The organism is Nocardia sp. SSK8 (assembly GCF_037034205.1).
Taxonomy (GTDB): Bacteria; Actinomycetota; Actinomycetes; order Mycobacteriales; family Mycobacteriaceae; genus Nocardia.
Genome location: NZ_JBAGKD010000016.1, coordinates 56687 through 97270, shown reverse-complemented (window position 1 = coordinate 97270; position 40584 = coordinate 56687). Strand labels below are relative to the sequence as shown.

General features: G+C 70.4%; 41 protein-coding genes. 18 read left to right on the top strand and 23 right to left on the bottom strand.

The features are described 5' to 3' along the window. Nucleotides 1–23 precede the first annotated feature (23 nt). Genes WA675_RS24855 through WA675_RS24830 form a run of 6 tightly spaced genes read right to left on the bottom strand, consistent with a single transcriptional unit; the run spans nt 24 to nt 7015 of the window. Nucleotides 24–1211 carry a lipid-transfer protein gene (locus WA675_RS24855; protein ID WP_336087602.1) on the bottom strand — a complete coding sequence of 396 codons (1188 nt, stop codon included), beginning with the start codon at nt 1209–1211 and terminating at the stop codon, nt 24–26. Next, nucleotides 1208–1630: a MaoC family dehydratase gene (locus tag WA675_RS24850; protein ID WP_336087600.1), complete on the bottom strand. Its 423-nt coding sequence runs from the start codon at nt 1628–1630 to the stop codon at nt 1208–1210. Before WA675_RS24850 ends, WA675_RS24855 begins: the two co-directional genes overlap by 4 nt. A 52-nt stretch (nt 1631–1682) precedes the next feature. Next, the gene (locus WA675_RS24845; RefSeq protein ID WP_336087599.1) at nt 1683–2642 is read right to left on the bottom strand and encodes a bifunctional MaoC family dehydratase N-terminal/OB-fold nucleic acid binding domain-containing protein; all 960 of its coding nucleotides are present in this window, start codon (nt 2640–2642) and stop codon (nt 1683–1685) included. 14 nt (nt 2643–2656) lie between these two features. Beyond that, nucleotides 2657–3820 (bottom strand): acyl-CoA dehydrogenase family protein, encoded by a 1164-nt coding sequence (locus tag WA675_RS24840; protein WP_336087597.1) that lies wholly within the window; start codon nt 3818–3820, stop codon nt 2657–2659. After that, nucleotides 3805–4884 (bottom strand): acyl-CoA dehydrogenase family protein, encoded by a 1080-nt coding sequence (locus tag WA675_RS24835; protein WP_336087595.1) that lies wholly within the window; start codon nt 4882–4884, stop codon nt 3805–3807. Before WA675_RS24835 ends, WA675_RS24840 begins: the two co-directional genes overlap by 16 nt. Before the next feature lie 4 nt (nt 4885–4888). Next, entirely contained in the window at nt 4889–7015 is a 2127-nt protein-coding gene (locus WA675_RS24830) for an acyl-CoA dehydrogenase (RefSeq protein ID WP_336087594.1), read from the bottom strand. 156 nt (nt 7016–7171) lie between these two features. Here WA675_RS24830 and kstR point away from each other — a divergent pair, with 156 nt between their 5' ends. From kstR to WA675_RS24805, 5 genes are all read left to right on the top strand, one after another. Next, nucleotides 7172–7786: a cholesterol catabolism transcriptional regulator KstR gene (gene kstR, locus WA675_RS24825; RefSeq protein ID WP_278260470.1), complete on the top strand. Its 615-nt coding sequence runs from the start codon at nt 7172–7174 to the stop codon at nt 7784–7786. A gap of 330 nt (nt 7787–8116) precedes the next feature. Next, nucleotides 8117–10687, top strand: a complete 2571-nt coding sequence (gene otsB, locus WA675_RS24820; protein ID WP_336087592.1) for a trehalose-phosphatase — start codon at nt 8117–8119, stop codon at nt 10685–10687. Nucleotides 10688–10879: 192 nt separating this feature from the next. Then, nucleotides 10880–11743 (top strand): metal ABC transporter solute-binding protein, Zn/Mn family, encoded by an 864-nt coding sequence (locus WA675_RS24815; protein ID WP_336087591.1) that lies wholly within the window; start codon nt 10880–10882, stop codon nt 11741–11743. An 11-nt stretch (nt 11744–11754) separates the two neighbouring features. Then, a complete protein-coding gene (locus WA675_RS24810; protein ID WP_336087590.1) occupies nt 11755–12600 on the top strand; it encodes a metal ABC transporter ATP-binding protein in 846 nt (281 codons plus the stop codon). Beyond that, complete coding sequence (locus WA675_RS24805; RefSeq protein ID WP_336087588.1) at nt 12600–13484, top strand: metal ABC transporter permease; 885 nt, start codon at nt 12600–12602, stop codon at nt 13482–13484. Before WA675_RS24810 ends, WA675_RS24805 begins: the two co-directional genes overlap by 1 nt. Here WA675_RS24805 and WA675_RS24800 read toward each other — a convergent pair. After that, a complete protein-coding gene (locus WA675_RS24800) occupies nt 13481–14122 on the bottom strand; it encodes a response regulator transcription factor (protein WP_336087587.1) in 642 nt (213 codons plus the stop codon). The genes WA675_RS24805 and WA675_RS24800 overlap by 4 nt on opposite strands. After that, complete coding sequence (locus tag WA675_RS24795; protein WP_336087586.1) at nt 14119–15222, bottom strand: sensor histidine kinase; 1104 nt, start codon at nt 15220–15222, stop codon at nt 14119–14121. The genes WA675_RS24800 and WA675_RS24795 overlap by 4 nt, the downstream gene beginning before the upstream one ends. A 107-nt stretch (nt 15223–15329) precedes the next feature. Here WA675_RS24795 and WA675_RS24790 point away from each other — a divergent pair, with 107 nt between their 5' ends. Beyond that, a complete protein-coding gene (locus WA675_RS24790) occupies nt 15330–16505 on the top strand; it encodes an acyl-CoA dehydrogenase family protein (RefSeq protein ID WP_336087585.1) in 1176 nt (391 codons plus the stop codon). Nucleotides 16506–16519: 14 nt separating this feature from the next. Then, on the top strand, nt 16520–17326 hold the full coding sequence (locus WA675_RS24785; protein ID WP_336087583.1) for an enoyl-CoA hydratase/isomerase family protein: 807 nt from the start codon (nt 16520–16522) through the stop codon (nt 17324–17326). On the opposite strand, the gene WA675_RS24780 is transcribed toward WA675_RS24785, so the two are convergent. From WA675_RS24780 to carD, 6 genes are all read right to left on the bottom strand, one after another. Continuing rightward, entirely contained in the window at nt 17327–17605 is a 279-nt protein-coding gene (locus WA675_RS24780; protein WP_336087582.1) for a DUF4190 domain-containing protein, read from the bottom strand. Nucleotides 17606–17819: 214 nt separating this feature from the next. After that, nucleotides 17820–18806: a 23S rRNA (guanosine(2251)-2'-O)-methyltransferase RlmB gene (gene rlmB, locus WA675_RS24775; protein ID WP_336087581.1), complete on the bottom strand. Its 987-nt coding sequence runs from the start codon at nt 18804–18806 to the stop codon at nt 17820–17822. Then, on the bottom strand, nt 18806–20209 hold the full coding sequence (gene cysS, locus WA675_RS24770; RefSeq protein WP_336087580.1) for a cysteine--tRNA ligase: 1404 nt from the start codon (nt 20207–20209) through the stop codon (nt 18806–18808). Before cysS ends, rlmB begins: the two co-directional genes overlap by 1 nt. Nucleotides 20210–20334: 125 nt before the next feature. After that, nucleotides 20335–20808, bottom strand: a complete 474-nt coding sequence (ispF, locus tag WA675_RS24765; RefSeq protein ID WP_336087579.1) for a 2-C-methyl-D-erythritol 2,4-cyclodiphosphate synthase — start codon at nt 20806–20808, stop codon at nt 20335–20337. Next, nucleotides 20805–21623, bottom strand: coding sequence for a 2-C-methyl-D-erythritol 4-phosphate cytidylyltransferase (ispD, locus tag WA675_RS24760; RefSeq protein ID WP_336087577.1), 819 nt, complete (start codon nt 21621–21623; stop codon nt 20805–20807). The genes ispF and ispD overlap by 4 nt, the downstream gene beginning before the upstream one ends. A 2-nt stretch (nt 21624–21625) precedes the next feature. Next, nucleotides 21626–22114: an RNA polymerase-binding transcription factor CarD gene (gene carD, locus WA675_RS24755; protein ID WP_019044685.1), complete on the bottom strand. Its 489-nt coding sequence runs from the start codon at nt 22112–22114 to the stop codon at nt 21626–21628. 353 nt (nt 22115–22467) lie between these two features. Here carD and WA675_RS24750 point away from each other — a divergent pair, with 353 nt between their 5' ends. Both WA675_RS24750 and radA read left to right on the top strand, forming a co-directional pair. Beyond that, on the top strand, nt 22468–23178 hold the full coding sequence (locus tag WA675_RS24750; RefSeq protein ID WP_336087576.1) for a hypothetical protein: 711 nt from the start codon (nt 22468–22470) through the stop codon (nt 23176–23178). Between the two features lie 80 nt (nt 23179–23258). Beyond that, nucleotides 23259–24659, top strand: a complete 1401-nt coding sequence (radA, locus tag WA675_RS24745) for a DNA repair protein RadA (protein ID WP_336087575.1) — start codon at nt 23259–23261, stop codon at nt 24657–24659. 143 nt (nt 24660–24802) lie between these two features. Here the strand turns inward: radA and WA675_RS24740 are convergent, their stop codons facing one another. Then, the gene (locus WA675_RS24740; RefSeq protein ID WP_336087574.1) at nt 24803–25486 is read right to left on the bottom strand and encodes a hypothetical protein; all 684 of its coding nucleotides are present in this window, start codon (nt 25484–25486) and stop codon (nt 24803–24805) included. A 53-nt stretch (nt 25487–25539) separates the two neighbouring features. After that, nucleotides 25540–26163 carry a carbonic anhydrase gene (locus WA675_RS24735; protein ID WP_336087573.1) on the bottom strand — a complete coding sequence of 208 codons (624 nt, stop codon included), beginning with the start codon at nt 26161–26163 and terminating at the stop codon, nt 25540–25542. A 90-nt stretch (nt 26164–26253) separates the two neighbouring features. On the opposite strand from WA675_RS24735, the gene WA675_RS24730 reads away from it, so the two are divergent. Beyond that, a complete protein-coding gene (locus WA675_RS24730; protein ID WP_336087572.1) occupies nt 26254–27123 on the top strand; it encodes an A/G-specific adenine glycosylase in 870 nt (289 codons plus the stop codon). Nucleotides 27124–27366: 243 nt separating this feature from the next. Here the strand turns inward: WA675_RS24730 and WA675_RS24725 are convergent, their stop codons facing one another. Next, nucleotides 27367–28110, bottom strand: a complete 744-nt coding sequence (locus tag WA675_RS24725; RefSeq protein ID WP_336087570.1) for an alpha/beta fold hydrolase — start codon at nt 28108–28110, stop codon at nt 27367–27369. Nucleotides 28111–28174: 64 nt separating this feature from the next. Between WA675_RS24725 and WA675_RS24720 the strand changes: the two genes are divergently transcribed. From WA675_RS24720 to WA675_RS24705, 4 genes are all read left to right on the top strand, one after another. After that, nucleotides 28175–28498, top strand: a complete 324-nt coding sequence (locus WA675_RS24720) for an antibiotic biosynthesis monooxygenase family protein (protein ID WP_336087569.1) — start codon at nt 28175–28177, stop codon at nt 28496–28498. 225 nt (nt 28499–28723) lie between these two features. Continuing rightward, nucleotides 28724–28924, top strand: coding sequence for a CbtB domain-containing protein (locus WA675_RS24715; RefSeq protein ID WP_336087568.1), 201 nt, complete (start codon nt 28724–28726; stop codon nt 28922–28924). Then, nucleotides 28915–29697, top strand: coding sequence for a CbtA family protein (locus WA675_RS24710; RefSeq protein WP_336087567.1), 783 nt, complete (start codon nt 28915–28917; stop codon nt 29695–29697). The genes WA675_RS24715 and WA675_RS24710 overlap by 10 nt, the downstream gene beginning before the upstream one ends. Before the next feature lie 36 nt (nt 29698–29733). Then, on the top strand, nt 29734–30186 hold the full coding sequence (locus WA675_RS24705; RefSeq protein ID WP_336087566.1) for a hypothetical protein: 453 nt from the start codon (nt 29734–29736) through the stop codon (nt 30184–30186). Between the two features lie 12 nt (nt 30187–30198). Here WA675_RS24705 and WA675_RS24700 read toward each other — a convergent pair whose 3' ends face one another. Next, on the bottom strand, nt 30199–30636 hold the full coding sequence (locus WA675_RS24700) for an OsmC family peroxiredoxin (RefSeq protein ID WP_336087565.1): 438 nt from the start codon (nt 30634–30636) through the stop codon (nt 30199–30201). Between the two features lie 12 nt (nt 30637–30648). Next, nucleotides 30649–31095 (bottom strand): SRPBCC family protein, encoded by a 447-nt coding sequence (locus WA675_RS24695; protein WP_336087564.1) that lies wholly within the window; start codon nt 31093–31095, stop codon nt 30649–30651. A gap of 83 nt (nt 31096–31178) precedes the next feature. Between WA675_RS24695 and WA675_RS24690 the strand changes: the two genes are divergently transcribed. Then, complete coding sequence (locus WA675_RS24690; RefSeq protein WP_336087563.1) at nt 31179–31655, top strand: DUF4240 domain-containing protein; 477 nt, start codon at nt 31179–31181, stop codon at nt 31653–31655. 13 nt (nt 31656–31668) lie between these two features. Here WA675_RS24690 and WA675_RS24685 read toward each other — a convergent pair whose 3' ends face one another. Together WA675_RS24685 and WA675_RS24680 are read right to left on the bottom strand one after the other, a co-directional pair. Then, the gene (locus WA675_RS24685) at nt 31669–32529 is read right to left on the bottom strand and encodes an ABC transporter permease (protein ID WP_336087561.1); all 861 of its coding nucleotides are present in this window, start codon (nt 32527–32529) and stop codon (nt 31669–31671) included. Beyond that, entirely contained in the window at nt 32526–33422 is an 897-nt protein-coding gene (locus tag WA675_RS24680) for an ABC transporter ATP-binding protein (RefSeq protein WP_336087559.1), read from the bottom strand. The genes WA675_RS24685 and WA675_RS24680 overlap by 4 nt, the downstream gene beginning before the upstream one ends. Before the next feature lie 203 nt (nt 33423–33625). On the opposite strand from WA675_RS24680, the gene WA675_RS24675 reads away from it, so the two are divergent. The 3 genes from WA675_RS24675 to WA675_RS24665 all read left to right on the top strand — a co-directional run bounded on the left by WA675_RS24675 (nt 33626) and on the right by WA675_RS24665 (nt 36754). Then, nucleotides 33626–35104, top strand: coding sequence for a sensor histidine kinase (locus tag WA675_RS24675; RefSeq protein ID WP_336087558.1), 1479 nt, complete (start codon nt 33626–33628; stop codon nt 35102–35104). A gap of 153 nt (nt 35105–35257) precedes the next feature. Continuing rightward, entirely contained in the window at nt 35258–35947 is a 690-nt protein-coding gene (locus WA675_RS24670; protein ID WP_336087557.1) for a response regulator transcription factor, read from the top strand. Nucleotides 35948–36298: 351 nt separating this feature from the next. After that, nucleotides 36299–36754 carry a YfbM family protein gene (locus WA675_RS24665; RefSeq protein WP_336087556.1) on the top strand — a complete coding sequence of 152 codons (456 nt, stop codon included), beginning with the start codon at nt 36299–36301 and terminating at the stop codon, nt 36752–36754. A 67-nt stretch (nt 36755–36821) separates the two neighbouring features. Here WA675_RS24665 and WA675_RS24660 read toward each other — a convergent pair whose 3' ends face one another. Together WA675_RS24660 and WA675_RS24655 are read right to left on the bottom strand one after the other, a co-directional pair. Further along, entirely contained in the window at nt 36822–39389 is a 2568-nt protein-coding gene (locus tag WA675_RS24660) for an ATP-dependent Clp protease ATP-binding subunit (RefSeq protein WP_336087555.1), read from the bottom strand. A 251-nt stretch (nt 39390–39640) separates the two neighbouring features. After that, entirely contained in the window at nt 39641–40582 is a 942-nt protein-coding gene (locus WA675_RS24655; RefSeq protein WP_442945716.1) for an esterase/lipase family protein, read from the bottom strand. Nucleotides 40583–40584 lie beyond the last annotated feature (2 nt).

The following is a 40584-nucleotide window of genomic DNA, read 5'->3' as shown; positions in this document are numbered from 1 at the left end:
GTCGGACGCCCGACAACCCGCACCTAGGCGGTGAGCACCAGGCCGGAGGTGGGGACGCCGGTGCCCGCGGTGACGAGGATGCGTTCGAGCGCGTCCACCTGGTTGACCGAGGTGCCCCGGATCTGCCGCACGGCCTCGGCGATGCCGTTCATCCCGTGGATGTATGCCTCGCCGAGCTGGCCGCCGTGGGTGTTGAGCGGCAGCCGCCCGCCGACCTCGATGGCACCGTCGGCGATGAAGTCCTTGGCCTCTCCCCGCCCACAGAAACCCAGCTCCTCGAGCTGCATGAGCACGAACGGGGTGAAGTGGTCGTAGAGGATGGCCGCCTGCATGTCGGCGGCGCGCAGGCCGCTCTGGGCCCACAGCTGGTCACCGACCAGACCCATCTCCGGCAGGCCGGTCATGGCGTCGCGGTAGTAGCTGGTCATCACGTACTGGTCGGCGCCGCTGCCCTGCGCGGCGGCGGCGATGATCGCCGGACGCTGCGGCAGGTCCTTGGCCCGTTCGGCGCTGGTGACCACGATGGCCACGCCGCCGTCGGACTCCTGGCAGCAGTCCAGCAGGTGCAGCGGTTCGGCGATCCAGCGCGATTGCTGGTGCTGTTCCAGGGTGATCGGCTTGCCGTAGAAGAAGGCGTTCGGGTTCACCGCGGCGTGCTTGCGGTCGGCCACCGCCACGGTGCCGAAATCGGCGCTGGTCGCCCCGGTGACGTGCATGTACCGGCGCGCGACCATCGCCACCTGCGCGGCCGGGGTGCCAAGCCCCTGCGGATAGGCCCAGCCCGCGTCGATCCCCGAGGACGTGGGCGCGGCGGCCAGCGCGGGCGAGAACTGCCCGAACCGGGCGCCGGAGCGCTCGTTGAACGCGCGGTAGGCCACCACCACATCGGCCACCCCGGTGGCCACCGCCATGGCCGCCTGCTGCACGGTGGCGCAGGCCGCGCCGCCGCCGTAGCCGATGTGGCTGAAGAACTTCAGGCTCGGGATGCCGACGGCCCTGGCCACGGCGGCCTGGGTGTTGGTGTCCATGGTGAAGGTGGTCAGGCCGTCGACATCGGCGGGGGCGAGCCCCGCGTCGGCGAGCGCGGCGCTGACCGCCTCGGCGGCCAGGCGCAGCTCACTGCGGCCGGAGTCCTTGGAGAAATCGGTGGCGCCGATGCCGACGATCGCGGCGCGGCCGGACAGACCCGGCGCGGCGTGCGCGGTGCTCATTTCGCCTCCAGTTCGGGAACGTCGATGACGGCGGTGGCGGTGATGTGCTCGCCGAGACTGTCGCGGCCACGCACGTCGAGGGTGACCCGCACGCCGTCGATCGCGGTGACCGAGCCCGAAAGCGTCAGGGTGTCACCGGAATACAGCGGCACACCCAGCCGCAGCGCGATCGACTTCACCAACGCGGTCGGTCCCGCCCAGTCGGTGACGAAGCGCTGCACCAGGCCGGTGTCGGTGAGGATATTGACGAAGATGTCGCTGGACCCGCGCTCGACCGCCTTGTCGCGGTCGTGGTGCACGTCCTGGAAGTCCCTGGTGGCCAGGGCGGTGCTGATCACGAAGGTGGGATCGGCGTGGATCACCAGCTCCGGCAGCGTGGTTCCCACCGCTAGGGCGGTGAGATCGACGGTGGAGGTCATCGTGGCGTCCTTTCCGGACAGCAGTGGCAGGCGGGTAGCGGGGCGTCCGCGCTCATCCGGCCGCCCGCCAGTACGGCAGCACCGTGCCGTCGGGCAGCCGTTCGAAGGCCGCCCGCACGGGTGCCCCGATGCTCACTTCGGCGGGGTCGATCCCGCGCAGCTCGCCGAGCATGCGCACGCCCTCGTCGAGTTCGACCAGCGCGACCACGAACGGCAGCTCGCGCCCCGGAACCTTGGGCGCGTGGTGCACCACGAAGCTGAACACCGTGCCGGTGCCCGCGGCGACGACGTAATCGGTGGGTTCGGCCTTGTCCTGCCAGAGTGCGGGCACCGGGGGGTGCTGGAGCGTGCCGTCCGGCCTGCGCTGGATACGCAGTTCGCCGAGTTCGGTACCGGCCCAGAAGAATTCGGTATCACGCGAGATCACCGGGCCGACCCGGCCCGCCGGGGCGGTCTCGATGGCACCCGCATCCGCGGTCGTCGGCGCGGCCGTACCGGGCGCGAATTTCAGGATGCGGAACAGCATCTCCGTGACCACCTCGTCACCGACCGACCAGGTGGTGGTGAAGGTGAGGAACCAGCCGTCGCCGAGCCCGGTCCGCTTGGGGCCCTTGAACTCCGAGAGCCTGCTGGAGACGGTCACCTCCTCGCCGGGGCGCAGGTAGCGGTGGTAGGTCTGCTCACAGTTGGTGCCGACCACCGAGGTGAAACCGGCGTCGTCGAGCAGCTGAGTGGCCAGACCCAGCGGGTCGTCGGCGGTGCGCACGCCGTGCAGGCCGTTCATCGTCCACACCTGCGCCATGGCGGGCGGGGCGACGATGCCGGGGTGCCCGGCGGCCTTGGCGGCGGCCTCGTCGACGTAGATCGGGTTGGTGTCGCCGATCGCCTCGACCCAGTTGTTGATCATCGGCTGGTTCACCGGATCGCGGCCCGCGCGCGGCGCGGATTCGCCCGCCGCCGCGAGTTTCGCCAGCGCTTCGGGGAGGTCTTCGGGGGCGATGCTGTCCGGCATGCGCGGCTCCTTGCTCATCGGGGAACGCGCGGCAGTTCCAGGCCAGCCGAGGCCACCAGTTCGCGCATGATCTCGTTCACGCCGCCGCCGAAGGTGACGACGAGGTTCTGCTTGGTGCGCCGGTCCAGCCAGCCCAGCAGTTCGGCGGTGCCCGGCTCGGCCGGATCGCCATAGCGGCCCACGATCTCCTCGACGATCCGGCCCGCCTCCTGCAGCGATTCGGTGGAGAAGATCTTGGTGGCCGAGGCGTCGGCGATCACGGTGTTCTGCGCGGCGGCCGGGTCGGCGGCGGCGACCTGCCAGTTCAGCAATTCGTTGAGCCGCACCATGGTTCGCACCCGGCCCAGTGCGCGCTGCACCTCGGGCTCACCGAGCAGATCGTGCTCGGCCGACCAGTCCTTCAACCGGTCGTAGAGCTGCTCGATCTTGCCCGACGGGCCCAGGCTCACCCGCTCGTGATTGAGCTGGGTGGTGATCAGCCGCCAGCCGCGGTTCTCCTCGCCGACCAGCATGTCCGCTGGGACCCGCACATCGTCGAAGTAGGTGGCGTTGGTGTGGTGGGCGCCGTCGCAGGTGATGATCGGGGTCCAGGAGTAGCCCGGGTCCTTGGTGTCGACGATGAGGATCGTGATACCGCGATGGCGCGATTCGACCGTGCCGGTGCGGCAGGCCAGCCAGACATAGTCGGCCTCGTGCGCGCCGGTGGTGAAGATCTTCTGCCCGTTGACGATCCAGTCGCCGTCGCCGTCGCGCACCGCGGTGGTGCGCAGCGCGGCCAGGTCCGTGCCCGCCTCGGGCTCGGAGTAGCCGATGGCGAAATGGATGTCACCGGCGAGGATTCCGGGCAGGAACTTCCGCTTCTGTTCCTCGGTGCCGTACTTCTGCAGCGTCGGGCCGACGGTCAGCAGGGTGACCAGCGGCAGCGGCACATCCGCGCGCACCGCCTCGTTGAAGAAGATCTGCTGTTCCATCGGGCCGAAACCCTGGCCGCCGAATTCCTTCGGCCAGCCCACACCGAGCCAGCCGTCGCGGCCCATCCGGCGCACCACCTCGCGGTAGGCATCGCCGTGCCGGTTGATCGCCATCTCGGCATGTTCGGCCGGGGTGACGAGATCGGCGAAATAGGAACGCAATTCTTCGCGCAACCGCCGCTGTTCGGCGGTCAGATCGATGAACATCTTGCTCCCAGAAGGTCGAGGCGCAGGCCCGCGCCGCCGAGCAGACGGGCGAGGTCTTTGGCCTGTGAGTAGTACCGGTGCATCGGGTGGGTGATGTCCACGCCGAGACCGCCGTGCAGGTGGTGACATTGCTGCATGGCGCGCGGGACCTCCGCGGCCGCCCAGTAGGCGAGCACATCGAGGTCCTCGTCGATGCGCTGCTGGGCCTCCGGCGACGAATCATCCTGTGCCAGTGCCCAGCACGCCGATTCCGCGGCCACGTGCAGGGTGCGCGAGACCACGTAGAGATCGGCGATCTGCTGGGCCACCGCCTGGAACTCGGCCAGCGGCCTGCCGAACTGCTCGCGGGTGCGCACGTGCTCGGCGGTGAGCGTGAGCGCGCCCTTGAGCAGGCCGTCGGCCACCGCGCCGATGCTCGCCAGGGCGTGGCGGTGCAGGGTGGGCAGGGCGTCGGGCAGCAGCTGGTCGGCCGGGATCTCGACCTCGTCGAGGACCAGCGTGGCCTCCGGGATACCGGCGGACCCGGCCACCGGGATGATCTCGAGCCCCGGCGCGACCGAATTCACCAGGGCCACACCGAGATCGGTGGGTACCAGGATCCAGCGTGCCTGTTCGGCGTAGATCACGCCGACCTTGCGGCCGGTGATCCGCACCGTCTCGCCGGTGCGCACCGCCTTGGTGGTGGGCGCGGTGGTGAACGGCACGCCCGCCTCGCTGAGCGCGGCGGTGAGCACCGTGCCCTTGCCGACCTCGGCGAGCACGCGCTCGGCCACCTCGCCGGACAGCTGCGAGACCAGCGGCAGCACCCCGAACCCGAAGGTCGGCAGCGCGGGCACCGCCACTGCGTCGGTGGCCAGCTCCATGAGCAGCGCCGACACCTCCAGCAGGCCCATGCCGTCGCCGCCGAACCGCTCGGGCACGGGGACCGCGAGCAGGCCGGAGTCGATCAGGCTGGGCCACAATTCCATATCGCGCGCCTGCTCGCGTTCGAGCAGGCTCACGACCACCTCGGCTACTGCGTCGGCGCTTTCGTCGCGGGTGAAGTCCACGGCGTCCTCCCTCATCGAGCTAACTGTCCGCATCGCGCGGCAGGCCGAGAATCCGTTCGGCGGCCACGGTCAGCAGAATCTGCTCGGTACCGCCCGCGATCGAGAGACAGCGTGTGAGCAAGAATTCTTTCAGAGCGTCACTGTCCAGGGAACCTTCCTCACCGGAAAGTTCGAGCGCGTACTCGGCCAGATCCTGCCGATGCCGGACCCCGACGAGCTTGCGGACGCTGGCTTGCGCGCCCGCGTCGACACCGGCCATCGCCGCCACCGCGATCCGCTGCTCCAGCAACGAACCGGCGATCGACGAGGTGATCAGGGCACCGAAACGGTCCTCACGCAGTTCTGTTCCCCAACCGCCGACCGGGAAACGGTCAAGCAGCGCCTCCAGCGCGCCGCCGATCCCGCCGCCGCCCATGGCGACCCGCTCGGCCGACAGCGTGGTGCGCGCGATCTTCCAGCCGTTGTTCAGATCCCCGACCAGGCACTCGTCGGGCACGAACACGTCGTCGAGGAAGACCTCGCTGAACCGGTCCTCGCCGGTGATCTGCACCAGCGGGCGCACCTGCACCCCGGCCGCGCGCATATCGACAAGGAAGTAGCTGATCCCGCGATGCTTGGCGGCGCTCGGGTCGGTGCGGGCCAGGCAGATGCCCCAGTTGGCCAGCGAGCCCAGCGAGGTCCACACCTTCTGACCGCGCAGCTTCCAGCCGCCTTCGACCCGCTCCGCGGTGGTCCGCAGGGCGGCGAGATCGGAACCGGCGCCGGGTTCGCTGAACAGCTGACACCAGGTGACCTCGCCGTGCAGGGTCGGCCAGACGAAGCGTTCGATCTGCTCGGGGCTGCCGAAGCGCAGCAGGGTGGGCACGGCCCAGCCCGCGACCGCCAGGTCCGGGGTCGCCAGCTCGGCGCGGCGCAGCTGCTCGGCGATCTGCAGGCAGGCCATCGGGTCGGCGCCGCGGCCGTAGGGGGCGGGCCAGTGCGGCATCACCATGCCCGCCTCGACCAGCGCGCGCGGCTGCTCGGCCGGGTCCAGCGCGGCGATGGCGGCGATCTCGGCGGCCAGCGCGGAGTCACCGGTGTCGGCGCCGAGCACCCGCTCGGCGCCGGTGGTGCGGCGCTGACCGGCGCGGGTGAGCTCGGTGACGCGGGCGCGCCAGCGCGCCGAGCCGCCCAGCAGCTGACGCAGGGCGCTGGCCCGGCGCAGGTAGAAGTGCGCGTCGTGCTCCCAGGTGAAGCCGATGCCGCCGAGCACCTGGATGGCGTCCTTGGCGGTGTCGACGGCGGCGTCCAGGGCGGCCGCGGCGGCGACCGCGGCGGCGATCGGCAGCTCGGCGCCGCCCTCGTCGACCGCGGCGGCGGCGTCGGCGGCCACGGCGCGGATCAGCTCGGTGCGGCACAGCATCCAGGCGCAGATGTGCTTGATCGCCTGGAAGCTGCCGATCGGCTTGCCGAATTGCTCACGGACACGGGCGTATTCGACCGCGGTGCGCAGGCACCAGCCCGCGATCCCGGCCAGCTCGGCCACCGCGAGGGTGACGAACAGGTCGGTGACATCGGCCGCGGGCGCGAAGCCGTGCGCGGCCGGGACGGCCACCTCGGTGGCGGTGACCCGGGCCAGCGGCACGCTGTGGTCGCCGTGCGCCAGCGGCGTGACGGTCACCGCGTCGGGGGCGATGAGCAGCCAGCGGGTGCCGTCGACGGTGTTGGCGGGCACCAGGATCTGGGTCTCGGTGTCGGCGCCGTAGACGAAGTCCCAGGTGCCGGTGACGGTCCAGCCCTCGTCGTCGGTGCCGGACGCCTTGGCGGCCTGCTCGTCGGCGGGCACCGCGACCGCGCACGGGGCGCCATCGGCGACGGCGCCGCCGGTGATCAGCCCGGCCAGCGCGGTGGCCAGCACCGGGCCGCCGACCAGGTCGGCGGCGGTCTGCTCCAGCATCACGGCCAGGTCGGCGACCGTGCCGCCGAGACCGCCATTGTCCTCGTCGAGCGCGACCGCGAACAGCCCGAACTCGGTCAGCGCGGGCCAGTAGCCGCGCCAGGCGCCCGCCCCGCCGGCCCGCATTGTTGCAATCGGCGGATGCGAACTCGCCCAGCCCCGCAGCGACTCCGCGGCGGCTTTTTGCTCGTCAGTGGTGGCGATGGTCACAAGAAAATCCGCCCTTCCGGCGTGGTTCCCACTCCTAGAACATGTTCTAATATCTGAGCCGGGTATAAGTCAAGAGACCTACACTCGGCGATGTTCCAGGCGCACAGCGGCGTGCGGCACCACGACGAGAATGCACTCAGCGAAAGGGTTTCCACGATGGACAGTCCCGCCCCCACGCCCACCGTGACGACACTGTCCGAGGACGAGCTGAGTTCCAACGCACAGCGCGAACGCCGCAAGCGCATCCTCGACGCCACCCTCGCGCTGGCCTCCAAGGGCGGCTACGACGCCGTCCAGATGCGCGCGGTGGCCGAGCGCGCCGACGTGGCCGTCGGCACCCTGTACCGCTACTTCCCGTCGAAGGTCCACCTCCTCGTTTCCGCCCTGGCCAGGGAGTTCGAGCAGTTCGAGGGCAAGCGCAGGCCCCTACCCGGGGACGGTCCGTCCGAGCGCATGCACGGTCTGCTCACCCAGATCACCCGGATGATGCAGCGCGACCCGCTGCTCACCGAGGCCATGACCCGCGCGTTCATGTTCGCCGACGCCTCCGCCGCCGCCGAGGTGGACCGGGTCGGCAAGGTGATGGACCGGGTCTTCGCCCGCGCGATGAGCGACGGCGAGCCCGACGACCGCCAGCTCGCCATCGCCCGCGTGATCTCGGATGTGTGGCTGTCGAACCTGGTGGCCTGGCTCACCCGGCGGGCCTCGGCGACCGATGTCACAGAACGGCTCGAGCTCACCGTCGACCTGTTGCTGGGCGATCGCGGATAACCCCACAATCCGGCAAAACACGCGACGAGATCGTGACAAATCGCCCACCCCTGTTGACAGGGGTGGGCGTCGCCGTTTCCAGTAGGAAGATGCATAGCCGACCCCGCATATGCAAAACAGCGCATCTACCGGGTAGCCGAGCCTCCCCCACCGCCCGGCGCCCGCGCTGAGCTCGCCGGAGCAGGCCCGCGATCCGCGCGGACTACCCGGGATTTGCGGTGCGATCGCGAGCGCGCGCGCACAACCCGCCGCGCCGCCCGTGCGCCAGAATTGACCCAGTATTGTTTTCGGCGCCCCCTGATCAACTCCCCCGATCATTAGGTTGGATGCGTGAGCGCACAGGATCTGCCCTTGGATGTCCGCCGTGCACTGGCGTCGGTCGCACGCGTGCCACGGCTGCTGGTTGCTTCGGACTACGACGGGACCATCGCCCCGATCGTGTCCGACCCGGCGAAGGCCTTCCCCCATCGGGAATCGGTGAGCGCGCTACGCGCGCTGGCGGGGCTGGCCAATACCACCGCGGCCGTGATCTCCGGCCGGGCGCTACGCGATCTGGCGGCGTTGTCGCGCCTGCCCGTCGAGGTGCAGCTGATCGGTAGTCACGGCTCGGAGTTCGACGTGGGCTTCGTGCACGCCATCGACAACGACGCCCGGCAGCTGCTGGCCGAGATCCAGTCCGCCTTCGCCAAGATCGCCGCCGAGAACCCCGGCGTGACCGTGGAGACCAAGCCCGCCAGCGCCGCCCTGCACGTGCGCAATGCCAGCCCCGAGATCGGCAGGCGCGCACTGACTTCGGTTCGCCAGGGCCCCGCCTGCTGGGTGGGCGTGCAGGTCACCGAGGGCAAGGCGGTGATCGAACTCGCCGTGGTGCCGACCGACAAGGGCACCGCGCTGGACACCATCCGGCATCAGGAAAGCGCCTCGGCGGCAGTGTTCTTCGGCGACGACGTCACCGACGAGAAGGCCTTCCGGGTACTGTCCGGTCCGGATGTGGGCATCAAGGTGGGCGAGGGCGAGAGCCTGGCCAAGCTGCGGGTGGACTCCACCGAGGACGTGGCGCGCGCGCTGGCCTTCCTCGTCGAGGAGCGCCGCACCTGGCTGGCCGGGGCCAGCGCCCCGCGCATCGAGCGGCTGACCATGCTGGCCAGCCCGCGCTCGGTCGCGCTGCTGACCCCCGACGCCACCGTCACCTGGTTCTGTCACCCCGAGCCGGATTCGGCGGCGGTGTTCGCCCATCTGCTCGGTGGCGCGGCGGCCGGGCATTTCACCGTGGCGCCCGAGCGCGCGGGGCTGCCGCTCTCGCAGCGCTACGTCGACGGCACCATGACCGTCGAAACCCGCTGGGCCAGTTTGCAGGTGGTGGACTACCTGCCCCACGACGTGGCCCCCGACCGCACCGATCTGACCCGCGTCATCACCGGTGACGCCAAGGCCGTGGTGACCTTCGCGCCGCGCCCGGAGTTCGGCCAGGTCTCGGTGCGCATCGAGGCGGTGCCGGGCGGGCTGCGAGTGAGCGGCACCAACGATCCGATGGTGTTGCGCTCCAACGGGGTTCAGTGGGAGATCGTCTCCGACGGCGTCTCCGAGACCGCGCGCGCGGTGGTCGATCCCGCGCAGGCGCCGGTGGTGCTCGAATTGCGCTGCGGTACCGCCGATCTGGCGCCCTCGATGACGCCGGAACCGCAGCGTCGTCAGCTCGCCGAGCAGTACTGGTCGCAGTGGGCGGCGGGATTGCAGCTGCCACCGCTCAAGCCGGATCTGATGAAGCGCTCGGCGCTGACGCTGCGCGGACTCGTGCACCGGCCGTCCGGGTCCATCCTGGCCGCCGCCACCACCTCGCTGCCCGAGGACATCGGCGGCGTGCGCAACTGGGACTACCGCTACTGCTGGCTGCGCGACGCGTCGCTGACCGCGCAGGCCCTGGTCACCCTGGGCTCGCTCACCGAGGCCGAGGAATTCCTCGACTGGGTGCACAAGGTGCTGGCCACCCTGCCCGGACCCGAGCGCCTGCACCCGCTGTACACGATCTATGGCGAGACACTGCCGCCGGAAGCCGTCATCGATCTGCTGCCCGGGTACGCGGGATCACGGCCGGTGCGCGTCGGCAACGCGGCCAATATGCAGGTGCAGCTCGATGTGTTCGGACCGATCGTCGACCTGATCACCGCCATGGCACACGAGCGGGAGCGCCAGGGCGCGACCGACCCGGCCAAGGCGCTGCCCGATGCCGACTGGGAGCTGGTGCACGCCATGGTCTCGGCGGTGCAGCGGCGCTGGACCGAGCCCGACCACGGCATCTGGGAGATCCGCGGCAACCCGCGCCACCACGTGTACTCCAAGGTGATGGGCTGGCTGACCATCGACCGCGCGCTCACCCTGGCCGAGCGCTTCGACCGCCGCCCCGATCCGGAGTGGGCGGAGCTGCGCGAGGTCATCGCCGAGGAGGTGAAGGCCAAGGGCTGGAACGAGCAGGTGCAGTCCTACACCGCCGCCTACGACGGCACCGACCTCGACGCCGCCACCCTGCACATCGGCCTGAGCGGCCTGATCGACCCGGCCGACCCGCGCTTCGCGGCCACCGTGGTGGCCACCGAGGCCGAACTGCGCAGCGGCGCCACGGTGTACCGCTACCACCACGACGACGGCCTGCCCGGCGGCGAGGGCGGGTTCCACCTGTGCGCCGCCTGGCTGGTGGAGGCCTACCTGCTGATCGGCAGGCGCTCGGACGCCGAGGCCCTGTTCGCCCAGCTCGTGGCGGCCGCGGGCCCGACCGGCCTGCTCAGCGAGGAGTACGACCCCGTCCAGGAACGCTCCCTGGGCAACCACCCCCAGGCCTACAGCCACCTCGGCCTGCTGCGCTGCGCCCAGCTGCTCAGCCAGCCCGCCGACGTGCTCGTATAACCGGCGGCAGGCTGTGCCACGTGGTGTCACCGCGTGGCACAGCCTGCAAGGCCCGAACTGTCGTGTCGTACCTGGCACTCGTTGCTGCTAAAGTAAAACGGTAACGATTTCCATTATGATCTAGGGCACAATTCCCCCGTGCTCTGATATGAGCACGGCCAGGAGTACCGCGTGAAGAGTCGATTCGCCCGCATGAGTGCCGGTCTCACGGCGGGAGTCGTGGCCGCGGTCGTGCTCACCGCGTGCGGCTCCGGTGCCGAGGACGACGGCACCGTCTCGATCGTGGCCTCCACCAATGTGTGGGGTTCCATCGCGAGCGCCGTCGCCGGGCCCGAGGTCGAGGTCACCTCGATCATCAGCGATCCCGCCGCCGACCCGCACTCGTTCGAGACCTCGGCCACCGACACCGCCAAGATCAGCGACGCGGATCTGGTCGTGTTCAACGGCGGGCACTACGACGAGTTCATCGAGAAGGCCATCGCCGGCAGGGACAAGCGCACCGTCGAGGCCTTCGCCGAGCGCCCGGACAAGAACGACGACAACGAGCACGTCTGGTACGACGTGTCCACCGTCGCCGCCGTCGCCGACCGGATCGCCAGCCAGCTCGGCGAGATCGACGCCACCAACGCCGCCGGGTACACCGAGCGCGCCACCACCTTCAAGAACCAGCTGATCGGCGTCAGCACCATCACCGGCACCATCGCCACCCAGCACCCGAACGCGCCGGTCGCGCAGTCCGAGCCGCTCGCGCACTACCTGCTGCTGGCCGCGACCGCGCAGGACAAGACCCCGCACGAGTTCCAGGAAGCGATCGAGCAGGAGACCGACCCGGCGCCCGCCGCCGTGGCCGCTACCCGCGATCTGATCAGCGGCAAGCAGGTCAAGGCGCTGATCTACAACGTGCAGACCCAGGACAAGATCACCCAGGACCTGCGCGCGACCGCCCAGGCCGCGGGCATCCCGGTGGTCGAGGTGACCGAGACCCTGCCCGAGGGCGTCGACTACGTCCAGTGGCAGACCGCCAACGCCAAGGCTCTCGCCGCGGCCCTGCGCTGAGGAGTGCGCCGATGACCGAGGGAGCAGCCCTGTCCGAGACCGCCGTGGCACCGGACGTCCCCACCGCGGCGGCCATCCGCCTGCGCGGCGCGACGCTGTCCTTCGGCGAGCGGACGTTGTGGCGCGACCTCGATCTCACCGTCGCCCCCGGCGAGTTCATCGCGGTGCTCGGGCCCAACGGGTCGGGTAAGACCTCACTGCTGCGGGTGCTGCTGGGCAGTCTCGGGCTGAGTTCCGGTGAGGCGCAGGTCGCCGGTCGGCAGGCCGGGCTCGGCAATCCGGGCATCGGTTACGTGCCGCAGCAGAAGACCATCGACGCCGGGGTGCAGTTGCGCGGGGTGGATCTGGTCGGGCTCGGCGTCGACGGGCACCGGTGGGGACTGGGCTGGCTGACCCGCCGCGAGCGGGCGCGCAAGGTGGCCGAGGCCGTGGCCGCGGTGGGTGCGCAGGCGTACGCGCACGCGCCGCTGGAGAGCATGTCCGGGGGCGAGCAGCAGCGGCTGCGGGTGGCTCAGGCGCTGGTCGGTGACCCGTCGGTGCTGCTGTGCGACGAGCCGCTGCTGAGCCTGGACCTGGCCAATCAGCGCCTGGTCGCCGAACTGGTCGACAAGCGCAGGCGCGAACACGACACCGCGGTGCTGTTCGTGACCCACGAGATCAATCCGATCCTGCCGCTGGTGGACCGGGTGCTGTACCTGGTCGACGGCGAGTTCCGGATCGGCACGCCCGCCGAGGTGATGACCTCGGCCACGCTCTCGGAGCTCTACCGGACCGAGGTCGAGGTGCTGCGGGTGCGCGACCGGCTGGTGGTCGTCGGCACCGGCGACGATATGGACGCGCTGGGCGGGACCGCCTGATGGACAAGCTCACCAAGGTGTTCCAGCAGATGTTCGACTTCGGCACCACCGCCGATCTGCTGAGCTACGACTTCGTCCAGCAGGCGCTGCTGGCCTCGGCGCTGCTCGGCTTGCTGGCCGGGCTGATCGGGCCGCTGATCGTCGCCCGGCAGATGTCGTTCGCGGTGCACGGCACCAGCGAGCTCTCGCTGACCGGCGCGTCGGCCGCCCTGCTGGTCGGGGTCGGCGTCGGGATCGGCGCCATCGCGGGCTCGGTGGTGGCGGCCGTGCTGTTCGGCTGGCTGGGTTCCCGGGCGCGGGAACGTGACTCGGTGATCGCGGTGGTGCTCTCCTTCGGGCTCGGCCTGTCGGTGCTGTTCCTGTGGCTGGCACCCGACCGCGCGGGCTCGAAGTTCTCCCTGCTCACCGGCCAGGTCGCCAGCGTCGGCTACGACGGCCTCGCCCTGCTGCTCACCTGCACCGCGGCCGTGCTGGCCGTGCTCGCGATGGTCTACCGGCCGCTGCTGTTCGCCAGCGCCGACCCCGAGGTGGCCATCGCCCGCGGTGTCCCGGTGCGCGCGCTGTCGGTGATCTTCGCCGTGCTGCTCGGCATCACCGCCGCCTTCGGCGTCCAGATCGTCGGCGCCCTGCTGGTGCTGGCCCTGCTCATCACCCCCGCCGCGGCCGCCGCCCAGGTCACCTCCAGCCCCGTCCGCGCCACCATCCTGGCCGTGGTCTTCGCCGAGGTCTCCGCCGTGGGCGGCCTGCTGCTCTCGCTGGCCCCCGGCGTCCCCGTCTCCACGTTCGTCACCGCGATCTCGTTCACGATCTACCTCGTCTGCCGGGTGATCGGCCACCGCGACCGCGCCGCCGCGGCCCGTCCCACCGCCCGCGCGACCGCCTAGCGCTGGTCCCGCCCGCGGGCCGGGAGCAGGGACAGTTCGATCGCGCGATTGACCGCGTCCAGGCGCGAGACCGCCTCCAGCTTGGCGAAGATATTGCGCAGGTGGCGTTTGACCGTCGCCTCGGTGATGCCGAGGGCGGTGGCGATCTGGCGATTGTTGCGAGCCTCGGCGACGAGGGTGAGGATCTCGTGTTCCCGGGTGGAGAGCGGGTCCTCGGGGGTGGTGAGCAGGCTCGACGGGGAGACCGAGAGGGTGACGGCCGGGGCGTGATCGTCGACGGACTGACGGATGGCGGCGGTCAGGGTGTGCCTGCCGGTGCCCTTGTGGAGGTAGCCGCGCACACCGAGGGACAGCAGCTGCCGCACCAGGTGTCCGCCGTCGTGCATGCTCAGCACGATGACGCGCAGGGCCGGGTCCTGGGCCAGGAGGCGGCGCACGGTGTCGGGTGGGTCGCTGCCGGGCATCTCGAGGTCGAGCAGGAGGACGTCGGGGCGGTGTTCGGCGGCCAGGGCGAGGGTGGCCGGACCGGTGCCCGCCTGGGCCACCACGTCGAGATCGGGTTCGGCGGCCAGCAGCTCGCACAGGGCCTCGCGGAGCAGGGTGTGATCGTCGGCGACGAGGATGCGGATGGGACTCATCGGGGTTCCCGGGGGATCGGGATCCACAGGGTCACGTGGGTGCCGCGGCCGGGCGCGGAGTCGATATGGACCGTGCCGCCGACCAGTTCGCAGCGCTCCCGCAGGATCAGCAGGCCGTTGCCGGTGCTCGGGGCGGCGGTGTCGAATCCGGTGCCGTTGTCGATGATCTCGGCGTGCACCTCGTGCGGCGCGAAGTGCAGGTGCACCTCGACCTCGGCCGCGCCCGCGTGACCGACGCTGTTGCGCAAGCACTCCCGCACCATGACGAACAGTTCCTCGGTGAGCGCGGCGGGCACCCAGCCGTCGTCGCCGTGCACCCGGATCCGCAGCGGCGTGCCCGTCCTGCCGAGCGCGGCGGCGACCCCGCGCAGCGCGGTCTCCAGCGAGCCGGACACACTCGGCGTGCGCAGTTCCCCGGCGAGTTCGCGGCTGCGCGTGAGGGTTTCGACGACGGCGGCCTTGGCCAGCCGCACATGCCGCGCCCCGGGCCCCGCCCCCGCACGTTCGCATTCCACCTCGTAGAGCTCGAGCTGGCGCAGCGCGAGCCCGGCCGAATTGCCGATGTGATCGTGGATCTCCCGCGCCAGCCTGCGCTGCCCCTGCTCGTGCGCCTCCCGCACGCGCTGGAGCAGGAAGTCGTCGTAGCCGATCGAGCCCGATTCCAGCCGCAGGCCGATCCCGCGCTGCAAGGCCAGCACCGCCGCGACCAGCGCGGACTGCGGCGCACCGGCCCGCTGCGCGCAATCGGCGAGCACGCCGACGCCCAGCTCGGCGAGGATATTGCCCGCCCGCACCGAATGCGCCGGATGACCACCCTGCCTGACCCGCTCCGAACCCAGGTCGTACACGTCGGTGATGTGGCCGACCGTCACCTCGCCGAGCGTGAGGCTGCGGAGGCAGTCGTCGAAGATGCGGCGGGCCTGGAGCGCGCACTGCTCCCAGGCGGCCGCGGCGGTGAGCGGGCTGCCGATCTCCGTCAGACCCGCGCGGTAGCGGTCGATCAGCTCCGGTATCCGGGCGGCGAACAGCTCGGCGAACCCGGCGTCGGCGCGCGGGTGCGCGGACCCCTCCCCACCGATCACCGGTTCCCCCTTCGTCACCCGAACGCCCCTGGCCCCGCGCTCGCCCGAATATTACCCCCGGCGGCACCCTCCCGGCCGAGCCGAAAGCCGCCTCGACGCGGCGGCCGGGCGGGCAGAATGCCGTCATGATCGACTTCACAGTGCCCGAGGACCTCCGTGCCCTGCGCGACCGTGTGCGCGAGTTCGTGGTCGAGCAGATCGTGCCGTTCGAGCGCGACCCCCGGCTCACCCAGCACGGGCCGGACGACGACCTGCGCGCCGAACTGGTCGCGCTGGCGCGCAAGGAACGGCTGCTCACCGTGCAGGCCCCGGTGGAGTTCGGCGGGCTCGGGTTGAGTCATGTGGAGCAGGCGGTGGTGTACGAAGCGGCGGGCTGGTCGACGCTGGGGCCGGTGGCGATGAACTGCGCCGCGCCCGACGAGGGCAATATGTTCCTGCTCGGCAAGGTCGCCGATCCGGAGCAGGCCGAGCGGTACCTGCTGCCGGTGATCCGCGGCGAGCAGCGCTCGGTCTTCGCCATGACCGAACCCGACGGCGCGGGCTCGGACCCCGGTCAGTTGCGCACCGAGGCGATCTTCGACGGCGAGAACTTCGTGATCAACGGCCGCAAATGGCTGATCACCGGCGCCGACGGCGCCAAGACCTGGATCATCATGGCCCGGCTGGCCGACAACCCGCACCTGCCCGCGGGCCCCACGCTGTTCCTCGCCGACGGCGACGCCGAGGGCATCGTCATCGAGCGGATCATGAACACGATGGACCGCAACTACGTCGGCGGGCACGCGGTGGTGCGGTTCGAGAACCTCACCCTGCCCGCCTCGGCCGTGCTCGGGCGCACCGGCCAGGCCCTGCGCTACGCCCAGCTGCGGCTGGCCCCGGCCCGGCTCACCCACTGCATGCGCTGGCTCGGCGCGGCCGAACGCGCCCAGAGCATCGCGCTGGACTACGCGCGCACTCGCACCGCCTTCGGCAAGCCCATCGGCGAGCACGAGGGCGTGTCGTTCATGCTCGCCGACAACGAGGTGGCCCTGCACCAGTGCCGGTTGACCATCTGGCACAGCTGCTGGCTGATGGACCAGGGCCAGCAGGCCAGGCACGAGTCCTCGATGGCCAAGTCCTACGTCTCCGAGGAGCTGTTCAAGGTCACCGATCGCTGCGTGCAGATCCTCGGTGGCATCGGCATCAGCGACGAGACCGTGGTGGAGATGCTGTTCCGGGACATGCGCGCGTTCCGGCTCTACGACGGGCCGACCGAAGTGCACAAGTACGCGATCGGCAGGCACCTGCTGCGCGAGCGCTAGTACCATTCGGACCCATGAGTTCGGAACTGCTCGTCGACGTCGCAGGCGGCGTCGCCGTGCTCACGCTCAACCGTCCCGCCCAGCAGAACGCCGTGACCCCCACGATGGCCGCCGAGCTGAGCGCCGCGCTGCGCCGCTGCGATACCGAGGACGCCATCCGCGCCGTCGTCATCACCGGCACCGCCCCGGCCTTCTGCGCGGGCGCCGACCTGTCCGCGCGGGCGGGCGAGGTGAGCGCGACCCTGGATCCGCCGCCCTGGCAGGTCCGCAAGCCGGTGATCGCCGCGGTGAACGGCCACGCGGTCGGGATCGGGCTGGCCCTGGCCCTGCAATGCGACCTGCGCTATTTCGCCCGCGACGCCGTCTACGGGCTGAGCCAGGTGCGCCGCGGCGTGCTGGCCGACGGCTACGCGCACTGGACCGTGCCGCGCCTGGCCGGGCTGGCCAATGCCGCCGACATCATGCTCACCGGCCGCACCTTCGACGGCGACGAGGCCAAGTCGATGGGCCTGGCCAATGCCAGCCTGCCCGCGGGCGAGGTGCTGCCCACCGCCATGTCGGTGGCCCACGACATCGCCGAGGGTCCCGCGCCGCTGCCGGTGGCGCTGTCCAAGCGGCTGATCTGGGAGAGCCAGGGCATGACCCCGGCCGTGGTCGGCCAGCTCGAGTCCGAGCTCAACGCGCACGTCGCCAAGAGCGTGGACGGCGGCGAGGCGATGGCGGCCTTCCGGGAACGCCGCGCACCGCACTGGACCGGCAGCATCAGCGGCGAATGGCCCGCCTGGGACGCCGACGCCGAACGCCCCGGCCTGGAGGACTGACTAGAAGTTCCCGTTGCAGGAACCGGCCAGATACAGCAGCGCGAACAGGATCATGCAGATGGTCCCGATGATGCCGGTGATCAACCCGATCAGCACCTGGGACCGGCCGCTGAGCGCGCCGTAGGACGCGTCGATCTGATTGAGCGCCCGCTTGCCGAGCACCCACGCGACCGGCCCGAAGATCCCGCAGCAGAACGGGCTGAGCAGCCCGAGCACGAGGATCAGGTTCGCCTGCGGGTGCTCGACCGTCTCGCCGATCGGCTGATGGGGAATGGCCACGGATCGAATTCTACTGTGTCGGAGGGCCGCTGACGCTCTACTGCGCACACACCACGAACCCGGCCCGCACATCCCGACCCCGAGGAGGGATCCGCCGCGCAGCGGCGGGTCGCGGCCGGGTCGCCGGTCAGGTGCCGCTGCGTAGGCGACGAAGGAGCAAGCAGCGGTGCCTGACCGGCGGCCCCTCGGGGCCGCGACTCGAGCGCGCCACCGCTCAGATATTCCTGCGCTGCCGGGCGATGTCGGCCAGCACCACACCGGCCGCGACCGAGGCGTTGAGCGACTCGACCGGACCGGCCATCGGGATGCTCAGGATGGAGTCGCAGTTCTCGCGCACCAGCCGCGACAGACCCTTGCCCTCGGAGCCGACGACGACCACCGTGGGCATGCTGCCGTCGAACTCGTCGAGCGGCGTGTCGCCCCCGGCGTCGAGGCCGACGATCTGGAAGCCCTGGGCGGCCCAGTCCTTGAGCGTGCGGGTCAGGTTGGTGGCCCGGGCGACGGGCAGCCGGGCCGCGGCACCGGCACTGGTCCGCCAGGCCACCGCCGTCACGCTGGCGCTGCGCCGCTGCGGGATGACCACACCCTGGCCACCGAAGGCGGCCACCGAGCGGATCACCGCGCCGAGGTTGCGCGGGTCGGAGATGTTGTCCAGGGCGACCAGCAGGCCGGGCTCACCGGACACCTTCACCCGGTCGAGCAGGTCGTCGGGGTGGGCGTAGCGGTAGGGCGGCACCTGCAGGGCAACGCCCTGGTGCAAGCCGTTGGCGCTCAACCGGTCCAGATCGGTACGCGGCACCTCGAGGATGGAGATCCCCAGATCGGCCGCGCGCTGCACGCTCTCGGAGAGACGGTCGTCGTTCTCCGTGCCGACCGCCACGTACAGCGCGGTGGCGGGCACCTCGGCGCGCAGGCACTCGAGCACCGGGTTGCGGCCGAGCACCAGCTCCGGACCGTCATCGGACTTGCGGCCCGCGCGCGGCACCCCGGACTTGCCGGTGGGCCGGTTCTGCTGGGCCGCCTTGGCTTTGGCGGCCGCGGCCGCGCGCTTGGCGGCGGGATGCTTGGTGCGCGCCTCGGCGGGCGGGGTCGCGCCCCTGCCCTCCAGGCCGCGACGGCGCTTGCCGCCGGAACCGACGACGGCACCCTTCTTGGTGCCGCCCTTCCTGATCGCTCCGCGTCGCTGTGAATTGCCTGCCATCAGTTCGCCTTCCCGCTCGATGCGCCCAGCGACCATTCCGGCCCCTGCGGGGTATCGGTGACCTCGATACCCGCTGCGACGAGCCGATCCCGTGCGGCATCGGCTTCTGCCCAGTTCTTCTCCGCCCGCGCGCTCGCCCGGCGGTCCAGCTCGGAGCGGACCAGCACGTCGAGCGCGTCGAAGGCCGCCGAGTTGTCGGCGGGGGTGTACCACTGCGGGTCCAGCGGGTCGACGCCGAGAATGCCCAGCATCGCGCGCACCTGCCCGGCCAGTTCGACCGCGGTCTCCAGCGCGCCGGACTCCATCGCCCGGTTGCCCTCGTGCACCACGTGGTGGATCTCGGCCAGCGCCTTCGGAATCGCCAGATCGTCGTCGAGCGCGGCGGCGAAACCGTCGGTCCATTTCCCGACCGGAACCTCACCGGCGCGATCGAGCACCCGCTGCACGAACGCCTCGATGCGCTGATACGAGGCGACGGCGTCGTCGAGGGCCTTGTCGGAGTATTCGAGCATCGAGCGGTAATGCGCGCTGCCCAGATAGAAACGCAATTCCACGGGGCGCACCCGCTTGAGCACATTGGGCACCGAGAGCACATTGCCGAGCGACTTCGACATTTTCTCGCCGCCCATCGTCACCCAGCCGTTGTGCAGCCAGTAACGCGCGAATCCGTCACCGGCCGCCTTGGACTGGGCGATCTCGTTCTCGTGGTGCGGGAAAATCAAATCCATGCCACCGCAATGGATATCGAATTCGCCACCCAGATAGAACTCGGCCATCGCGGAGCATTCCAGATGCCAGCCGGGGCGCCCAGGGCCCCACGGCGAGGGCCAGCTCGGCTCGCCCGGCTTGGCCGACTTCCACAGCGTGAAATCGCGGGGATCGCGCTTGCCGCGGGTGGGGGTCTCGCCCTGGTGCACGTCGTCGAGTTTGTGGCCGGACAGTTCGCCGTAGTTCGGCCAGCTCAGTACGTCGAAGTAGACGTCGCCGTCGGCGGCGTAGGCGTGCCCGCGCTCGATCAGCCGTTCCATCAGCCCGACCATCTGGGTGATGTGGCCGGTCGCGCGGGGTTCGCCGGAGGGCGGCAGCACGCCGAGCACCGCGTAGGCGGCGTCGAAGGCGCGCTCGTGGGTGGCGGCCCATTCCCACCACGGCCTGCCCGCCTCGGCGGCCTTGTTCAGGATCTTGTCGTCGATATCGGTGACATTGCGGATGAACCACACGTCGAAGTCGTGCGCGAGCAGCCAGCGGCGCAGCACGTCGAAGGCGACGCCACTGCGCACATGCCCGATATGGGGCTGACCCTGCACGGTGGCCCCACACAGATACACCGAGGCACGGCCGGGGACCAGCGGGGTGAATTCCCGCAGGGTCCGCGTGTCGGTGTCAAAAAGGCGCAAGGTCACGGCATTCGATCCTAGTCGGTGGGATGGGCGTGCGATTGACCGGCCGGTTCGTGGCTCGCGGCGATCGCGAGCGGTCACGCCGGACGGGTCGGGCGGCGAGCGGGGCGGCGGAGTTCCGGCAGCCGTCAGGGCCGCGGAATATCCGCCAACAGACAGGTGGCGATCGCGGCGACACCCTCGCCACGACCGGTCAGCCCTAATCCATCGGTGGTCGTGCCGGACACCGACACGGGGGCGTCGAGTAATTCGCCGAGAACTTTCTGCGCCTCGGCGCGGCGCGGGCCGATCTTGGGCCGATTCCCGATGACCTGCACGGCGGCGTTGACCACCGTGAAACCCTCCTCGGTCAGCAGCCTGCGGACCTCGGTGAGCATGGCGGCACCGGTGACCCCGGCCCATTCCGGGCGGCCGACACCGAAGACCGCGCCGACATCGCCCAGACCGGCGGCCGAGAGCAGCGCGTCGCACAGGGCGTGGGCGGCGACGTCGCCGTCGGAGTGACCCGCGCAGCCATCGGCGTCCGGGAAGAGCAAACCGGCCATCCAGCAGGGACGACCGGGTTCGATGGGGTGCACGTCACTGCCGATACCGACTCTCACCGGCCGACCGCCTGCTGGGTGTCCGCGGGCGATGCCGCTCGATCCTGGGTGGGTACGGCTCGGTCGGCCGAGGACGAGGTGTGGACGGCGTGGGCCGAATCCGCGCGGTGCCGCGCGTCCGCGGCTTGGTCGGCGCGCAGCGCGTCGGCCAGGCGCAGGTCCAGCGGGGTGGTGATCTTGAAGGCGAGGGGATCGCCCGCGACGGTGCGCACGGCGACGCCGAGGCGTTCGACCAGGCCCGCGTCATCGGTGGCGCCGACCTCGGTGGCGTAGGCGCGGCGCAGCAGTTCGGCGTCGAAGCCCTGGGGGGTCTGGATGGCGCGCAGGTGGGCGCGCTCGGGGGTGCCGGTGACGACGCCCTGGTCGTCGACGGATTTCACGGTGTCGACGACCGGCAGCGCCGGGACGACGGCCTGCGCGCCCGCGTGCAGCTCGGCGGTCACCCGGGCGATGAGTTCCGGCGGGGTGAGCGCGCGAGCGGCGTCGTGCACGAGGTAGCACGCCGCGTCGGGCGCGGCCGCGATCCCGGCGCGCACCGAATCCGTGCGCTCGGCGCCGCCAACGACGACCTGCACCGGCACAGGGGGCATCGAACCGCCGGTCAGTGAGGTGGTGGACAGCAGAGCGGACGCGGCATCGACCAGCTCGGTGGGTACGACGACGACCACCCGGTGCACCGCACCGGACGCGATCAGCCCGTCGACCGCCAGCCGGACCATAGGTATGCCGCCGACCGCGACGAACGCCTTCGGGGTGGACTCACCCAGGCGCACGCCACGACCGGCGGCAGGGACCAGTGCTACGACAGGTCGCACTTCTAGGAAGCCGCGGCGAGGACCTCGTCGAGCAGCGATTCGGCCTTGCCGTCGTCGGTGCCCTCGGCGAGCGCGAGCTCACCGACGAGGATCTGGCGAGCCTTGGCCAGCATCCGCTTCTCACCGGCGGACAGGCCGCGATCCTGCTCACGACGCCACAGGTCACGCACGACCTCGGCCACCTTGTTCACATCGCCGGAGGCGAGCTTCTCGAGGTTGGCCTTGTACCGGCGGGACCAGTTGGTCGGCTCCTCCGTGTGTGGCGCGCGCAGCACCTGGAAGACGCGGTCGAGACCCTCCTGGCCGACGACGTCACGGACGCCGACGTATTCGGCGTTCTCCGCGGGAACCCGAACGGTCAGGTCGCCTTGCGCAACCTTCAGGACCAGATACTCTTTCTGCACACCCTTGATGGTGCGGGTCTCGATTGCTTCGATCAGCGCCGCTCCGTGGTGGGGGTAAACGACGGTGTCTCCGACCTTAAAAATCATGTGTCCCGTGCCCCTTTCGATGTTCACAGTTTAACATGCGACTCGATAACGGCGCGATCAACTGTGCAGGTCAGGGCCACAACGAGGCCATCCGAGGGGTTGACAAGAAAGATTCGGTGTGCATTGCGTTGTGCCAGAACGGGTTAACCACCAGCACAGCGAGCGATATCCGCGCCGCGAGCACCGGGCATCGATCCGGCAACCCCGCCCCGGACACCGAACTGTTACTTCCGCGCCCGCGCGTCGCGAGCCCGGACGCCACACGCGCGAAGCCAACTACTACGCTGCCTAGTTACTACCCTCCGCTCCCCTCATCGGGACGGAGTGAGCCCGGTCGACATGGAGGACTAACCGTGACTGCCCTGAAAGCTGTGACCGCCCCGTCGGCGCGACGTCGCATGGCGACGGTTGCCGCCCTCGCCGCCGCCGCGGGCATCGCCCTGAGCGGCTGCAGTGCCGGCCAGATCACCCAGACCTCGTCGCAGGCCGCCGCCATCAACGGCAACCACGCCGAGGTGGGCGCGATCTCGCTGCGCAATGTGCACATCGTGTACCCCGAGGCCGACGCCGAGCACGACAAGGGCGGCAAGGCCGTGCTGTCGCTGTCGATCATCAACGGCAGCGAGACCGTCACCGACGAGCTGACCAGCGTCAGCACCGACCTGGGCCAGGTCAAGCTGACCGGCCCGGCCAGCGACGCCAAGCTGGTGCTCGCGCCGCAGCAGACCGTGGTCATCGGCCCGGTCAACGCCCCCGGCGCCCCGGCGGCCGAGGACGACCACCACGCCACCCCCACCACCGCCGCGCCCACCACCTCGGCCGCGCCGACCACCGCCGGTGAGCCCGAGGGCGACAAGCCGTCCATCGACCCGGCCGCCCAGCCCGGCACGATCGAGATCACCGGCCTGACCGAGGACATCACCCCCGGCCTGACCTACAACGTCACCTTCAACTTCAAGGACGCGGGCACCGTGCAGGTGTCGGTCCCGGTCGACGCGGCCGCGGTCGAGCGCGTGGAGAACGAGAAGTCCGGCCCGGCGCCCGAGGGCAGCGGCGGTCACTGAGACTCCGGAACGTAGTAAAGCCGTCGCGGGTGACCGCGGCGGCTTTCCTTTTTGTCGGAGCGGGTCCGTAGGGTGCGCGTGTGGCCAAGACCAAAGCTGTCTACCGATGCACCGCGTGCTCGCACGAGGTGTCCAAGTGGGTCGGTAAGTGCCCGGAGTGCGGCGCCTGGGGCACGGTGAACGAGGTGGCCGTCTCGGCGTCCACCGCGGCGCCCGGGCGGCGGGCTATGCTGCCCAGCACGGCCGCGGCGCCGCTGTCGCAGATCGACGCCAAGGTCACCCGGGCGCGCTCGACCGGGGTCAGCGAGCTGGACCGGGTGCTCGGTGGCGGTGTGGTGCCGGGGTCGGTGGTGCTGCTGTCCGGGGAGCCCGGGGTGGGCAAGTCGACGCTATTGCTCGAGGTGGCCTCCCGCTGGGCCGCGCAGCGGCAGGAGACGGCCCTGTATGTCACCGCCGAGGAGTCGGCGGGGCAGGTGCGGCTGCGGGCCGACCGGACCGGCGCGGTGCACGACCGGGTGTATCTGGCGGCCGAGTCGGATCTGTCGATCGTGCTCGGGCATGTGGAGCAGGTGCGCCCGTCGCTGCTGGTGGTCGACTCGGTGCAGACCATGCTGGCCCCGGAGGTGGACGGGGTGATCGGCGGGGTCACCCAGGTGCGCGCGGTCACCGCGGCGCTCACCTCGCTGGCCAAGGCCAGCGGGATCGCGGTGCTGCTGGTCGGGCATGTCACCAAGGACGGCAATGTGGCGGGCCCGCGCACGCTCGAGCACCTGGTGGACGTGGTGCTGCAATTCGAGGGCGACAAGAACTCCACGCTGCGCATGGTGCGCGGCATCAAGAACCGCTTCGGCAGCGCCGACGAGGTGGGCTGCTTCGAACTGCACGAGGACGGCATCGCCTGCGTCGACGATCCGTCCGGGCTGTTCCTGCACCACCGCACCGACACCGTGCCCGGCACGGCGGTCACCGTGGCGATGGACGGCAAACGCCCACTGGTCGCCGAGGTGCAGGGGCTCACGGTGAAGACCGAGATCCCGCAGCCGCGCCGCGCGGTCAGCGGGCTGGACTACAACCGCGTCGCCATGGTGCTGGCCGTGCTGCAGAGCCGCGGGCGGGTCTTCCTGGGCAAGCACGATGTCTACGCGGCCACCGTCGGCGGGATGCGGCTGATCGAGCCCACTGCGGATCTGGCCATCGCGCTGGCGATCGCCTCGGCCGAGGCCGATATCGCGCTGCCCGCGGGCTGGGTGATCCTCGGCGAGGTGGGCTTGGCCGGGGAGGTCCGCAAGGTCACCGGGCTCACCCGCCGCCTGGCCGAGGCCGAACGGCTGGGCTTCACCACCGCGCTGGTGCCGCCCGGTTCGGAGAAAACCAAGATCGGTTCCATGCGAATCCACGAGGTCGGCGACCTGCGTTCCGCGCTCCGGCTGGCGCAGCTCCGCAAATCCCGCGCATCACGCGAACCCGTCGCCGCGGAATAATCCCGGCAAACCCCGAATTCCGTGCCCGACGGGCCTTTTCGCGGTAACAACCATTGACATCGCCGACGATCTTGCGAAGCCTGCAAATCGACCGAACCTGAACATGTGACCTACCGCGCACCAGGACAATGCGCGGGTCCGCGTCAGTCGGCGAGGTTGAACGGCTCGGCGGCGCTGCGGATCGAGCCCAGCTGGGCCACCACCATGTAGGCGCCCGCGGGCACCGGCAGCCGGTCGCCCGCACACTCGGGCTGCGAGGTGGTGCCGAACCAGGTGCCCTTGTAGGACAGCTGCTGACCGGCCGCGAGGGTCTTCGGATCCGGCGGGCCGTCGGGGTTGCAGTCATTGCTCGCCCACAGCCTGCGCTGGCCGTCGAGGGTGTAGACGAGGAACTGCGGACCCGCGCCGAGATCGCGGCTGCACGGAGCCGAGGAGATATTGGTGATCACGGTGCCGAAGCCCGGCTGGTCGCCCACCCGGTAGGTCGGCTGGCCGACGGTCACCTTCAGCGCCAGCGACTGATCCGAGCACGGCTGGGCCGCGGGCTGATCGGTCGCCGACGGGCTGGCGGTGGCCTCGCTGGTACTCGTGGCGCTGCTCGACGACGTGGCACTGCTCGACTCGGGCGTGGTGCTCGACTCGGCCGCCTCGGTCGTCTCCGCGGTGGTGGTGGCCGCCACGGGTTTCTCCCCGGAGGAATCGCCGCCACGCGTCACCATCACGGCGAGCCAGATCACCAGCGCGAGCGCGACGGTGATAACGCCGATGGCGAGCGCGCGGCGACGCCAGTAGATCTCCGGGGGGAGCGGTCCGTTCGGTTCCAGCACGCTTCAACGGTAAGCGCACCGCGCGGGGGTGCGCTCGATGACCTCGGCGTGTCCTACCGGATTTCGCCGATATTGCCGACCGTGCTGCGCAGCTGCGCGCGCCCGTCCTCGAGCTTGTAGGTGACGCTCGCGATCGCCAGCTGACCGGTGGCCACCCGCTGGGAGATGATCATCGAGCGCTGCATGAGCAGCCGCGAGGTCTCCTCGACGTGGCGCGCCTCGAACTCGTCGACCGCGGTCAGCCCCTCGCGACGGCCGATCAGGATCGACGGGGTGACCCGCTCGACGATGCTGCGGATGAAGCCACCGGGGACCTCACCGCCGTCGAGGGCGTCGATGGTCGCCTTCACCGCGCCGCAGCTGTCGTGGCCGAGGACCACGATCAGCGGCACGTTGAGCACCTCGACGCCGTACTCGATCGAGCCGAGCACCGAGCTGTCGATCACATGACCGGCGGTGCGCACGACGAACATGTCGCCCAGGCCCTGGTCGAAGATCAGCTCGGCGGCCACCCGCGAGTCGCCGCAGCCGAAGAGAATGGCGTGCGGGTGCTGGCCACCCACGAGCTTGGCTCGATCGGCGGCTCCCTGGCTAGGATGCAGCAGATCACCGTTGACGAAGCGCTCATTGCCTTCGCGCAGTGACTTCCAGGCACTTATCGGATTAGAACCAGGCATACCGACCATTGTGCACAGACCGGTGGTTACCAGCGAGTCCGCTGCGTTACGCGTCGGCAAATTGAGCCTGGCGGAGGCGGAACGGGAACAGTGAGTATCGACGCCGAGGTCCTGCTGGACTGGTTCACCGACACCGCGCGTGAGCTGCCCTGGCGCGAGCCGGACGCCACCGCCTGGCACATCCTGATGAGCGAGATCATGCTCCAGCAGACGCCGGTGGTGCGGGTCGAACCGATCTGGCGCGAATGGGTGGCCCGCTGGCCGGTGCCCTCGGCGATGGCGGCGTCCTCGCAGGCCGAGGTGCTGCGCGCCTGGGGCAAACTCGGCTACCCACGCCGGGCGCTGCGGCTGCACGAGTGCGCGCGGGTGCTGGCCGAACAGCACGGTGATGTGGTGCCCGCCGATGTCGACGCGCTGCTTAGCCTGCCCGGGATCGGCGCCTACACCGCCCGCGCGGTCGCCTGTTTCGCCTACGGCCAGCGGGTTCCCGTGGTGGACACCAATGTTCGCCGGGTGGTCGCGCGCGCGGTGCACGGCCGCGAGGTGGGCAACCCGTCCAGCCGGGATCTCGCCGAGACCGAGGCGCTGCTGCCCGCCTCCGTCCCCCGCGCCGCGAAGTTCTCCGCCGCCCTGATGGAACTGGGCGCGCTGGTGTGCACGGCCCGCAACCCCGATTGCGCGCGCTGCCCGCTGCCGGACTGCGCCTGGGTCGCCGCGGGCAAGCCCGCCGCCACGGTGGTGCGCAAGGTGCAGAAGTACGAGGGCACCGATCGGCAGGCGCGGGGGCGGCTGCTGGACGTGCTGCGTGACGCGTCGGGGCCGGTCGAACGGGTCCGCCTCGATCTGGCCTGGACCCGCGACCCCGGTCAGCGGGCCAGGGCGCTGGACTCGCTGCTGGTCGACGGCCTGATCGAACAGACCGAGGACGGCCTGTTCGCGCTCGCGGGCGAGGGCGGCTGATCTGCTGGCTCGCCCGCGAGTCAGCCCCGGGAGAGAACCGCGGGCGAAGGCGAGTAACGACCGGCTCATCCCGCGAATCAGCCCCGTGAGGGGCGGCCCCGGGCAGGGACCATCCGGCGGCGTTCACACCGGGACGGCCTGCGCCTCCCGCTGCCGACCTGCTCGGCGGCTGCGCGGAAGCTGCGGGCGTTTTCGTCATAGATGACCGGAACGAGCGAGCCGCGCCGAAGCGGCAGGGCGACCTCAGCCGAGCACGCGGGCGAGGAACCCGCTGACCAGCTCGCGGTACTCCGCGGGCCGCTCGTCGTGCACGAGGTGCCCGGCGCCCTCGACCCACGCGTACTCGGCATCCGGATGCACCTCGGCCATGGTCCGCATCTGGCCGGGTGGGGTGATGGTGCGCTCGCCCTCGATGAGCAGGGTGGGCATGGTCAGCGACTTCCATTCGGTCCAGAAATCGCGGGTGCCCCACTCCTCGGAGATGGCGCGGAAGGTGTCGACCTCGCCGTGCAGGCGGAAGCCGTCGGGGGCGGCGGTGAAGGCGCGCAGGAAGTACCGGCCCGCGACCGGGCCGAAGTAGTCAAGCACCGCGTGTTCGTCGGGGAAGGGCTGCGGCCAGGAGTGGATGAGTTCGGCCCAGTGCGCGGCGGTGCGGCCGGTGAAATCCGGGGCGATATCCTCGACGACCAGCGCGCGGACCCGCGCGGGATGGGTGGCCGCGAAGACCCAGCCGTGGATGGCGCCCATCGAATGCCCGACGATCACCATCGGCTCGGTGATCGCCGAGGTCAGCTCGGCCAGATCGGCCACGAACGCCTCGGTGCTGAGCTCGGCGGGCGGAACCCGCCCGTGCCCGGCCGCGTCGACGGTGTACACGTGCCCGTACTCGCGCAACCACGGCAACTGATCGGTCCAGGTGCGCGCGCTGCCCATCAGCCCGTGCAGAAGCAGGATCGGGACGCCGGTCCCACCTTCGTCGTACAACACCCTGCCGATTGTGCCCCGACGGCCGAGAACCCGCGGCGCCAGCCGCAGAGCATATTGTCGGGGTATGGCTGTTGTGAAGATCAATGCGATCGAGATCCCCGAAGGTGCCGGTCCGGAGCTGGAGAAGCGGTTCGCCGCCCGCGCGCACGCGGTGGAGAACTCCCCCGGTTTCCTCGGCTTCCAGTTGCTGCGCCCGGTGGCCGGTGACAACCGGTATTTCGTGGTGACGCAATGGGATTCGGAGGAATCCTTCGCCGCGTGGCGCGACGGTCCGGCCCGGGCCGCGCATGCCGGGCACGGCGGTGACGGCGAGCGTCCCAAGCCGGTGTCCACCGGTGCCTCGCTGCTCGAGTTCGAGGTCGTCCTCGACGTGCCCGCCAAGGGCTGACGGCGGCGTTTCCGCTGGACATGCGGATGCGCGTATTGACGTGGACGCCTGGCGACTGTCACAGTTCGAGGGTTAACACACGCGAGGGTGCGCGGTAATTCCGGTGAGATTCCGGAGCGGTCGCGCCACTGTATCCACGTACCGGGTCCCCGGTGCCGGAGAGCCAGACACCGGCACCTTCGCACCGCTTCGATCATGGGACGCGTATCCCAGAGGAGGACCCGAATGGCAATCGCGCATTCACCCAGCCGGTCTACCGGCCTGGACAACCTGGCCACCGTGCTCGTCACGGTCGGTGTCGTTCTGCTCGCGCTGCTCACGCTGTACCTGGTCGGCTTCGACCAGGGGGCCATCTCCCGCAGTGGGATGTTCCTGCACGAGCTGATGCACGACGGACGTCACCTGCTGGGTGTCCCGTGCCACTGATCGGTTCGCTCAAAACCCTGCTGTTGCGTGGCCTGCTGGCCGGTTTGATCGCCGGCCTGCTGGCCGCCACGGTGGGCTATTTCGTCGGCGAGCCCCAGGTGGACGCCGCGATCGCCATCGAAGAGGCTGCCGCCGCCCCGGCCGAACACGGCCACGAGGCGGCCGAGCCGGAGGGCCATTCACACGGTGACGAGGAAGCACTGGTCAGCCGCTCCGGGCAGAAGGCGGGGCAGTTCCTCGCACTCGGCCTGGCCGGTATGGCCTTCGGTGCCCTGCTCGCCGCCGCGCTGAATGTGGCCCGCCGGTTCACCGAACTGCCAGGACCCCGGTTGTCGCTGCTCGCCGCAGGTTTCGCGTGGGCGGCGATCGTCGCGGTGCCGTTCTTCAAATACCCGGCCAACCCGCCCGCGGTGGGTGACCCGGAGACCATCAATAGCCGTACCTGGCTGTGGGTCGCCGCGGTGGTGCTCGGACTGCTCGCGGTCGCCGCGTCGGTCGCGGCCTATCGGGCGCTGGCCGGACAGCTGGACACGCTCCGGCTGATCGCCGCCGTGGCCGCGTTCGTGCTGGTCACGACGGTCGGCTACATCCTGCTGCCCGGAGTGAACGAGGTGGCCGAGGACTTCCCCGCGACGCTGCTGTGGCGCTTCCGGGTGGCCTCGCTGGCTGAGACCACCACGCTGTGGGTGTCGCTGGGCCTGGCCTTCGCCGCGCTCACCGAGTTCGCCTCGCGTAGCACCGCCGTACCGGAGAAGGCCGCTACCGCAGGGTGATCCGCGCGGGTATCGCGTCAAGGCAGTGTCGGTGTCATGACCGACACTGCCTTTTCCGTTTCCGGGGACCGTCCCCGCGCCGTCGCCGTGGCCTTCGGCGCCCTGCTCACCGCGCTGGCCGCGGGCGCCGCAGAGGGACTGCTGCGCGCGGTGCGCGGTGGCGGTGAGTTCGGCGCCACCGCGGCGGGACTGCTCCCCCGCCTGGCCATCTATCTGGTGGTCGCCGCCGTCGCGCTGTACATGGTGCGGGGCAGCCGGGTCGCGCGGGCGCTGCTGACCGTCGGCATCGGCGTGGTCGGGCTGATCTCGCTGATCATCGAACCGCTGGCGGTCCTGCTCTCGACCGACGATTTCGCCGCCCTGTTCCGCGGCCTGGCGCCCTCGTCGACCGTGCTGGTCAGTGTCCGGGCCGTGCACATCCTGGCGGTCGCGGTCGCGATCCCGGCGATGTACACCCCGGCCGCGCACCGCTGGTTCACCCAGCGGTGACGGCCCGCGGGATCAGCTCAGTTCGGCGTCGAGTTCGATCTCGGGAACGCCGGTGAGCGCCTTGCTGACCGGGCAGCCGTTCTTGGCGGCGGTGGCCGCGGCGGAGAAGCCCTCGGCGTCGAGCCCGGCGACGACGGCGCGGACGGTCAGCTTGATCTTGCTGATCTGGAACCCACCGGCCGGGTCGGGCGCGAGGGTGACATCGGCGGTGACGTCCAGGCTCTCCGGGGTGCCACCGGCATTGGCGATCTCGGCCGAGAGCGCCATCGAGTAGCAGGAGGAGTGCGCGGCGGCGATCAGTTCCTCGGGGCTGGTGCCCTCGGCGGTGTCGGCGGCGCGGCGCGGGAAGGTGACGTCGTACTTGCCCACCCCCGAGCTGACCAGTTCGACCTGCCCGGAACCATCCTGCAGCCCGCCCGCCCAGAGGGTGCGTGCGCTACGAGTCGGCATGCCAAATCCTTTCTAGGCCACGCTGCCGGTGACCTCGTCGAGTCGTTCCAGCATCTCCGGCCAGACCTGCTGGTGCAGGTCCCTGATGGCCGCGGTCGGGAACCCGGAGTGCCGCAGGCGCAGCCGGATGCCGCGCGGCTGCTTGCGGAATTCGACGTCGACCACGGTCTCCACGCCATCGGTGGCGGCGGTAACCCAGGTGAACACTACGCGCCGGTCCGGCTCGAGCGTGAGGATCCGGCCGTAGTGCGGGTTGACCTTCTCGGCCGATCCGGTGTCGAAATAGAGGGGCTCGCCGACCTCGGGACGCATCCGCACCGATCCGGGAACCGCCAGCCACAGATCGAATCCCCGGGTCCAGGTCGCGTAGAGCAGACTCGGCGCGGCCTTCATCACGCGCTCGACCGTCAGCTCGTGCGGTCGTGAGGACAGGTCAGGGTGGCGAACTGGCTGGTCCATCAGTGGACTGTACCGGCTGCGGGCCGCCGATCGCCGCATCGGGTGCGCCGTTGATGTCGGACCCCACGGGTAGCGTCCGCTCCGTGACGAGCACCTCCGAGGACACCACCCGCTTCTGGACCCTGATCGATACGGCCTGGGCCGCGACGGGCACCACCCCCGCCGCCGTGCTGCGCGCGGGATACGCCGAGTTCGACACCCATCTCGACGCCTTCCTGGCCCAATTGGCCGCGCACGCGGAGGGTTTCACCGGCGACGAGCTGGTGGCACTGGACCGGGTCGCCGAGCGCGCCCTCTACGACATCGACCGCGCCGATATCCAGGAGATCACCGACGGCTCCGACGACGGATTCCTCTACGCGCGCGGGTTCATCGTCGCGCTGGGCCGGGAGTACTACGAGGCGGTGCTGGCCGATCCGTCGGCCGCGATCACCGATGCCGAGTGCGAGGAGATGTGCTACTTCTTCGCGCACCTGCACCATTTACGCTTCGGCACTTTCCCTGATACCGGCTCCGGAATCTCGCGCGAGACCGCGTCGAACCCGGCGGGCTGGAGCTGACCGCGCCTGTCGTTCAGATCAGGTCGCGACGGGATGTCAGCCAGATCGTGCCCACCGCGAAGATCGCCGCGTAGGCGGCCAGCAGGCCCAGCGATTCACCACGGGTGAGGATGTCGAGCACGCCGGGCGTCGCCGGGCCGCTCACCGTGCGCATGGCGCCCGCCAGGGAACCGGCGGCGGTACCGGGCAGCAGATCGGTGACGGTCTCGATCGGGCCGAAGATATTCGCCACCCCGCGCAGCAGGTTCTCCACCACCAGCACCCAGACCAGACCGAGCCCGACCGCCAGCGCCGGACCGCGCGCGATGGCGCCGATGAACGCGCCCGCCAACGTCCACATGCCGAGAATCGCTGTGCCGGTGAGTATTCCGATGGCGGACTGCCCCAGCGACGGCATGGTCAGCGCCTGCCCCTCGGTGACCGCGATGAGCGAGGAGACACCGAGGTCGACGGCGAAAGCCACGCACACCAACCCGATCACCACCAGCGCCAGGCTCACCAGCAACCCGCCGATCGCCGCCGGACGCCCCGGCCCCTGGGTGAAGACCGTCTTCCAGGTCCCCCACCCGTACCCGCTGCCGACCGCCAGCGCGCCGAGCAACAGCATCAGCGCACCGCCGAACATGGCCATGCCCTGGGTGAACACCTCGGGGACGGCGGCGGGCAGCAGCTGACCGAGCAGCGCCTCGCGGGGCAGCCCGTCCGCCATGGCACCGCTCTCGCCGGAGCTGTAGGCGAGGTAGTTGAACAGGTAGGCGAAGGTGAGGTTCAGCAGCACCCAGGTGCCGAGCACGATCCAGAAGGTGGGCCACCGGCGCAGGCGCAGCGCCTCCGCGCGCAGACTCGCCCACAGATCCCTTGTCGTACCGATCATTTCGCGACCTCCACTGCTGTCATCTCGAAGAACACTTCCGCCAGGGACCGCTCGTCCACGCGCAATTCCCGCAGGTCCGCACCCGCGCCGACGACCGCGCGGGCGATCTCGGGGGCCAGTGCCGCCGCCACATCGACGCGGATGCCGTCGCGTCCGGCCTGCGCGGGCGCGCCGGTGGCCCGGATGGCGTCGAGGGCCGTACTCATCGGCTCGGCCCGCACCAGCAGGGAGGCGGTGCCGCGCAGTTCGGCGACGGTCGATTCGGCGAGCAGGCGCCCGCCGGAGATCACGCCGACGCGGTGGCAGATCTCCTGCACCTCGGCCAGCTGGTGACTCGACAGCAGCACGGTGTGCCCGTCGGCGGCGAGATCGACGATGAGCGCGCGCATATCGGCGAGCCCGGCGGGGTCGAGGCCGTTGGTCGGCTCGTCGAGGATCAGCAGGTCGGGATGACCGAGCAGGGTGGCGCCGACGCCCAGGCGCTGTTTCATACCCAGCGAATACGAGCGGAAGCGGTCGCCCGCGCGGTCGGCCAGACCCACCCGGGCCAGCACCCGCTCGACCTCGGTGTCGGGATGGCCGCGATAGCGGGCCAGCACGCGCAGGTTGTCGCGGCCGGAGAGGTAGGGGTAGAAGCCGGGGCCCTCGATGAGGACGCCCAGGCGGCGCAGCACGGCCGGGTCGCCTGGGTCGTGGCCCGCCACGGTGGCGGTGCCCGCGGTGGGGCGGATCAGACCGGCGAGCATGCGCAGGGTGGTGGTCTTGCCCGCGCCGTTGGGGCCGAGGAAGCCGTAGATCTCGCCCGCGGCGACGCGCATGTCCACCGCGTCCACCGCGAGGTGCGGACCGTAGCGTTTGGTCAGGCCGTCGGTGACGACGATCGGAGGGTTCATGCACCGAGAATCCCCCGGCCGGGGGAGCCGGGACATCCGTCGCGGGGCGGAATCGCGGGTACGTCACGCGGAGTACGGCGCGGTGCCCGATCTTCGCCCCGGTGGGCATTTCACCGGCCGAAGTGGCCGTCGACGGCGGTCTTCGCAGGAATTACGGGCGCAGGCCGACGCGCGGGGCACCCACACGCAATAGGGTGACAGAGGTGGGAGCGTCTGCGAAGTGGGAGCGTGGCTCGGTCGTTCGAGACTGGGGCCTGGCGGTGGTTGTCGCGCTGATCCAGCTCGCCGGGAGTTCCGGCGCGAACGGGCATCAGACGGGGGTGCGCTCGCTCGACGCGTTCGCCTACCTGTTGCTGCTGGCCGGGCCCATCGCGCTGGGTTTCCGGCGGTTGCTGCCGGAGCCGGTGCTGCTGGTGGCGCTGCTCGCGGCGGTGTCGTATGTGCTGCGCGACTACGGGTACGGGCCGATCTTCCTGTCGCTGGTGATCGCCTTCCTCACCGCGGCGGTGCGCGGATCGCGCTGGCGCACCTATCCATTGGTCGCGCTCGGGTTCGTCACCATGGTGTGGCCGGTGCCCGCGCTGCTCGGGCGGCATACCGATGCCTGGCAGGTGTTCGGGCTGCTGGCCTGGATGGGCGTGCTGGTCGGGATCGCCGAGGGGATCCGGCTGCGGCGGGCGGTGGTGCTGGCCCGTGAGCAGCGGGCCGAGGCCGCCCGACGCGACGAACAGGCCCAGCAGGCCAGGGCCGCCAGCGAGGAGCGGCTGGCCATCGCGCGCGAGCTGCACGATGTGCTGGCGCACAGTCTCTCGCTGATCAACGTGCAGTCCTCGGTGGCGCTCGAGCTGTTCGACCGCAAACCGCAGCAGGCGGCGGCCGCGCTGGCCACCATCAAGACCACCTCGAAAGAGGCGCTGGCCGAGGTGCATACGCTGCTGCACGCCATCCGCAGCGGTGCGGCGGTCGCGCCCGTGCCCGAGGAACCCGTCGAAACCGCTGCGGCCGTGACGGATTCACCCGCACTTTCCGCTCCGGCCGCGCCGCCACGGCCCGCGCCGCGCGCACCCGCGCCCTCGCTCGACGACCTCGACACGCTGCTGGAACGCACCCGCGCGACCGGGCTCGTCGTCGAAACCAAGATCATCGGCACACCCAAGAAGCTGCCCAGCGTGATCGATGTGGCCGCGGCCAGGATCATCCAGGAATCGCTGACCAACGTCATCCGGCACGCGCCGGGCGCCGCCGCCACCGTCACGCTGCGCTACACGCCGGAATCGATCGATGTCACCGTCGACAACACCCGCCCCACCGGCACCGCCGTGCGTTCCGGCCCCGGCGGGAACGGGATCATCGGAATGCGCGAGCGGGCCCACGCGCTCGGTGGGGCGCTGACGGCCGGACCGCGGCCCTCCGGTGGTTTCCGGGTCGCGGCGCGACTGCCCGCGCGGCCCGCGGGTTCCGCACCGGCGCGGGCCGTCGGCCGGGCCGCGGGTGCCGACGCCTCGTCCGCGCTGGGAACGAGCCGGACCGATTCGAGCGGCGAGGCGGCCGACCGGGCATCGGCGAGTTCGTCGTCGGCACGCTCCGCCGAGTCGGGATCGTGGACCACGGACGCACGGCCCGCCGAGACCGCCCCGGGACGAGATCGAGCGAGCGGCGGACAGAGCGAGGCCACCGCATGAGGGTGAACACGGCCGCCACGCCCGGCCGCGACGGATCCACCGGGGCGACCGAGCGTGACGGGTCCGCGCGGCCGCCCGCCCGGCCGTGCGGGCCCCCATGAGCGAGCAGTCCGCGACGATCCCCGCATAGGCCAGCCGGACGAGGAGGACCACGTGAGTGAGCCACATCAGGGCGGTGGGCGCCGGACCCGGGTCCTGGTCGCCGATGATCAGGCGCTGGTCCGGGGCGGGTTCGTCGCGCTGCTGGACGCGCAGGACGACATCGAAGTGGTCGGCGAGGCCGACAACGGCGAGCAGGCCGTGCGGATGACCCGCTCGCTCATGCCCGATGTCGTGCTCATGGACATCCGCATGCCGATCCTCGATGGCCTGGCCGCCACCCGCATGATCGCCGACGATCCGCACCTGGGCGCGGTCCGCGTCGTCGTGCTCACCACCTTCGAGCTCGACGAATACGTCTTCGAGGCGATCCGCGCCGGTGCCGCGGGCTTCCTGGTCAAGCACACCGAACCCGCCGATCTGCTGCGCGCGGTCCGCGTGGTCGCCGCGGGCGACGCCCTGCTCTCCCCCGGCGTCACCCGCCGCCTGCTCGCCGAGTTCTCCACCCACGCCAAACAACCCCCACCCGCCGCCCTTGCCGACCTCACCGACCGCGAACGCGAGGTCATGACCCTGGTCGCCGAGGGCCTCACCAACGCCGAGATCGCCGCCCGCCTCTACCTCAGCCCCGCCACCGCCCGCACCCACGTCAGCCGCATCCTCACCAAACTAGACGCCCGAGACCGCACCCAACTGGTCGTCCTCGCCTACGAATCGGGCCTGGTCCGCCCGGGCTGGCAATAACCCCTTCCTACGCACCTCTCTGTGGTGGAGCTCGAACCCGAAGTCGCCACCTGGCTTCGATCACTGACAGACCGCGAGTTCGCCCAGGTAGACGTGTATGTGGGCATGCTCGAGCGGTTGGCCCACGCACTGGAGGTACGCTTCGTCGCCCGCGCGGTGAGATCAGCGAAGCCGACTACCGGGCCAGGCTCGCGGTATTGAACGAACCGCGCCGGGCCGAGAAGAAGTAGGTGCCGTGATGCGGTTCCCGCGCATGCTGGCTCTGGCCGCCGCACGCCGACCGGTTGTCGGTACCCGCTGATACGTTCGCCGCACGGACAACGAACAGGGGTGGGATCAGTGGGAATTGCGATGTCGTTTCATCCGGTCAGCGAGGACGACCTCGCCCGGGCACGGGTCGACGAGCAGTGGGCACGCGAGGGGATCTTCGAGCTCGAACCGGCCCCCGACCAGCCGCTCGGCGGTGTGGACAAGGCCTGGCACGGACTGGCTTACCTGCTCGAGTCCGCCCGGACCGGGGTCGGTCTGCTCTTCGACGCCGAACCACTGGATACCGACGGCCATCTCTTCGGGTGGAGCACCGAATTGGTGGCCCATGCCGCCGAGCGGCTCGGCACCGTCACCTTCGACCAGCTCGCCGCGCACTACGACCCGGAACGCATGGACGCGGCGAGTATCTATCCGGGCTTCTGGGCGAGGGACCCGGACGACGGCCGCGAGTACCTCGAGGACAACCTGGTCGAGCTGAAGAAGATCTTCGCCTACGCGGCGGACCATCGTTCCTGCCTCGTCCAGCACCTGGGCTGACCGGCCCGGATACGACGAGAGCCCGCCCCCGGCGCGATGCCGGGGGCGGGCTCTGTCGTTCAGCCGATTACTCGCCGGAGGCGGCGGCTTCGGGCGCGGTGCCCTCGGCGGCGCCGGTGAGGACGACCTCGGGCTTGTCGTCGCCCGCGGGGGCCTTGGTCAGCTTCGCCTTGCCCGCGAAGGTGAACTTGGCGTCCTCGCCCTGCCCCTCGCCGTTCCAGCCCTCCACGTCGACCGTGATGGTCTGGCCTGCGCCGATCTCGCCGAAGAGGATCTTCTCCGAGAGCTGGTCCTCGATCTCGCGCTGGATCGTGCGACGCAGCGGGCGGGCGCCCAGGACCGGGTCGAAACCGCGCTTGGCCAGCAGGGCCTTGGCCTGCTCGGTCAGCTCGATGCCCATGTCCTTGTTCTTCAGCTGCTTGGCGACGCGGGCGATCATCAGATCGACCATCTCCACGATCTGCTCGCTGGTGAGCTGGTGGAAGACGATGACGTCGTCGATGCGGTTGAGGAACTCGGGGCGGAAGTGCTTCTTCAGCTCGTCGTTGACCTTGAGCTTCATCCGCTCGTAGTTCGACCCCTCGGCGTTGGCCTGGGTGAAGCCCAGTCCGACGGCCTTGGAGATGTCGGAGGTGCCCAGGTTCGAGGTGAAGATCAGCACGGTGTTCTTGAAGTCGACCGTACGACCCTGACCGTCGGTGAGACGGCCGTCCTCGAGCACCTGCAGGAGGGTGTTGTAGATCTCCTGGTGCGCCTTCTCGATCTCGTCGAACAGCACCACCGAGAACGGCTTGCGGCGCACCTTCTCGGTGAGCTGGCCGCCCTCCTCGTAGCCCACGTACCCGGGCGGGGCACCGAACAGGCGCGAGGCGGTGAAGCGGTCGTGGAACTCGCCCATGTCGATCTGGATGAGCGCGTCGTCGTCGCCGAACAGGAAGTTCGCCAGCGCCTTGGACAGCTCGGTCTTACCGACACCGGACGGACCGGCGAAGATGAACGAGCCCGAGGGGCGCTTGGGGTCCTTCAGACCGGCGCGCGTGCGGCGGATCGCCTTGGAGACGGCCTTGACGGCGTCTTCCTGGCCGATGATCCGCTTGTGCAGCTCGTCTTCCATGCGGAGCAGACGGGTGGTCTCCTCCTCGGTGAGCTTGAAGACGGGGATGCCGGTCCAGTTGGCCAGCACCTCCGCGATCTGCTCGTCGTCGACCTCGGCCACGACGTCCAGATCACCGGAACGCCACTGCTTCTCCCGCTCGGCGCGCTTGGCGACGAGCTGCTTCTCCTTGTCGCGCAGACGCGCGGCCTTCTCGAAGTCCTGCGCGTCGATGGCGCTTTCCTTCTCGCGGCGGGCGTCGGCGATCTTGTCGTCGAACTCGCGCAGGTCCGGCGGCGCGGTCATCCGGCGGATGCGCATGCGCGCGCCCGCCTCGTCGATGAGGTCGATCGCCTTGTCCGGCAGGAACCGGTCGTTGATGTAGCGATCGGCCAGCGTCGCTGCGGCGACCAGGGCACCGTCGGTGATGGACACCCGGTGGTGCGCCTCGTAGCGGTCGCGCAGACCCTTGAGGATGTTGATGGTGTGCTCGACGGTCGGCTCGCCGACCTGCACCGGCTGGAAGCGGCGTTCCAGGGCGGCGTCCTTCTCGATGTACTTGCGGTACTCGTCGAGGGTGGTCGCGCCGATGGTCTGCAGCTCGCCACGGGCCAGCTTCGGCTTCAGGATCGAGGCCGCGTCGATGGCGCCCTCGGCGGCACCCGCGCCGACGAGCGTGTGCAGCTCGTCGATGAACAGGATGATGTCGCCGCGGGTGTTGATCTCCTTGAGCACCTTCTTCAGGCGCTCCTCGAAGTCACCGCGGTAGCGGCTGCCCGCGACCAGGGAACCCAGGTCGAGGGTGTAGAGCTGCTTGTCCTTGAGGGTCTCGGGGACCTCGCCGTTGACGATGGCCTGCGCCAGGCCCTCGACGACCGCGGTCTTACCGACACCGGGCTCACCGATCAGCACCGGGTTGTTCTTGGTGCGGCGGCTGAGCACCTGCATGACGCGCTCGATTTCCTTCGAGCGGCCGATGACCGGGTCGAGCTTGCCCTCGAGGGCGGCCTGGGTGAGGTTGCGGCCGAACTGGTCGAGCACCAGCGAAGTGGACGGGGTGCCCGCCTCACCGCGCGAGCCGGAACCCTCGACGGGCTCCTTGCCCTGGTACCCGGACAGCAGCTGGATGACCTGCTGACGGACGCGGTTCAGGTCGGCACCGAGCTTGACCAGCACCTGGGCCGCGACGCCCTCGCCCTCGCGGATGAGACCGAGCAGGATGTGCTCGGTACCGATGTAGTTGTGGCCGAGCTGCAGCGCCTCGCGCAGGCTCAGCTCCAGCACCTTCTTCGCGCGCGGGGTGAAGGGGATGTGACCGGAGGGGGCCTGCTGGCCCTGCCCGATGATCTCCTCGACCTGGCTGCGCACACCCTCCAGCGAGATGCCAAGGGACTCCAGCGACTTCGCCGCCACGCCCTCGCCCTCGTGGATCAACCCAAGCAGGATGTGCTCGGTGCCGATGTAGTTGTGGTTGAGCATCCGGGCCTCTTCTTGGGCCAGGACCACGACACGCCTCGCGCGGTCGGTGAACCTCTCGAACATCGCTCCCTCACTCTCCTGCTCCGACATTCTGGCAACTGACGCCGACCGACAACTGTCGCCGTCAGCCTGCCATGAAGCCCGGGGGTTGCGGCCCCCGCCATCCACTCTAGTTGGCAGGGCATTCCGCCGCCGCCGGTCCATCCTATTGATGACCGGCGGCAACATGGTCATTCACTCATAACGCGCACGTCGCGGCATTCGTTTCCCCTGGAGTTTTGCCTACAGCGAAATATGACGGCGCGGTGTCGGCCTCAGCCGGTGAAGGGCGGCACGAACTCGCACGGGACCGGGGCCTGCCGGGCCGGGTCCAGGGCGTTGAGGACGAATCCGGCCGCGCGCGGGCTGCCCGCGATGGCCATGTGCTCGGAGTAGTCCTGGGCGCACCCGTCCTGGACCACGTGCGCGGTGGCATTCGGGCCGGGGACCAGGCCGGAGGTGTACGGGACAACCAGCTCGTCGAGCACGGTCACCACATTGGTGTAGGTGACCCGCGGATCGTAGACACCGTCGGCGTTGAGGGCGGTCATGAACGGCGAACCGGTGAGCATCTGCCCGCAGGCCTGGCACAGCGAGGTGGCGACGGCGTCGAAGGCCGGGCCCGCGCCGAGCGCGCGGCTGAAGGCGGCGATATCGCCCGCGCCCGCCGCGTTGGTGCCCAGCCAGGGCGGGGCGATGGCGGCGAACTTGTCGACCTTGTCGCCGCCGCCGAGCCGCTTGATGTAGTAGTTGCCCACGATGTTGCCCTGGGAGTGGGCGACGAAATCGACCTTCGCGGCTCCCGTGCTCGCCAGCACCCGGTCGACGAAGGCCGACACCTCCGCCCCGCTCTGCTCGATCGGGCGCATGCCGCCGATCGCCGTGATCGGCCAGGGCAGCGGGTAGGCGCCGTAGGTGAGCGCGAAGACGCAGTACCCCTCGTTGGCCAGCAGCGGCGCGTAGACGCCCCAGTTCGTCTGGGCCGCGCCGCCGGTGCCGTGCAGCAGGACCACCGGGTTGGGATGCTCGGCCGAGGGGACGCACCCGAAATCGTTGGATCCGGGCAGCGAGCCGCCGGGATTGGTGAGTTCCGGCGCGATCCCGGCGAAGAAGTTGTAGTCCACCGGGTACTCGGCGGCGGCCTGGCCCGCGCCGCCCATCCAGCCCAGCACCGCGGCGGCGGCGATGACCAGCAACGATCGTGTCCTGCGTCGCATCG

Bases quoted from the DNA above. Each gene is read 5' to 3' on its own strand.
- WA675_RS24855 (WP_336087602.1), bottom strand. From the start codon at position 1,211: ATGAGCACCGCGCACGCCGCGCCGGGTCTGTCCGGCCGCGCCGCGATC.
- WA675_RS24850 (WP_336087600.1), bottom strand. From the start codon at position 1,630: ATGACCTCCACCGTCGATCTCACCGCCCTAGCGGTGGGAACCACGCTG.
- WA675_RS24845 (WP_336087599.1), bottom strand. From the start codon at position 2,642: ATGCCGGACAGCATCGCCCCCGAAGACCTCCCCGAAGCGCTGGCGAAA.
- WA675_RS24840 (WP_336087597.1), bottom strand. From the start codon at position 3,820: ATGTTCATCGATCTGACCGCCGAACAGCGGCGGTTGCGCGAAGAATTG.
- WA675_RS24835 (WP_336087595.1), bottom strand. From the start codon at position 4,884: ATGAGGGAGGACGCCGTGGACTTCACCCGCGACGAAAGCGCCGACGCA.
- kstR (WP_278260470.1), top strand. From the start codon at position 7,172: ATGGACAGTCCCGCCCCCACGCCCACCGTGACGACACTGTCCGAGGAC.
- WA675_RS24815 (WP_336087591.1), top strand. From the start codon at position 10,880: ATGAGTGCCGGTCTCACGGCGGGAGTCGTGGCCGCGGTCGTGCTCACC.
- WA675_RS24810 (WP_336087590.1), top strand. From the start codon at position 11,755: ATGACCGAGGGAGCAGCCCTGTCCGAGACCGCCGTGGCACCGGACGTC.
- WA675_RS24805 (WP_336087588.1), top strand. From the start codon at position 12,600: ATGGACAAGCTCACCAAGGTGTTCCAGCAGATGTTCGACTTCGGCACC.
- WA675_RS24800 (WP_336087587.1), bottom strand. From the start codon at position 14,122: ATGAGTCCCATCCGCATCCTCGTCGCCGACGATCACACCCTGCTCCGC.
- WA675_RS24790 (WP_336087585.1), top strand. From the start codon at position 15,330: ATGATCGACTTCACAGTGCCCGAGGACCTCCGTGCCCTGCGCGACCGT.
- WA675_RS24785 (WP_336087583.1), top strand. From the start codon at position 16,520: ATGAGTTCGGAACTGCTCGTCGACGTCGCAGGCGGCGTCGCCGTGCTC.
- rlmB (WP_336087581.1), bottom strand. From the start codon at position 18,806: ATGGCAGGCAATTCACAGCGACGCGGAGCGATCAGGAAGGGCGGCACC.
- carD (WP_019044685.1), bottom strand. From the start codon at position 22,114: ATGATTTTTAAGGTCGGAGACACCGTCGTTTACCCCCACCACGGAGCG.
- WA675_RS24735 (WP_336087573.1), bottom strand. From the start codon at position 26,163: ATGCCTGGTTCTAATCCGATAAGTGCCTGGAAGTCACTGCGCGAAGGC.
- WA675_RS24720 (WP_336087569.1), top strand. From the start codon at position 28,175: ATGGCTGTTGTGAAGATCAATGCGATCGAGATCCCCGAAGGTGCCGGT.
- WA675_RS24715 (WP_336087568.1), top strand. From the start codon at position 28,724: ATGGCAATCGCGCATTCACCCAGCCGGTCTACCGGCCTGGACAACCTG.
- WA675_RS24705 (WP_336087566.1), top strand. From the start codon at position 29,734: ATGACCGACACTGCCTTTTCCGTTTCCGGGGACCGTCCCCGCGCCGTC.
- WA675_RS24700 (WP_336087565.1), bottom strand. From the start codon at position 30,636: ATGCCGACTCGTAGCGCACGCACCCTCTGGGCGGGCGGGCTGCAGGAT.
- WA675_RS24695 (WP_336087564.1), bottom strand. From the start codon at position 31,095: ATGGACCAGCCAGTTCGCCACCCTGACCTGTCCTCACGACCGCACGAG.
- WA675_RS24685 (WP_336087561.1), bottom strand. From the start codon at position 32,529: ATGATCGGTACGACAAGGGATCTGTGGGCGAGTCTGCGCGCGGAGGCG.
- WA675_RS24680 (WP_336087559.1), bottom strand. From the start codon at position 33,422: ATGAACCCTCCGATCGTCGTCACCGACGGCCTGACCAAACGCTACGGT.
- WA675_RS24665 (WP_336087556.1), top strand. From the start codon at position 36,299: ATGTCGTTTCATCCGGTCAGCGAGGACGACCTCGCCCGGGCACGGGTC.
- WA675_RS24660 (WP_336087555.1), bottom strand. From the start codon at position 39,389: ATGTTCGAGAGGTTCACCGACCGCGCGAGGCGTGTCGTGGTCCTGGCC.
- WA675_RS24655 (WP_442945716.1), bottom strand. From the start codon at position 40,582: ATGCGACGCAGGACACGATCGTTGCTGGTCATCGCCGCCGCCGCGGTG.